Annotated in this window: 45 protein-coding genes and 1 riboswitch; of the genes, 25 read left to right on the top strand and 20 right to left on the bottom strand. The window is 73.2% G+C overall.

Annotated features, from left to right (window positions below):
- Positions 1 to 208: 208 nt before the first annotated feature.
- Complete coding sequence (locus N865_RS15010; RefSeq protein WP_034807567.1) at positions 209 to 946, top strand: response regulator transcription factor; 738 nt, start codon at positions 209 to 211, stop codon at positions 944 to 946.
- Entirely contained in the window at positions 924 to 2588 is a 1665-nt protein-coding gene (locus N865_RS15005) for a sensor histidine kinase (protein WP_084328270.1), read from the top strand. Before N865_RS15010 ends, N865_RS15005 begins: the two co-directional genes overlap by 23 nt.
- A gap of 15 nt (positions 2589 to 2603) precedes the next feature.
- Here the strand turns inward: N865_RS15005 and N865_RS15000 are convergent, their stop codons facing one another.
- Both N865_RS15000 and N865_RS14995 read right to left on the bottom strand, forming a co-directional pair.
- Positions 2604 to 3116 carry a DinB family protein gene (locus N865_RS15000; protein ID WP_084328269.1) on the bottom strand — a complete coding sequence of 171 codons (513 nt, stop codon included), beginning with the start codon at positions 3114 to 3116 and terminating at the stop codon, positions 2604 to 2606.
- Between the two features lie 52 nt (positions 3117 to 3168).
- Entirely contained in the window at positions 3169 to 3579 is a 411-nt protein-coding gene (locus tag N865_RS14995; RefSeq protein ID WP_051510656.1) for a VOC family protein, read from the bottom strand.
- 223 nt (positions 3580 to 3802) lie between these two features.
- Between N865_RS14995 and N865_RS14990 the strand changes: the two genes are divergently transcribed.
- Positions 3803 to 5866 carry an ArnT family glycosyltransferase gene (locus N865_RS14990; RefSeq protein WP_034807564.1) on the top strand — a complete coding sequence of 688 codons (2064 nt, stop codon included), beginning with the start codon at positions 3803 to 3805 and terminating at the stop codon, positions 5864 to 5866.
- Positions 5863 to 6294: a GtrA family protein gene (locus tag N865_RS14985; RefSeq protein ID WP_034807561.1), complete on the top strand. Its 432-nt coding sequence runs from the start codon at positions 5863 to 5865 to the stop codon at positions 6292 to 6294. The genes N865_RS14990 and N865_RS14985 overlap by 4 nt, the downstream gene beginning before the upstream one ends.
- Before the next feature lie 60 nt (positions 6295 to 6354).
- On the opposite strand, the gene N865_RS14980 is transcribed toward N865_RS14985, so the two are convergent.
- A complete protein-coding gene (locus N865_RS14980; protein ID WP_245603783.1) occupies positions 6355 to 7563 on the bottom strand; it encodes an MBL fold metallo-hydrolase in 1209 nt (402 codons plus the stop codon).
- Positions 7563 to 8879 carry an MBL fold metallo-hydrolase gene (locus tag N865_RS14975; protein WP_034807604.1) on the bottom strand — a complete coding sequence of 439 codons (1317 nt, stop codon included), beginning with the start codon at positions 8877 to 8879 and terminating at the stop codon, positions 7563 to 7565. The genes N865_RS14980 and N865_RS14975 overlap by 1 nt, the downstream gene beginning before the upstream one ends.
- A gap of 198 nt (positions 8880 to 9077) precedes the next feature.
- On the opposite strand from N865_RS14975, the gene N865_RS14970 reads away from it, so the two are divergent.
- From N865_RS14970 to N865_RS14950, 5 genes are all read left to right on the top strand, one after another.
- Positions 9078 to 9629: a toxin-antitoxin system HicB family antitoxin gene (locus N865_RS14970; protein WP_034807602.1), complete on the top strand. Its 552-nt coding sequence runs from the start codon at positions 9078 to 9080 to the stop codon at positions 9627 to 9629.
- Positions 9626 to 10537, top strand: a complete 912-nt coding sequence (locus N865_RS14965; protein WP_034807559.1) for a DUF4097 family beta strand repeat-containing protein — start codon at positions 9626 to 9628, stop codon at positions 10535 to 10537. The genes N865_RS14970 and N865_RS14965 overlap by 4 nt, the downstream gene beginning before the upstream one ends.
- The gene (locus N865_RS14960; protein WP_034807557.1) at positions 10534 to 10782 is read left to right on the top strand and encodes a hypothetical protein; all 249 of its coding nucleotides are present in this window, start codon (positions 10534 to 10536) and stop codon (positions 10780 to 10782) included. Before N865_RS14965 ends, N865_RS14960 begins: the two co-directional genes overlap by 4 nt.
- A gap of 26 nt (positions 10783 to 10808) precedes the next feature.
- On the top strand, positions 10809 to 11471 hold the full coding sequence (locus tag N865_RS14955; RefSeq protein WP_034807555.1) for an FMN-binding negative transcriptional regulator: 663 nt from the start codon (positions 10809 to 10811) through the stop codon (positions 11469 to 11471).
- 95 nt (positions 11472 to 11566) lie between these two features.
- Positions 11567 to 11851: a hypothetical protein gene (locus N865_RS14950; RefSeq protein ID WP_034807554.1), complete on the top strand. Its 285-nt coding sequence runs from the start codon at positions 11567 to 11569 to the stop codon at positions 11849 to 11851.
- A 58-nt stretch (positions 11852 to 11909) separates the two neighbouring features.
- Here the strand turns inward: N865_RS14950 and N865_RS14945 are convergent, their stop codons facing one another.
- Positions 11910 to 13562, bottom strand: a complete 1653-nt coding sequence (locus tag N865_RS14945) for an NAD(P)/FAD-dependent oxidoreductase (protein ID WP_051510661.1) — start codon at positions 13560 to 13562, stop codon at positions 11910 to 11912.
- A gap of 59 nt (positions 13563 to 13621) precedes the next feature.
- Here N865_RS14945 and N865_RS14940 point away from each other — a divergent pair, with 59 nt between their 5' ends.
- Complete coding sequence (locus N865_RS14940) at positions 13622 to 14209, top strand: DNA-3-methyladenine glycosylase I (RefSeq protein ID WP_034807552.1); 588 nt, start codon at positions 13622 to 13624, stop codon at positions 14207 to 14209.
- Positions 14210 to 14220: 11 nt separating this feature from the next.
- On the opposite strand, the gene N865_RS14935 is transcribed toward N865_RS14940, so the two are convergent.
- Positions 14221 to 14661 (bottom strand): MOSC domain-containing protein, encoded by a 441-nt coding sequence (locus N865_RS14935; protein ID WP_034807549.1) that lies wholly within the window; start codon positions 14659 to 14661, stop codon positions 14221 to 14223.
- 25 nt (positions 14662 to 14686) lie between these two features.
- Positions 14687 to 15763 (bottom strand): SGNH/GDSL hydrolase family protein, encoded by a 1077-nt coding sequence (locus N865_RS14930; RefSeq protein ID WP_245603782.1) that lies wholly within the window; start codon positions 15761 to 15763, stop codon positions 14687 to 14689.
- Between the two features lie 209 nt (positions 15764 to 15972).
- Between N865_RS14930 and N865_RS14925 the strand changes: the two genes are divergently transcribed.
- From N865_RS14925 to N865_RS14915, 3 genes are read left to right on the top strand one after another with little or no spacing between them, the layout of a single operon-like run.
- Positions 15973 to 16584, top strand: a complete 612-nt coding sequence (locus N865_RS14925; RefSeq protein ID WP_084328267.1) for a PH domain-containing protein — start codon at positions 15973 to 15975, stop codon at positions 16582 to 16584.
- Between the two features lie 59 nt (positions 16585 to 16643).
- A complete protein-coding gene (locus N865_RS14920; protein WP_034807547.1) occupies positions 16644 to 16946 on the top strand; it encodes a DUF6204 family protein in 303 nt (100 codons plus the stop codon).
- Between the two features lie 41 nt (positions 16947 to 16987).
- A complete protein-coding gene (locus tag N865_RS14915; RefSeq protein WP_034807545.1) occupies positions 16988 to 18745 on the top strand; it encodes an AMP-binding protein in 1758 nt (585 codons plus the stop codon).
- Between the two features lie 3 nt (positions 18746 to 18748).
- Here N865_RS14915 and N865_RS14910 read toward each other — a convergent pair whose 3' ends face one another.
- Positions 18749 to 20389 (bottom strand): metallophosphoesterase family protein, encoded by a 1641-nt coding sequence (locus tag N865_RS14910; protein ID WP_034807543.1) that lies wholly within the window; start codon positions 20387 to 20389, stop codon positions 18749 to 18751.
- A gap of 216 nt (positions 20390 to 20605) precedes the next feature.
- Here N865_RS14910 and N865_RS14900 point away from each other — a divergent pair, with 216 nt between their 5' ends.
- Positions 20606 to 20803: a hypothetical protein gene (locus N865_RS14900; protein WP_034807534.1), complete on the top strand. Its 198-nt coding sequence runs from the start codon at positions 20606 to 20608 to the stop codon at positions 20801 to 20803.
- A gap of 16 nt (positions 20804 to 20819) precedes the next feature.
- Positions 20820 to 21503, top strand: a complete 684-nt coding sequence (locus N865_RS14895; RefSeq protein ID WP_034807594.1) for a histidine phosphatase family protein — start codon at positions 20820 to 20822, stop codon at positions 21501 to 21503.
- Positions 21504 to 21589: 86 nt separating this feature from the next.
- Here N865_RS14895 and N865_RS14890 read toward each other — a convergent pair whose 3' ends face one another.
- From N865_RS14890 to N865_RS14860, 7 genes are all read right to left on the bottom strand, one after another.
- Positions 21590 to 22219 carry a proteasome activator gene (locus N865_RS14890; RefSeq protein WP_034807591.1) on the bottom strand — a complete coding sequence of 210 codons (630 nt, stop codon included), beginning with the start codon at positions 22217 to 22219 and terminating at the stop codon, positions 21590 to 21592.
- A 104-nt stretch (positions 22220 to 22323) separates the two neighbouring features.
- Complete coding sequence (locus tag N865_RS14885; protein WP_157557716.1) at positions 22324 to 25200, bottom strand: FtsX-like permease family protein; 2877 nt, start codon at positions 25198 to 25200, stop codon at positions 22324 to 22326.
- 1 nt (position 25201) lies between these two features.
- Positions 25202 to 25933, bottom strand: coding sequence for an ABC transporter ATP-binding protein (locus N865_RS14880; RefSeq protein WP_034807529.1), 732 nt, complete (start codon positions 25931 to 25933; stop codon positions 25202 to 25204).
- Positions 25930 to 26553 (bottom strand): PadR family transcriptional regulator, encoded by a 624-nt coding sequence (locus tag N865_RS14875; protein ID WP_034807527.1) that lies wholly within the window; start codon positions 26551 to 26553, stop codon positions 25930 to 25932. Before N865_RS14875 ends, N865_RS14880 begins: the two co-directional genes overlap by 4 nt.
- A gap of 175 nt (positions 26554 to 26728) precedes the next feature.
- A complete protein-coding gene (locus N865_RS14870) occupies positions 26729 to 27340 on the bottom strand; it encodes a hypothetical protein (RefSeq protein ID WP_034807526.1) in 612 nt (203 codons plus the stop codon).
- 218 nt (positions 27341 to 27558) lie between these two features.
- Positions 27559 to 28536: an NAD(P)H-quinone oxidoreductase gene (locus N865_RS14865; protein WP_034807524.1), complete on the bottom strand. Its 978-nt coding sequence runs from the start codon at positions 28534 to 28536 to the stop codon at positions 27559 to 27561.
- A gap of 103 nt (positions 28537 to 28639) precedes the next feature.
- The gene (locus N865_RS14860; protein ID WP_034807522.1) at positions 28640 to 29401 is read right to left on the bottom strand and encodes an IclR family transcriptional regulator; all 762 of its coding nucleotides are present in this window, start codon (positions 29399 to 29401) and stop codon (positions 28640 to 28642) included.
- 160 nt (positions 29402 to 29561) lie between these two features.
- Here N865_RS14860 and hutH point away from each other — a divergent pair, with 160 nt between their 5' ends.
- The gene (gene hutH / locus N865_RS14855) at positions 29562 to 31106 is read left to right on the top strand and encodes a histidine ammonia-lyase (RefSeq protein ID WP_034807520.1); all 1545 of its coding nucleotides are present in this window, start codon (positions 29562 to 29564) and stop codon (positions 31104 to 31106) included.
- A 170-nt stretch (positions 31107 to 31276) separates the two neighbouring features.
- Positions 31277 to 32932: a urocanate hydratase gene (gene hutU / locus N865_RS14850; protein ID WP_034807519.1), complete on the top strand. Its 1656-nt coding sequence runs from the start codon at positions 31277 to 31279 to the stop codon at positions 32930 to 32932.
- 78 nt (positions 32933 to 33010) lie between these two features.
- Here the strand turns inward: hutU and N865_RS14845 are convergent, their stop codons facing one another.
- Complete coding sequence (locus N865_RS14845; RefSeq protein WP_084328266.1) at positions 33011 to 33574, bottom strand: aminoacyl-tRNA deacylase; 564 nt, start codon at positions 33572 to 33574, stop codon at positions 33011 to 33013.
- 55 nt (positions 33575 to 33629) lie between these two features.
- Between N865_RS14845 and N865_RS14840 the strand changes: the two genes are divergently transcribed.
- From N865_RS14840 to hutI, 3 genes are read left to right on the top strand one after another with little or no spacing between them, the layout of a single operon-like run.
- Positions 33630 to 34862: an allantoate amidohydrolase gene (locus tag N865_RS14840; RefSeq protein ID WP_034807586.1), complete on the top strand. Its 1233-nt coding sequence runs from the start codon at positions 33630 to 33632 to the stop codon at positions 34860 to 34862.
- On the top strand, positions 34859 to 36193 hold the full coding sequence (locus N865_RS14835; protein WP_034807518.1) for a formimidoylglutamate deiminase: 1335 nt from the start codon (positions 34859 to 34861) through the stop codon (positions 36191 to 36193). The genes N865_RS14840 and N865_RS14835 overlap by 4 nt, the downstream gene beginning before the upstream one ends.
- Positions 36190 to 37440: an imidazolonepropionase gene (hutI, locus tag N865_RS14830; RefSeq protein ID WP_051510650.1), complete on the top strand. Its 1251-nt coding sequence runs from the start codon at positions 36190 to 36192 to the stop codon at positions 37438 to 37440. The genes N865_RS14835 and hutI overlap by 4 nt, the downstream gene beginning before the upstream one ends.
- 84 nt (positions 37441 to 37524) lie before the next feature.
- Here hutI and N865_RS23845 read toward each other — a convergent pair whose 3' ends face one another.
- Positions 37525 to 38091 (bottom strand): dsRBD fold-containing protein, encoded by a 567-nt coding sequence (locus N865_RS23845; RefSeq protein ID WP_034807516.1) that lies wholly within the window; start codon positions 38089 to 38091, stop codon positions 37525 to 37527.
- Between the two features lie 206 nt (positions 38092 to 38297).
- Between N865_RS23845 and N865_RS14820 the strand changes: the two genes are divergently transcribed.
- The gene (locus N865_RS14820; protein ID WP_051510647.1) at positions 38298 to 40067 is read left to right on the top strand and encodes a GAF domain-containing sensor histidine kinase; all 1770 of its coding nucleotides are present in this window, start codon (positions 38298 to 38300) and stop codon (positions 40065 to 40067) included.
- The gene (locus tag N865_RS14815) at positions 40064 to 40735 is read left to right on the top strand and encodes a response regulator (protein ID WP_051510644.1); all 672 of its coding nucleotides are present in this window, start codon (positions 40064 to 40066) and stop codon (positions 40733 to 40735) included. Before N865_RS14820 ends, N865_RS14815 begins: the two co-directional genes overlap by 4 nt.
- A gap of 72 nt (positions 40736 to 40807) precedes the next feature.
- Here N865_RS14815 and N865_RS14810 read toward each other — a convergent pair whose 3' ends face one another.
- Positions 40808 to 42202: an MBL fold metallo-hydrolase RNA specificity domain-containing protein gene (locus N865_RS14810; RefSeq protein WP_051510643.1), complete on the bottom strand. Its 1395-nt coding sequence runs from the start codon at positions 42200 to 42202 to the stop codon at positions 40808 to 40810.
- Positions 42203 to 42281: 79 nt separating this feature from the next.
- Complete coding sequence (gene ppdK, locus N865_RS14805; protein ID WP_281173503.1) at positions 42282 to 45110, bottom strand: pyruvate, phosphate dikinase; 2829 nt, start codon at positions 45108 to 45110, stop codon at positions 42282 to 42284.
- A 183-nt stretch (positions 45111 to 45293) separates the two neighbouring features.
- On the opposite strand from ppdK, the gene N865_RS14800 reads away from it, so the two are divergent.
- A complete protein-coding gene (locus tag N865_RS14800; RefSeq protein ID WP_051510640.1) occupies positions 45294 to 47963 on the top strand; it encodes a cation-translocating P-type ATPase in 2670 nt (889 codons plus the stop codon).
- Here the strand turns inward: N865_RS14800 and N865_RS14795 are convergent.
- A complete protein-coding gene (locus N865_RS14795) occupies positions 47953 to 48315 on the bottom strand; it encodes a DUF4235 domain-containing protein (RefSeq protein ID WP_245603781.1) in 363 nt (120 codons plus the stop codon). The two genes, N865_RS14800 and N865_RS14795, sit on opposite strands and share 11 nt — an antisense overlap.
- Positions 48316 to 48415: 100 nt before the next feature.
- Positions 48416 to 48523, top strand: a riboswitch (TPP riboswitch).
- Between the two features lie 82 nt (positions 48524 to 48605).
- Here N865_RS14795 and N865_RS14790 point away from each other — a divergent pair.
- Positions 48606 to 49280, top strand: coding sequence for an ECF transporter S component (locus N865_RS14790; RefSeq protein ID WP_084328263.1), 675 nt, complete (start codon positions 48606 to 48608; stop codon positions 49278 to 49280).
- Positions 49273 to 50490 (top strand): ATP-binding cassette domain-containing protein (locus N865_RS14785; protein WP_245603780.1); only part of this gene is annotated, 1218 nt, incomplete at its 3' end. The genes N865_RS14790 and N865_RS14785, both read left to right, overlap by 8 nt.

Genomic DNA, 50490 nt, shown 5'->3' with positions numbered 1-50490 from the left:
CGGGCCGCCCGGGCCGGCCGGGCCGCCCGGGCCGGCCGGGGGCTCGGTGGGGTGCGCGGGGTCGTTCGTCATGGGATCACGCTCGGTCCGGCGCCTGTGGAAGGGCTGTGGGCGACGTATCGAGCGGCTACGACTGGCTCAGAACTCGCACAGAAATCACACAGGAAGGTGCTGGCGCTCGCACAGTCCCCACAGGTTCACTGGATGCATGAACAACCAGAGCACCTCCGCCGCCCCTCGACTCCAACGCCTCGACGGTTCACCCGTCCGCGTGCTCGTCGTCGACGACGAGGCCAACCTCACCGAGCTGCTGGGCATGGCCCTGCGCTACGAGGGCTGGGAGGTCCGCGCGGCCGGGACCGGCATGGAGGCGGTCCGCGCTGCGCGCGAGTTCGACCCCGATGCCGTCGTGCTCGACATGATGCTGCCCGACTTCGACGGGATGGAGGTGCTGCGTCGCATGCGCGCCGACAACCCCAACGTCCCCGTCCTCTTCCTCACCGCGAAGGACGCCGTCGAGGACCGCGTCTCCGGGCTCACCGCCGGTGGCGACGACTACGTGACCAAGCCGTTCTCCCTCGAGGAGGTCGTCGCCCGGGTGCGCGCCCTCATGCGCCGCACGACCGTCGCCGTCAACGCCTCCGACTCGGTGCTCGTCGTCGGCGACCTGACCCTCGACGAGGACAGCCACGAGGTCATGCGCGGAGGCGAGGAGATCCACCTGACCGCCACCGAGTTCGAGCTGCTGCGCTACCTCATGCGCAACCCACGGCGGGTCCTGTCCAAGGCCCAGATCCTCGACCGCGTCTGGAACTACGACTTCGGCGGCCAGGCCAACGTCGTCGAGCTCTACATCTCCTACCTGCGCAAGAAGATCGACGCGGGTCGCGACCCGATGATCCACACGATGCGAGGGGCCGGGTATGTCCTCAAGCCGGCCGTCTGAGGCAGGCCTGGCGCCCGACACCCCCGCAGCCTCGAACCCCGGCGCCGCCGGCCCCACGCGTGGATCCGCCCCGACGGGTGCGGCCGCGCCCGCAGGTGCGGCCGCGCCGCCGGGTGCCGCCGGGACCACGGGCCCTGCCCGTCTGGGCCTGCGCGAGCGGATCCGGCCGTGGTCGGCCTGGACGCTCCGGGCCAAGCTCGTCGCGTCGATGCTCGCTCTCTTCACGGTGATCAGCATCGCGACCGGCGCCTTCACGGTCGTCGCCCTCCAGCGCCAGCTGACCGGACAGGTCGACGAGCAGCTGCGGACGTCCATGGTCCGCCTCGTGGCCGACCCCAGGCCCCCGGACCTGACCGGCGATGACGGCGACGGCAACCGCCAGCGAGGCCCCGGCACCGAGGGTCTCACCGCCTTCCTCCCCTCTGCCGCCGACGTGACGGCCGGGGGGTTCGCGAGCGACCGCTACGGCGAGACCAGCTCGCTCACGACGACGCAGCTGCAGCGGCTCTCGAGTGCAGGCCTCGGTCCCGCGCCGCGCAACGTCGACCTCGGCGCGCAGCAGGGCCACTACCGCGTCATCGCCCAGCGGGTGAACCGGATCAGTGCGGACCCGACGGGCCGCGGCACCCTCGTCACTCCCGGCACGCTCGTCGTCGGCCTGCCCATCGGGCCGCTCGAGCGCACGGTCCAGCAGATGGTCGTCATCGCCGTCATGACGGTGGGCGCGGGGCTCGTCCTCGTCGCCGTCGGCGGCACGTGGCTCGTGCGCCGCAACCTCGAGCCGCTCCGTCGGGTCGCCGCGACCGCCACGCGGGTCTCCAAGCTGCCGCTCGACACGGGCAAGGTCGCGCTCACCGAGCGGGTCGATCCCGCCGACACCGACACGCGCACGGAGGTCGGCCAGGTCGGCGCGGCGTTCAACGACATGCTCGTCCACGTCGACGAGGCCCTCAACGCGCGCCACACGAGCGAGCAACGGGTGCGGCAGTTCGTCGCCGACGCCTCGCACGAGCTGCGGACGCCGCTCGCCTCGATCAAGGGGTATGCCGAGCTGTCGCGGCGCGAGCCCGCGGAGGTTCCCGAGACGGTGACGCACGCGATGGGCCGCATCGAGTCCGAGGCCAACCGCATGTCCTCGCTCGTCGAGGACCTGCTCCTCCTGGCCCGGCTCGACGCCGGACGTCCCCTCCAGGAGGCGCCTGTCGACATGTCGATGCTCGTCATCAACGCGGTCAGCGATGCCCACGCGGCCTCGCCCGGCCACCGTTGGGACCTCGACCTGCCGCCCGAGCCCGTCGAGGTCAAGGGCGATCCGGCGCGGCTGCACCAGGTCGTCGTGAACCTCCTCGCCAACGCCCGGACCCACACCCCCGACGGCACCCGCGTCACGACGTCCGTGCGCCCCGAGGGCGACTGGGTGCGCGTCGCGGTCCACGACAACGGCCCCGGCGTGCCGGAGCCGCTGCAGGCCAACGTCTTCGAGCGGTTCGCCCGGGGTGACGACGCTCGGAACCGCTCCGGTGGCAGCACCGGGCTGGGCCTGTCGATCGTCGCGGCCGTCACGAAGGCCCACGGTGGCCGAGTCGAGCTGCAGAGCGCGCCCGGCGACACGACCTTCTCGCTCCTGCTGCCCGCGGCCTGACCGGCGCGGGCGGGCTCAGCCCTGGACCATCCACTGCCTGCCGTCGATGAGCTCGCGTGTCGCGTCGAGGTGGCCGGCATGACAGGCCGTCTCGGTGATGACGTGGAGGATCACGTCTCGCAGGTCGTCGAGCCGCCACTCGCCGAAGAAGTCCGGCCACCAGGCCGGCTCGGCGTCGAGCGGCGTCCGCGCGAGGACCGCGTCGGCGAGTGCGACCTGCTCGGCATACCGCGCCACGACCGCCGAGGCCGGCACGTCGTCGGCGACGGTCCAGGAGCTCACGCCCGCGGCCGCGGCGACCTCGTCGATGACCTCCTGCTCCCCGGCGATGACGCCGCGGAACCAGAACTTCTCGACGTCGAGCGTGAGGTGCTGGACCAGCCCGGCGCACGACCAGCCCGACGGCAGCACCGGGCGGCGCATCTGCTCGTCGTCGAGCCCCTCCACGATGCCCAGCACGTGTCGGCGCTGGCCCCCGAGATGCGCCAGGAGCGCCGCGTGCTCGGCGCCCAGTGTCACCTGCGTCATGTCATCCTCCTCGTTCGTCGGGGCCGCCCCTGGGCGCGCCCACAGGTCTCGGTCAGTGCGCGATCTCCCAGATGTGACCGGCCGGGTCGCGGAAGCTCGCTGTGCGGATGCCCCACGGCCGGTCCATCGGCCCATTGAGCAGGACGATCCCGCGCTCGGCCAGCTGGGCGCACACCGCGTCGACGTCGTCGACCCCGACGGTGTAGACGGCGCGCGCTCCCGCGTCAGGTGCGCCGACCTGCGCGGGCTCGACGAGCTCGGGCGCCGAGGTGGCCCGGAGCAGGTTGACCAGCGTCGGGCCGAAGCCGAAGACCGCCGAGTTGTCGTCCTCGAAGACGGACTTCGCCTGGAAGACGTCCACGTAGAACTGCTTGGTCGTCTCCAGGTCCTCGGTGAAGAGGGTCATCGCGGCAATCCCACGCGCCCACGACCCAGTTGCCTCGGTCGATCCCGTCTCTGTCATGTGTGCTCCTCCTTGGTCGCGGAGCCCCGCGGACCCCTGTGTGGACAACGTACACATCGCCGCCGACAACGAACGGTCTGCGACCCGACGAACCACGCAGGAGGCGTATGCCGCTGAGCCCGCTGAGCGGCATACGCCTCGCCGCGCCGGGTCTGGAACCACTCATCACGGCGCCAAAGTCGGTCCACAGAAAGGGCACAGCGGGCGTCACGAGGGTTTGGACATGGACACGATGACCCTTCCCTCGACCGGTTCCGGCGACGCCGGGGCCGCGGCGCCGCCCGCGGGGCCGAACAACCCGACGTCCCCCTCGGCACCTGCGCGCATCGGCGGCGCGGGTCGGCTGCGCCGGCTGTGGCGCGGCCACGAGTCCGACCCGGCGTGGGCTCGCCCGGCGCTCCTCGGCCTCCTCCTCGCGACGCTCGTGCTCTACACGTGGAACCTCACGGCGAGCGGCTGGGCCAACTCGTTCTACTCGGCGGCGGTCCAGGCCGGGAGCGAGAGCTGGAAGGCGTTCTTCTTCGGCAGCAGCGACGCCGCCAACTCGATCACCGTCGACAAACCGCCCGCGTCGCTGTGGGTCATGGCGCTCTCGGTCCGGGTCCTCGGCCTCAGCTCGTTCGCGATCCTCCTCCCGCAGGCCCTCATGGGTGTCGCCACGGTCGGGGTCGTCTACGCGACGGTGCGCCGGCACTTCGGTGCCGCAGGGGCGCTCATCGCGGGTGCGGTCGTCGCGCTGACGCCGGTCGCGGCGCTGATGTTCACCTTCAACAACCCGGACGCCCTGCTGACGCTCCTCATGGCGCTCGGCGCGTGGGCGACGATGAAGGCCATCGAGTCGGCCTCCCCGAAGTGGATGATCATCGTCGGCGTCTTCATCGGGCTCGGCTTCCTCACCAAGACGCTCCAGGTCCTCCTCGTCGTGCCCTTCTTCGGGCTGGCCTACCTCATCGCCGCCCCGACGAGCCTGCGCAGGCGCATCGTCCACTCGCTCCTCGCCGTCGGCGCCATGGTCCTGTCGGCCGGCTGGTGGGTCGCCATCGTCGAGCTCATCCCGGCGTCGGCGCGCCCCTACATCGGCGGGAGCCAGACCAACTCCTTCCTCGAGCTGACCTTCGGCTACAACGGACTCGGCCGGCTCAACGGCAACGAGACCGGGTCGGTTGGGGGTGGCGGCGGGGCGGCCGGCCCGAGCTGGGGTGCGACCGGCCTGCTCCGGATGTTCTCCTCGAGCGTCGGCGACCAGATCTCGTGGCTCATCCCGAGCGCCCTCATCCTGCTCGCGGCCGGTCTCTGGCTCCGCGGGCGGCGCCCCCGGACCGACCTGCGCCGCGCCGCCTACCTCGTCTGGGGCGGCTGGCTCATCGTGACCATGCTCGTCTTCTCGCTCATGGCCGGGATCTTCCACGAGTACTACACCGTCGCCCTCGCCCCCGCCATCGGCGCCCTCGTCGGCATGGGTGCGGTCGAGGCGTGGGAGAAGCGTTCCTCGATGCTCGGGTCGGTGGCGCTTGCCGCCGCGACGGCCGCGGCCGCCGTCTGGGGCTTCGTGCTGCTGTCGCAGACGACCGCCTACGGCGACTGGCTCCGCGTCGGCGTCCTCGCCCTCGGCCTCGCTGCGGCGGTGCTCATCCTCGTCACGACGTGGCTGCACGGCCGGGCCGTCCCGTTCGTCGTCGCGGGCGCTCTCGTCGCCGCGCTCGCCGGCCCAGCGGCATACACGATCTCGACGACCGCCCAGGGCCACACCGGCTCGATCGTGACCGCCGGACCCGCCGGCGGCCGCAGCGGCTTCCCCGGAGGCGGCGGTGGCTTCCCCGGTGGCTTCCCCGGCGGCCGCGGTGGCTTCCCCGGCGGAACCACAGGGCCGGGCACCACGGGAGCCCCTGCCGGCGGCGGGATGGGTGGCCTGCTCGATGCCTCCACGCCGGGCACCGAGGTCGTCGCCGCGCTCTCGGAGAACGCGTCCAGCTACACCTGGGTCGCTGCGGCCGTCGGCTCCCAGACCGCGGCCGGCCTCCAGCTCGGCAGCCAGCTCCCCGTCATGGCGATCGGTGGGTTCAACGGGTCCGACCCGAGCCCGACGCTCGAGCAGTTCCAGCAGTACGTCGAGAACGGCCAGATCCACTACTTCGTGGCGAGCGGCCGCGGCGGCTTCGGCGGGATGGGCGGCCAGAACGGCGGCAGCAGCGCGTCCTCGGAGATCACGACGTGGGTCGAGGACACCTTCACCCCCGTCACGATCGACGGCTCGACGTTCTACGACCTGACCCAGCCGGTCCAGTGACCGCCACGTCCGCGACGGGGACGGTCCTGTCGCAGCAGGTCCTCCGCTTCGCGGCGATCGGCGCGGTCTCGACCGTCCTGCACCTCGGCCTCTTCGCGGTCCTGGTGCGGGGCGGGGTCGCGTCGCAGCTCGCCAACGGCATCGCCCTCGTCCTCGCGACGGTCGCCAACACGGCCGCCAACCGCGCGTGGACCTTCGGGGTCACCGGACGTGAGCGCATGGCGGTCCACCACGGCCAGGCGCTCATCATCTTCGGGATCACGTGGAGCGCGACGACGGCGGCGCTCGCCCTGCTCTCCGTGTGGTGGCCGGGGGCCGGGACGCTCGCCCAGACCGCGGTCGTCGCCGTCGCCAACGTCGTGTCGACCGCGGTCCGGTTCGTGGCCATGCGGCGTTGGATCTTCGCCGACCGGCCGCCGCTCCGCTGAGTGGCCGTGTGCCGTTCCGATCCCCTGATCGGCCGTATGCCGCCGGGCTCGGTGGGCAGGTCAGTCGCGGTCGTCGGGGGCGGCGCACCCCTCCCACCAGGGTGTCTGGTGCTCGGCCACGACGTCGTCGACCGCTCGGTCGGACAGGTCGATCCGGGCCCCGACCATCGGGCACACGAGCGACACCCCGCGCTCGGCGGCGTCGCGGCGGGCGCGCCGGATCGGCTCGGCCCACCAGTGCATGGCGAGGTTGAAGGTCGCCCAGTGGATGGGCAGCATCACCGACGAAGGGGCGCCGCCCAGGTCGAGGTGGGCGGTGATCGCCTGCTCGGGGTCGAGGTGGATGTCGGGCCAGTGGACGCTGTAGGCGCCGATCGGGATGAGCGTCAGGTCGAACGGCCCGAGGTCCGTGCCGATGTCGGCGTAGCGGTGCGTCGGTCCGGAGTCGCCGCCGAAGAAGATCGCGTGGGCGGGACCGCGGAGCGACCAGGCCGCCCAGAGCGTCTGGTTGCGGGCGAGGCCACGGCCCGAGAAGTGGCGCGCCTCGGAGCACGTGAGCGTGACACCGTCGATCTCTGTCTCCTCGCGCCAGTCGAGCGCCGTGATCCGCTCGGTCGGCACGCCCCACGACTCGAGGTGGAGGTCGACCCCGATCGGGACGACGTAGTGGGGCTGGTGGGTCCGCTCGAGCTCGACGATCGACGGCTCGTCGAGGTGGTCGTAGTGGTCGTGGCTGATGACGACGGCGTCGAGCGGCGGCAGGTCGGCGATCGAGCCCGGGGTCGGGTGCAGCCGGCGCGGCCCGACGAAGCTCGACGGCGAGACCCGGTCGCCGAAGACCGGGTCGAGCAGGAAGCGGCGGCCGTCGAGCTCGACGAGGCTCGTCGCGTGGCCGTACCAGGTCACGGCGAGCGCCGCGGCCTCGGCCGGCGGCTCGGCGCGCACGAGGGGAACGGTCCCGGCCGGACGACCCCGGCCGCGCTCGCGGATGGCGCTCATGAGCGGGCTGCCCGGACCTTCGGCCTCCGCGGCGACGATCCAGTGGGCGGGCTCGTGCGAGCGGAACTGGCCGTCGCGGTAGTTCGGCGAGGATGCGACGCGGGCCTGGATGCTGCGGGTCGAGGCCCCCATCCTGCGGTGGATCGGCACCCGAGGCACCTGCGCGACCGTCTCGGACGCCTTGGCCAGGGCGCCGGACAGGGCGCCGGACAGGGCTCCGGTCATGGAGGTGGTGATGCCGTCGGGGACTCGCGGGAAGAGTCGGGCCATCAGTCGTGGTCTCCTTCTGCCGCGCAGGCCTGCCACCACGGCTCCTGGTATCGGGCCGCGACCTCGTCGGCGGTCCCGGTCGTGAGGTCGACGCGCTCGCCGACGCGGGGACAGGCTACGGGCACCTCGGCCTCGGCCGCGGCCCGACGCACCCGGCGGATCGGCTCGGCCCACCAGTGCATCGAGAGGTTGAACGTGGCCCAGTGGACCGGGACGAGGAGCGACCTCCGGGCGGCGGTCTCGACGGTGCGCGTGGTCGTCGACCGTTCGCCCTCCTCGTAGGTCCCGCCCGGCGTGTCGACCCGCACGTCACCGTCGAGGACCTCGTCGGCGATCCCCGCGCGGTCGGCGACCCGTCCGAGGGCGTCGCTGCCGATCCGGTTGACGTCGCGGTGCGCGGCGACGGCCTGCTCGGGGTCCATGTGGATGTCGGGCCAGAACCGGTCGTAGGCGCCGATCGGCATGAGGGTCAGGTCGAAGGGGCCGAGGTCGGCGCCGATCGAGGCGAACCTCTTGGACGTGCCGGAGTCACCGGCGAAGTAGGCCGAGTGCACGGGCCCGTGCAGGGCCCAGCCGGCCCAGAGGGTCTGGCTGTCGACGATCCCGCGCCCCGAGTTGTGCCTGGCCTCGGTGCACGTGAGTCGTATGCCGCTCACCTCGGTCTCCTCGCGCCAGTCGAGGGCGGTGATCCGCTCGGCGGCGACGCCCCAGGCGATGAGGTGGAAGTCGACGCCGAGGGGCACGACGTAGCGGGGCCGGTGGGTGTGCTCGAGCATGACGATCGACGGCTCGTCGAGGTGGTCGTAGTGGTCGTGGGAGATGAGGACCGCGTCGATCGTCGGGATGTCCTCGATCTCGCCGGGCGTCGGGTGCATCCGTCGCGGCCCGGACCGCAGCGAGGGTGACACCCGCTCGCCGAAGACCGGGTCGATGAGGAAGCGGGCCCCGTCGAGCTCGACGACGGTGGTCGCGTGGCCGTACCACGTGACGGCGAGGTCACCGGGCTCCTTCGGTGGCTCGGCCCGGACGATGGGGATCTCCCCGACGGGACGCCCCCGGCCGTGGACGCGGATCGCGGCGAGGAGAGCGCTCGTCTGCGCCTTGAAGCGCGGTCGCAGCGACGGCTCCGCGGACTGGAAGCGGCCGTGGTTGAAGTTCGGGGAGTCCTTGACGTGGGGGACGATCGAGGAGGGCGAGGCGCCCATCCGGTGCGCCACCTTGAGGAAGTCGCGGGCTCGGGCCTTGGTGGAGACGACACCGATCGCCGTCGAGAGCGCCCGGACGGCGGGTCGGTCGGACGTCGCGAGGCTGCGCATCGGCACGCCCTTTCGGGAAGCGGGGGAGCGCCGTGGCCGGCGCAGGACGTTCGCAGGTCCATTCTGCGTCCGTCGTACCCGATCGGCGACCGCGCCGACGTGCGACACCCCGCTCAGCGGCATACGACGTCACCTGTGACGTCAGATGATGTCGCAAGGGTGTTGACGTGACACCACGATGGTGTCACCATGGTGCACATGGACATCACCGAGTACGTCGAAGCACTTCGCAGGGACCTCGCCCAGGCGGCCCGGGCCATGGGCCCCGACGCCGAGCAGGCCGCCGAGCGGCTGGGCTTCGCGATCGACTCCTCCGCGCGGCTCGCGCTGATGGAGGCGCTCTCGCAGGCCGCCGCCGAGATCACCAACGAGCTCGACGGCGCGTACGTCGAGGTCCGCCTCCAGGGCCGCGAGCCCGTCTTCGTCGTCGTCGGTGCGGGCCCCTCGGCCGCGGCGGACGACACCACCCGCATCCCCGCCGAGGGGGACACCGCGGCGATGCCGCTCGAGGACGAGGGCGAGGAGACGGCACGCATCACGCTGCGGATCCCCGAGGCCCTCAAGGGCCGCGCCGAGGAGCTCGCCGCCAAACGCGGCCAGTCGCTCAACACGTGGCTCGTCGGCGCGGTCCGCCTCGCGACGAGCCAGGGGGCCGGCACCCCCTTCGGGGCGCAGTTCGGCGCCCCGATGGGACCGGGCGCCCCCGGGCGCAGCCGCTCCAGGAAGCGCGTCCAGGGCTGGGTCAAATGAGCAGCCCCGACCCGACCACCGACCACAACACCATCGACCGCAAGGGGAAGACGATGCAGCACCACTTCGAGACGACCGGCCCGATCACGCTCAAGGTCGAGATCCCAGCCGGCGACGTCACGCTCCGGGCCACCGAGGCCCTCACGACCAGTGTCCGGCTCGTCCCCCGCGGCCGCGGCGGCGCCGACCTCGCCGAGCGCTTCACCGTCGAGGCGCACGGCAACGAGGTCGTCGTCATCGCACCGAAGCGCGAGGGGTTCCTCGGCTTCGGCAGCAAGGGATCGGTCGACGTCGAGATCGACCTGCCCGTCGGCAGTGCGGTCGACGCCCGGACGGGCTCCGGCCACGTCAGGGCCACCGGGCTGCTCGACGACGTCCGGGCGAGCACCGGGTCGGGCAAGCTGTCCTTCCACGAGCTCGGTGACGCCGAGCTCAGGTCCGGCTCGGGTGACGTCACCGTCCGGGCGGTTCGTGGCGGGCTCAGCGCCAAGACCGGTTCGGGAGACCTCGTCTTCGGCAGCCTGGGCGGTCGCTCCGACCTCGTCTCGGGCAGCGGTGACATCGAGATCCGCCGGGCCGAGGCGCCCGTCAAGGCCAAGACCGGCTCTGGCGACGTCCGGATCGAGGCCTCCGCCGCCGACATCGAGGTCATGACCGGCAGCGGGGACGTCCGCCTCGCGGGGGTCCACGGCGGTGAGGTGCGGGCTCGCACCGGCACGGGCGACGTGACGATCGGGGTCGCCGCCGGGGTCGCCGCCTACCTCGACCTCGACTCGGTCGCCGGTGACGTCGACGTCGACCTCGAGGAGACGTCCGGGCCCGGCGACGCCGAGGCCACGACGAGCCTCTTCGTCCACGCCGGCATCGGTGACATCCACGTCAAGCGGGCGGAGGTGAGCCTCGCATGAGCACCGCCGTCCACGGCTCAGGGCTCCGCGAGGCGCGACCGGCGCTGACGCCCCAGGAGGCCATCGCCCGCGACGTCATCCTCGAGCGGACCGCCACCCGCCACCACGCCCCCCGCCGCGTTCACCGTCACGTTCACGCGGCTCTCGTCCTGCGGCGTCTCGCGGAGCGGCTCGACCCGGGCCCGTCCGAGCGCCTGGCCCCGCCGCCCAGGTTCATCGCAGCAAGTCCGCCCGGGCGGAGCTGATCGGCTCGAGCGCGTAGGTTCGAGCCATGTACGTCCCCGCCTTCAACGCCATGCCGCAGAGCGAGGTGGACTCGTTCCTCGCCGCCCAGGCGGCGGCGCAGCTGATCACGGTGGGGCCAGACGGTCGTCCCGACGCGACCCTCGTGCCCATCGTCACCACCCGCCGGTCCGACCCCGACGCACCAGGGGACGGGCCGGCGGGTCTGCGCGTCCTCGCCCACCTCGCCCGCCAGAACGACCACTGGCAGCGCATCACCGACGGCGCACCCGTCCTGCTCGTCGTCGCCGGGCCCGACGCCTACATCTCCCCGGGGTGGTACGCGACGAAGCGCGAGCACGGTCGGGTCGTGCCGACCTGGAACTACACCGCGGTCCACCTGAGCGGCACGGTCACGGTCCACGACGATCCCGACTGGGTCCTCGACGTCGTCACCCGCCTCACCCACCGGCACGAGGCGCACCGGGCCGCGCCGTGGGCCGTGACCGACGCGCCGGCGAAGTACATCCGTGGCCGGCTCCGCGCCATCGTCGGCATCGAGGTCCTCGTCGACACGGTGGAGGGCAAGGCCAAGCTAGGCCAGAACCGCTCCGACGCGGACCGGGAGGGCGCGGTCGAGGGCCTGCTCGCCGAGCCGGGCGATGACGCGCATGCCGTCGGGCTCGCCATGCGCGACCACCGCCGGGGCTGAGGGGCCGACAGAACGTCGGCGACCCATCGGCGACCCATCGACGGCCCACCGGAGCGGCACAGAGGAGCCACAGGGCGCGGTTCGAGGCTCGAGACATGGACACGACACCGAACCCCACCACCCCCAGAACGACCACCGTCCCGTCGGCCCTCCGTCGCGGCGTCCGTGCCGCGGGCGCCGTGGTCGCGGTCGCCTTCGTCGGGGTCGCCGGCGTCGGGGCGGGCCAGGCGCGCGCGGCCGGGATCGAGAACGGCCTCGCCTACTCGGCCGGCTCGGGCGAACCGGCCGGGGTCTCCTCGACGGACCCGACGAACCTCCCCGCCGCGTCGACGCTCGCGGTCCGCTACGTCTCGCGCGACGGGCGGCTCACCGAGCTCTGACGAGCACGTATGCCGCTGGGTGCCGTGGCGCTCGCCGCCGACGCGAGCGTCGGGACCCTCACGTGCCGGGGTCGAGCCAGGTGTGCACGAGCGGCACGACCGAGGCGCCCTCGCCGCTCGCCGCCGCGACCCGCTTCATCGACCCGGCGCGGACGTCGCCGACGGCGAAGACCCCCGGGAGGGTCGTCGCCAGGCTCGCGGGCGGTAGCTCCTCGGTCCAGCGCTCGGACGGCACGTCTCGCCCCGTGAGCACGAAACCGCGCCTGTCGCGTGCCACCGCATCGGGCAGCCACTCGCAGTGCGGCTCGGCGCCGAGGAGGAGGAAGAGCCCCGATACCTCGCGGCGTGTCTCGGTGCCGGAACGGGTGTCGCGCACGGTGACCCACTCGAGGCGTCCCTCGCCGCCGCCGTCGACGACCTCGGAGCATGCCTGGACGGTGATGCGCGGGTTGTAGGCGATCTCGCCGATGAGGTACTGCGACATCGTCGCCTCGAGCCCGTTGCGCCGCACGAGGATGGTCACCGAGCGCGCGAACCGCGAGAGGTGGATCGCGGCCTGACCCGCGGAGTTGCCGCCGCCGACGACGATGACGTCGGCGCCCTCCATCTCGCGGGCGGCCGTCATCGCGCTGCCGTAGAAGACGCCGAGGCCGACGAGGTCCTCGATGCCCGGGACCCGCAGCTTGCGGTAGGTGACTCCGGTCGCGATGACGACGGCCCGGGCGCGGACGTCGCCGCCGTCGGTGCGCAGCAGGTGCGGCTCGCCCGGGGCGCCGGGCTCCAGCTCGGTCACCGACCACCCGGTGAAGAAGCGCGTCCCGAACCGGATCGCCTGGTTGCGCGCCCGCTGGGCGAGGCGCATGCCAGAGATCCCGCGGGGGAAGCCGAGGTAGTTGCGGATCATCGACGACGTCCCGGCCTGGCCGCCGACCGCCTCGGCCTCGAGGACGACGGTCGAGAGGCCCTCGGAGGAGGCGTAGACCGCGGCGGCGAGGCCCGCCGGCCCGGCGCCGACGATGGCGACGTCGTTGACCGTCGACTCGTCGATCTCGCTCGGCGGGCCGTAGACGCGGATCGCCACCTCCCGGACGGAGCGCGGCGAGAAGGCGACGCCGTCGAGCGACTGGACGACGGGGTAGACGGGGTCGCCGTCGAGCGAGGCGAGGACGAGCCGGCCCTCCTCGCTGTCCGGGGAGTAGGTCCGGTTGGGCAGGCCCATCCGGTCGAGGAAGTCGCGGATCGCGAGGGTCAGCGCGTCGGGGCCGGGGGAGACGATCCGCGCGCTGTCGACCTCCGGCGCGGCGACCGTCGAGCCCCAGTCGGAGAGGAGCTCGCAGACCGCGGTGTGGAACTCCTCGTCGCGCACGCCGCGCGGCATGAGCAGGTAGGCGTCGTACTTCCCCTTGGCGAGTCCAGCCCGCAGGGCGGGCGCGTCGGCGAGGAAGCGCGACCAGTGGGCTGCGACGAGGCGCCGCGCGGTGGGGACGACGGCCCGGAGCCGGCCGAAGGCCTCGAGGACGTGGGCGTCGGGCAGCTGCGACTCGGCGACGAACATCGCCACCTGGCCACCGTCGTCGACGATGCGCTGCGCGAGGGCCTCGGCCTCGGCCGTCGTCGCGGTCGCGTGGACGTCATAGTCGCGCAGGTAGCGGCCGAACTCGTCGACGAGCTCGGCGGCGTGGTCGGGCGACACGAGGATCAGCGCTGGCATCACCCGACCGATCGTAGGTGGCGCCGAGGGTGTCGGCACGTGCCTCTATCGTCGCTCCCATGACGGTCGTTGGATCCGACGGACTCGCCCGCCCCGGCTGGGCGGCGGTCGACCCGCTCCTCATGGCCTACTACGACACCGAGTGGGGCATGCCGGTCCGCGACGAGCAGGGGCTCTACGAGCGGATCTGCCTGGAGGGCTTCCAGGCGGGCCTGTCCTGGGCGACGATCCTGCGCAAGCGCCCGGCGTTCCGTGCCGCGTTCGCTGACTTCGACCCGGACATCGTGGCGGGCTTCGGTGACGACGACGTCGAGCGGCTCATGCTCGACCCGGGGATCGTGCGCAACCGGATGAAGATCCGCGCGACGATCGCCAACGCGCGGGCGACGGTCGCGCTGCGCGAGGAGGGCGGCCTCGTCGACTTCGTCTGGGGCTTCCAGCCGGCCGAGACCCCGCGCCCCGGCGACCACTCCGAGGTGCCGACGGTGTCCGACGAGTCCAAGGCCCTGTCGAAGGCCTTGCGCAAGAAGGGTTTCGCCTTCGTCGGACCGACGACGATGTACGCCCTCATGGAGGCCGTCGGGATCATCGACACCCATCTGGTGACGAGCCACCGCCGGGGCAGCTCGGGCGTCTGGCCGGCCTGAGCCGCCCTGCGCTACGGCCCCCGGACGTCGACCTCGTCGCCGACCGAGATCGTGCCCGAGGTGAGCAGGCGAAGGACGGTCCCGGCCCGGTCGTGCAGAGCTCGGGCCGCGCCCTCGCCGAGCTCGTCGTCGAGCAGCCGGCACGGGGCGGCGACCCGGACGACCTCGAGCTCGACGTCGCCGATCGTGACCCTCGAGCCCGGCCGCGTCGGGACCGGCCCTCCGGAGACGGTGATGTTGCGCCGGGTGAGGCCGGGCTCGACCGGCCGCCCGAGGTCGGCGGCCGCGGCCTCGAGCGCCTCGATCGACTGGAGCGTCACGTGGCGGTGCGCGCTTCCGTGGTAGCGGTCGCCGACGAGACCGACCCCGGCTTCGGCCTCGACGCGCGGCACCGATCGCGTCGGCAGCCGCCTACCGGGTGCGATGTGGATCGACACGACGGTCGGCTTCATCGGGGCGCCCTCGACGGGCTCCGGCTCACCGCTGGCTCGCCGCCCACGCGGCCGCCTGCCGGGCCGCGACGATGCGGTCGACGGCGTCGATGCTCGCCCGGCTCGACAGGTCGACACCGGCAGCCCTGGCCGCCGCCCTCATCTGCGGGGACGTGAGGTCGGGGGCGACGAAGGTCTCGGGGGTGATCGTCCGGTCGGCAGCGGCATACCTCTGGGCGTCCCTCGCGAGGCTGGGAGCGAGGCTCTCGGCGCGGGCCGTCGCCGCAGCCGGGCTGAGGGCGGTCGTCAGGCCGAAGGCTGGCTTCGTCACGGGGACGTAGCCGCTCGCCTGCCCCGTCCTGTTGGGGTGGTAGCTCTCCATGACGGGGTTGGACAGGCCGTTGATCCACTCGACGTCGTCGCACACGGCGTGCCCGATGAACCGCGACGTGGGGTTGGCGAACGTGAAGCCGGCGTTCGCGGCCGCGGTCTGGGTCTTCGAGTTGAGCAGGTCGGCGGTGGCGTTGAGCCGAGACTCCTCGGTCGGGGAGAACCACGTGAGGAGGTTGCAGTCCTCGCCGTTGAAGATGCGCGGGTAGCCGACGACGATGACCTTCGCAGCGGAGGCCCGGCTCCTGATGGCGCTGTAGAGCGTCGCGAGGCGCCCGGGCAGCGTGGTGGTGATGAAGCTCTGAGCCTTGTCGATCGCGCCGTAGCAGTCGCTCGCCCAGCTGGGCTGGGCGCACGTCGTCAGGACGTTGGCGAACCCGGCGTCGTTGCCGCCGACCGAGATCGTCACGTATGCCGTCGAGCTCGTGAGCGCGGACAGCTGGGTGTTCGTCACGTCGGCGACCGTCGCACCCGAGCAGGCGCGGAACGTGAGGGAGAGCCCGAGGGCCGACGCGTCGAGGACCGGGTAGGCGTAGACCGAGCGGTAACACGTCGTGCCGTCGCTGATGTAGGTCCGGGTGCCCACGCCGGAGGAGTAGGAGTCGCCGAGGGCGACGTAGCCCGTGCCGGCGGCCTGCGCGGGGGACCCGAGGGCGAGGGCGGCGGCGAGGGCCGTCAGGACAGCGCCCAGGGCGGCGACGAGACGGCGGGGGATCGCTGGCGTGTTCTTCACGGCGCACTCCTTCGTGGGTGAAGCGGGGCGGACGGCACTGCGACACACCTCCCATACCGGACAGTAGGGGCGATCGACCTCGTCCGTCCCGGAAACGGCTCGTTCGTGCGGCGCGGATGCTGCGACGCGCCCCGGCGGACGCCTAGGCTGGGCGCTCACGGGCCGGGGCGTCCCCGGCGTTTGTCGCGTCGTGGCTGCAGGAGGACATCGTGGCGTTCCCGGAGAACGTGCTGGCCCGGGGTGAGCAGGTCGAGCGGAGCATCCACCCGCACTGGCTGACCGTCCTCGTCCCCGGCTTCGTCGGCCTCCTGCTCCTCGCGGGCGGGATCGCCGTCGCGGCGGTGACCCCCGACGACACGACCGGCAACCGGATCCAGTGGGTCGTCGTCGGGCTGCTCGTCCTCATCGCGATCCCCTTCGTGCTCGTCCCGTTCCTGCGCTGGCGCACGACCCACTACGTCATCACCTCGCACCGGGTCATGGTCCGCAAGGGGATCCTCACCAAGGTCGGCAAGGACATCACCCTGTCCAAGATCACCGACGTCTCCTTCGAGCAGAGCCTGCTCGACCGGATCATCAACGCCGGCTCGCTCCGCATCGAGTCGGCCGGCGACAGCCCCGACGAGACCCTCGACAACATCCCCAACAGCAACGACGTCCAGCAGCTCATCAACCGGCTCATCGACGAGGACGACACGCGGCGACGGCAGGTGGCGAACGGCCGCGCGGCGGCCGGTCGGCCGGGTTACGTCGTGCGCGAGGCTCGGCCCGCGCCGGACGAGTCCGAAGAGCTGGACGGGGTGGACCCGGGGGACGACTGAGGCCGGGCCCGCGGTAAACCCGGTGCGGCGCCTCCCGGGGCGCGGCTACCGTCGAGGGCATGTTCCGTGTGGCCATCCGCGGCAGGTTCAAGGGCCTGACCGACTTCCAGCGCGCCGAGCTCCTCGCCGACACCGACATCGCGTCGATCGGGTTCACCGAGACCGGCACGTTCACCTGCGACCGCAGCGCGTCGTCGTTCGGCTTCCGGGTCCAGGTCGACGCCGAGGACGGCGACGGTGAGGAGGAGGCCACCCTGCGGGCCCTCGACGCGCTCGACGCGCACGGCTACCCCTACGAGATCCTCCGCGTCAGCGTGACCGACCTCCGGACCGTCAAGGTCCGGCCCGGCTTGTACCGCTGACTCCCAGCCACGACCTGAGGCGCTGTGGCAGGGTCGGGGGCATGACCTCGACGACGAGCGTGACCGATGCCTACCGCGCCGCCCGAGACCAGCTGCTCGACCTGCGGGGCGAGCACGCGAGGGCGGTCTCCGAGTTCCGGTTCCCCGACCTGGGTGACCGGTTCAACTGGGCCATCGACTGGTTCGACGCGATCGCCCGGGGCAACGACCGGGTCGCCCTGACGATCGTCCAGGAGGACGAGTCGGCCGCCTCGGTCACCTTCGACGAGATGGCCCGCCGGTCCGACCAGGTCGCCGCCTGGCTCGCCGGTCGCGGGGTCGGTCGCGGCGACGCCGTCATCCTCATGCTCGGCAACCAGGTCGAGCTCTGGGAGACGATGCTCGGGGTCATGAAGCTCGGCGCCGTCATCATGCCGACGACGACCGCCGTCGGGCCCGGCGACCTCGTCGACCGGATGGAGCGCGGCGGCGCCCGGGCTGTGGTCACCAACGCGGTCGAGACCCACAAGTTCGACGACGTCCCGGGCGACTACGTGCGCATCGCCGTCCCGCCGGCGACGCCCGGGGGCACGGAGGTGCCGGTCGGCTGGGAGGACTACTCAGCGGCATACGACGTGGTCGCCGGGCCCGCCGAGCACCCGGGGACGGGGCCCGACGACCGGCTGCTGCTCTACTTCACGTCGGGCACCACGTCGAAGCCCAAGCTCGTCGAGCACACCCAACGCTCCTACCCGGTCGGTCACCTCTCGACGATGTACTGGCTTGGTCTGTGTCCGGGCGACGTCCACCTCAACATCTCGAGCCCGGGCTGGGCCAAGCACGCGTGGTCGTGCTTCTTCGCGCCCTGGATCGCCGAGGCGACGATCTTCGTCTACAACTACACGCGCTTCGACCCGGCCGCCCTGCTCCGCGTCCTGCGCACTCACGAGGTGACGTCGCTCTGCGCGCCCCCGACCGTGTGGCGGATGCTCATCAACGCCGACCTGTCCGGCGGCCCGGGCGCCCTGCGTGAGGTCATCGGCGCCGGCGAGCCGCTCAACCCCGAGGTCATCGCCCGGGTCGAGCAGGCCTGGGGGCTCACCCTGCGCGACGGCTACGGCCAGACCGAGATGACCGCCGCCGTCGGCAACACGCCCGGTTCGCCGGTCAAGCCGGGCTCGATGGGGCGTCCGCTGCCCGGCTGCCCCGTCGTCCTCGTCGACCCGCTGACCAACGAGCCCGTCACCGAGCCCGGGCCCGACGGCGTGCGCGAAGGCGAGATCTGCCTCGACCTGGCGGCCGCGCCGGTGCCCCTCATGACCGGCTACCAGGGCGACCCGCAGCGCAACGCCGACGCGATGTCCGGCGGTTTCTACCACACGGGCGACGTCGCCTCGATGGACGCAGACGGGTACATCACGTACGTCGGGCGGACCGACGACGTCTTCAAGGCGAGTGACTACAAGATCAGCCCGTTCGAGCTCGAGTCCGTCCTCATCGAGCACCCGGCCGTCGCCGAGGCGGCCGTCGTGCCCTCGCCCGACCCGGTCCGTCTCGCGGTGCCCAAGGCCTACATCGCCCTCGCTCCCGGCCACGAGCCCGGCGAGGACGTCGCCCGGTCGATCCTCGCCCACGCCCGGGCCCGGCTCGCCGCGTGGCAGCGGGTCCGGCGCATCGAGTTCTACGAGCTGCCCAAGACGATCTCGGGCAAGATCCGCCGGGTCGAGCTGCGCGGCCGTGAGACCGAGCTCGAGGCCACCCACGCCGCCCAGCCGGCCCTCGAGTGGCGCGACGACCAGTTCCCCGAGCTGCGGGGTTGAGCGTCAGGGCGTCGTCGAGCCGGTCGTCGGGGTCGCCGCTGCCGGGTTCGGGATCGTCCGGATGGACGTGTCCTCGAGCCGGCTGCACGTGCGCTTGTCCTTCGCCCCCTGCTGGGCCCCGGGCTGCTGCGCGGCGGGGGGTGTCGTCGCGGCCTCGGGGTCGATCGTCGTGCCGTTGATGACCTGGACGCTGTCGTAGGCCGGCCGCCCCTCGAGGAGGTTGCGGTAGCTGTAGCGGGTCAGCTGGGTCAGGGTGCAGGCGGAGCCGAACGTGACCACGTCGAAGGCGTACGGCTGGCCGGTCAGCTCGGCGTCGGGCCCCTCCGCGTAGTGCGCCACGACGCCGCCGCCGGTGAAGGTCCCGACCTGGATCCGGTGGCCGTCGAGCAAGGCCGTGTGGATGTGCCCGTTGACGAGGATGCGGCCCCGGTCCACGGCCTTCGCGGCATACGGCTCGTGCGTGACGACGAGGTCGCTCTCCGGCTGGTCGGCCATCGCCGTGTTGTACGCGTCGACAGCAGGCGCCTCCTTGGCCGTGGGGTCCGTGTTGTCGTCGCCGAAGTAGCGCGGGTCGTTGAACCCCGTCAGGCGCAGCCCGTGGAAGGACAGCTCGCGCAGGGCGCCGTCGGGCTGCTGGAGCAGGACGACGTTGGGGATGCGTGCCAGCCGGGCGATGAGCGACTGGTCGGTCGGCGAGGACCGGTCGTGGTTGCCGCTGACGAAGATGTACGGGACCCCGAGCGAGGCGATCCCCCGGAGCATCCCGGCGGCCTCCGCCTCCTGGACCCGGCCGAAGTTGACGAGGTCGCCCGCGTCGATGACGGCGTCGACCTGCTCCTGGGCGATGATCGTGCGCATCAGGGCGTACGAGTTGGCCCCGTGGATGTCGGACACGAGCAGGAACCGCGCGGCGACCGGCTGGTTGAGCTCGGCCGGGACGAACTTCTCCTGCAGCGCCTGCGACACGGCGAGAAGGTTGCGCAGGTAGGGCGTCGCCTCCGTGGCGCGGGCCTCGACGCCGGAGAGGAGGCCCGCGTTGCGCTGGACCGTGCCGAGGACGCCCGTCGTGCTGTACGACGCGAACCGGCTCGGCTGGTACGTCAGGGCCGTGCTCACCCCGGTGCCGATACACGTCACGACAAGGGCGCTCGCGACGAGGACGAGGTGGGGCAGCTCGGGGCGTCGCCTCCGGGCATAGTGGACCGCCAGGGAGAGGCCCGCCGCGACGACGAGCGCGCCGAGCGCGAAGCGCCACCCCACCCCGATCGCCGCGGACCGGATCGCGTCGGACAGCTCCGCGTCGGAGGGCTGCAGGGCCCGGACCGACACGTTCGGCCCGGTGAAGAGGCTCGTGATCTCCTCACGGACCGACACCGCGACGTCGAGGCCGGGAGCGACGACGGGCGAGGTGAACGACAGGTCGACGTCTCCCATGATGGTCGGCGCATGGAGGACCGGCGTGTGCCGCGGCAGGGGGTCGAGCCGGAGGACGGCCTGGTAGTGCGACGTCTCGGTGACCGTCGGAGCGAGGTTGGTCGCGGCGACGCCACCGAGGTAGCACGCGACGACGACCGCCAGCCAGCGGCCGAGCAGGGCCGCTCGGCGCCGGAGGACGGGATGGGGCCCGCGCAGGGTCAGTCGCATCACGATCAGACTAGGTGGCCCGCGGGCGGCGTCGGCACGCGACCCGGTCCGGAACGCGCCCGGCCCAGTCCGTGTCCCGGACACCGGACATGCCCTTGCCGTTCACCTTCGAGTGGTCCCATCGGGTCGACCGAGCTCTCGACGGAGCTCGGACCCAGCTCTCGACCGACGTCTCGGACCCGAGCCCGACGAGCACCAGACCGACGGAGGTGGCGCATGCGGCCCGCGCTGCGATGGACGATCGTCGCTGCCCTGACCCTCGCGCTCGTCGTCCTCGTGGCCTGGGGCGAGTCGCTCCTCGGGGCGGACTCGGGCGCCGTCGTCATGGTCCTCACCTTCGCCGCGGGGTTCGCGTGGCTGTGGTTCGTCGTCGCGCCGTGGGCCGCCAGGGGCCGAGCCAAGCGGGGCCCGTGAACCCTACGCTGGCGTGGTGAGCCTCGAGTACCGGCCCCGGCGGATCATCCTCGTGCGTCACGGCGAGTCGGAAGGCAACGTCGACGACACCGTCTACGAGCGGATCCCGGACCACCGGGTGGGCCTCACGCCCCGCGGGTACGAGCAGGCCCGCCGGACCGGGGAGGCCCTCCGCGGCATCCTCGCGGGCGAGTCGGTCGACGTCTACGCCTCGCCCTACCTGCGGGCACGGGAGACCCTCGAGGCGCTCGCCCTGCCCGTCGCCCCCGGCGACGTCCGCGTCGAGCCGCGCCTGCGCGAGCAGGACTGGGCCAACTTCCAGGACCCGGCCGACATCGCCGAGCAGCGGGCCGCGCGCGACCGCTACGGCCACTTCTTCTACCGGTTCAAGGACGGTGAGTCCGGGTCCGACGTCTACGACCGGGTCTCGACGTTCCTCGAGTCGATGTTCCGCAACTTCGACTCGCCCGCGGCCCCGCGCAACGTCGTCATCGTCACGCACGGCCTGACCATGCGCCTCTTCTGCATGCGGTGGTTCCACTGGAGCGTCGAGTACTTCGAGTCGCTCGACAACCCCGACAACGCCGAGCCTGTCGTCCTGCTCCGCCAGCCCGACCATCGTTATCGGCTCGAGCGGCCGTTCACCCAGTGGAACCCCGACGTCGTCCCGTCGGAACGGGAACGCTCGAGCTGGCTCTGAGCCCCACCCCGCTCCCGGGTCGATGTATCTCCGCGCCTCAGGGCACGCGGTGATACATCGACCCGGAGGGTGGTGCGGCGGGGTGGTCAGAGGTACTGGCCGGTCGGCCCGGGACGCTCGCCACCGTCGAGCTCGGTCGGGTTGCCGTAGCTCGTGCCGGGCGCCGGAAGTGCGCGCATCTGCTGGAGCTGCTGCTGGGCGGCCATCTGCTGGGCGACGAGGGCCGTCTGGATGCCGTGGAAGAGGCCCTCGAGCCAGCCGACGAGCTGGGCCTGGGCGATCCGCAGCTCGGGGTCGCTCGGCGACTCGTCGCTGAAGGGCAGGGTGATCCGGTCGAGCTCCTCGACGAGCTCGGGTGCGAGACCGGCCTTGAGCTCCTCGATGGAGCGGTGGTGGATGTCGGCGAGCCGCCGGCGGCCGGCCTCGTCGAGCGGCGCGTTGCGGACCTCGTCGAGCAGCTGCTTGATCATCGACCCGATCCGCATGACCTTGGCCGGCTCCTCGACGAGGTCGGCGGGGTTGGTCCGCTCGTGCTCGTGCTGGTGTTCGTGCCCGGCCGGCTGCCCCTCGGTGCGCCCTGCAGGGGCGTCCTGGTCGGACGCGCCTCCGACCCCCATGCCGTCAGGGGTGACGATGACGACCCGGCTCTCGTCGCGCTCGGCCCGTGCGGCCGGAGCGTCGGAGGTGCGGTCGGGGCGGTCGGTCGCGTCGCTCATGCGGTCCATCCTGCCCCACCATCCTCCGAAGGGAGGGCGGACCCGATCCCCAGGGTCCAACGGCTGGCCCTGAGCCCGAGCGCCCCTGCGGCGGGACCGGTGGATCACGTTGCCCGGCGCACGACGACCGGGGCGCGACGGATCGAGACCCAGGCGAGTGCCCCTGCGACGACCGGCACGACGAGGACGGGGAGCACGATCTGCAGCCACGGCACCGGGATCGTCGCGGGCAGGCTCCGCGTGCCGTCGTCGGCGAACGTCGTCAGCACGACCCGCGCCACGCCGAGCCCCGGCGCGAGCCCGACGAGCACGCCGAGCACCGCTCCCAGCAGGCCGAGGTAGAGGGCCTGGGACCCGGCCAGCGCCCGTCGGGTGCGGCGGGTCGCGCCGACTGCTGCGAGTGTTCTGAGCAGGGGGGCGTTCTCCGCCTGGCTGAGGGCGGTCGCGATGAGCGTCGCGACGAGGATGACGAGGCCGATCACGCCGAAGAGGACGAGGAGGGCGAGGCCGTCGTCGCGCTGGTAACCGCGCTCGACGACGAAGGTTGCCTCGCCCTGGCGCGCACGGACGGCGTCGTTGACGCGGGCCTCGAGATCCGGGCTGATGCCGCCGTCAGCCCGCGCGAGGAGAACCGTCGGCGACACGGGCAGGCCGAGTCGCCGGGCTGTGTCGGTCGTGACGAGGGCCGCCGGTCCACCGGAGTACGACACGACGAGACGGGTCCACTGCTCCTTCGACAGGTGGACGACGGGCAGGCGCACGGTCTCGATGTCACGGGCCCGTGGCGGCAGCCAGGCACCCGAGTCGTCGACGGCGAGGCGCCAGCGCGCGAAGGTGGCGACGCCGCCCGACTCGTCGAGCGAAAGGGGCCGGACGGCGTCGACGTCGCGGACCGGGTGCCCATCGGGGGACGGCAGGGGCAGGCCGGCGACCTCGGTCGGGTCGACGACCGCCACGGCGCCGCTCGCGAGGGCCCCCTGCTGAGCCGGCGTGAGGTCGGCGTATGCCGTGAGGTCCCCGAGGTCGGCGCCCTGCAGGCTCGAGCCGGGGACGTCACGGCCGAACGACGCGACGGTGGCGCACGCGCTGCTCGGGCTCTGGGGGACGTTGCCCCCGACGAGCTGCGGGGCGATCTGCGCGGCGCTGCAGCCCGGGCGCTGAGCCGCGAGCACGAGTCGCCCCTTCTCGGTGCTGTAGTCCACGAGGTCGTCCAGGACGAGGGGGTGCAGGTTCGGAGCGCCCGCCCGGACCGTCTCGGCCAGGTCGCCGAGCCGTTGGGCTGGCGCCTGCACGAGGGCCTCTCCCTGTCGGACCAGGTCGACGTGGTCGCGGGCCGCGCGGGTCGTTTCGGCCTCGAGCGCGATGCAGACGACGACGAGGACCGAGGCGCCGGCCATGATCGCGGCGACCGTCGGCGTCGCCCGGCCTCGCTGCCGCCCTGCCTCACGAGCCGCTATTCGAAGCGGCAGGGGCAGGCGGTGGGCCGACCGTGCGACGAGGGCGAGGGCGAGCGGGACGAGGAGGAGGGCACCGATGACGACGGCCACCGAGCCGCCCACGAAGCTCGCGATGGCCGAGTGCGGCTCGCCGAAGGACGCCCACGTCACGAGGGCGGCTCCCGCGACGACGAGCACCGCCCCGGCGACCGGGACCCGGCGCCGCAGACGGGGGGAGACGCTCTGCCCGCGCAGCACCGAGACGACGTCGAGCCGGCCGAGACCGCGGGTCGGGATGACGGCTGCGACGACCGAGCTGAGCACGGCCGTCGCTGCCACGAGGGCGACCGCCGCCCAGGGCACCTGGGTCGGGCCGAAGAGAAGGTCCGGCCTGACGTGACGCGTGACGAGGACGGCCGCCAGCCCACTAGCGACGCCGAGACCCGCGCCGACGAGTGCGGACAGTACGCCGAGGACGAGGGCCTGGCCGAGGACGGTGCGTCGCAGCTGCCGGGTCGTCGCCCCGTTGGACGCCGCGAGCGCGAGGGTGTGGCGCTGACGGGCGGCGCTGACCGCGAAGGCAGGACCGGCGAGGAGCGTCGTGAGGAGGACGAGCCCCAGGGACGACAGACTCACGACCAGGACCGTGGTGCTGCCGCCCACTGCGTGGTCCGCGTGCCGGGTCACCGTCTCCGGGTGCTCGGCGACGTAGCGGCTGAAGACGCCGATGCCGTAGGTGTTGAGGCGCTCGACGTCGCTCCACGTGATCGGTTCGGCACGCTGGACGAGCCACTGGCGCGCGGCGTAGTCCGAGGTCACCGGCGTCGTGACGAGGTCGGCGGGTTGGAGGTAGGCGGCGCCCTGGGACTCGAAGCCGAGGCCTACTCCGACGATGGTGACGGCCCGCTCAGGCTGCTCGCCGTTCGAACCGAGGGCGCGCAGGCCGAGGGTGCCGGCGCTCGGCAGCCCGTGCTCGATGCCCTGCGGCGTGACGAGGGCTTCGCCCGGACCGCTCGGCCAGCGTCCGGACTGCAGGGTGACCCGAGGCGCCAGGACGGAGGGGTCGGCGAGGTCGGCCCCGACGACGAGCCCCGACAGGAAGTGCTCGCCCGAGCGGATGGTCGCCGGCACGGAGGAGATCTCGGTCAGCCGGGCCCCCAGCAGCTCGGCGAGGGCGTGCAGCTCGCTCCCAGGGGTGAGGCCAGGGACCGGACGGGCCGGAGGCGGGGTGCCGTCGCCCGGCCAGCCCTGCTGGCTCATCGGGTCGATGAGCTGCCGTTGCTGGACGGGCTGGGGCTCGAGGACGAACCCCTGGCTCTGCCCGAGCTGGAGGGGCAGGCGCTCCGAGTCGTCGAGGTCGTCGGTGAACCACAGCGTCGTCGCCGCGGTGAGGAGCAGGACGGGCAGCCCGACCATGACCACGATGAGCAGGCTCCGGCCGCGATGACGGCGGACGTCGCGGCGGGCCATCCGGAGAGACACGCGCCAGCCGGCGCGCCACTGCTCGAGACGGGAGCCGGGCTCCCGCGAAGGTGTCGTCTCCATGTCAGGGAGCCTGCACCAGAAGGGAGTCGGCGTTGTCGGGTGCGCCCGTCTCGTCGACGATGACCCCGTCCCGGAGGAAGACGACACGGTCCGCCCAGGCCGCGTGCCGGGCCTCGTGTGTGACGAGCAGACCGGCGGCGCCCGCGTCGCACCGCTGGCGCAGCAGCTTGAGCACCCCTTCGCCGGTGTGCGAGTCGAGGGCGCCGGTCGGCTCGTCGGCGAGGACGAGCGAGCGCTCACCGACGAGGGCCCGGGCGATGGCGACGCGTTGCTGCTGGCCACCCGACATCTGGTCGGGGTAGCGGTCGGCGAGCTCGCGCAGGCGAAGCCGGTCGAGGGCGTCGAGGGCCTGTGACCGGGCCCGCCGCACGGTCCATCCGTCGAGCTCGAGGGGGAGCCCGATGTTCTCGGCCGCGGTGAGGCTCGGGATGAGGTTGAGGTCCTGGAACACGAAGCCGATCGACCGGCGGCGCAGGGCGGCCAGCCCCTTCGGGTCGAGCGAGGCGACGTCGACCCCCTCGACGGCGACCCGGCCGCTCGTGGCGCGGTCGAGGCCCCCGGCGAGGTTGAGCAGGCTCGACTTGCCCGAGCCGGACGGACCCATGACGGCGACGAGCTCGCCGCGGGCGACCGTGAGCGAGGCGTGGCTCAGCGCCACGACTTCGGTCTCGCCGGAGCCGTGAACCCGTGAGACGTCGTCGAGGACCAGAACGGGTGCGGAGGTGGCGGTCATGCCCGGGCCCCCTTGGGGGTGCTCCTCGCCTCGGAGTCGGCCGTCTCGGCGTCGGTGCCCTCGCGGGGGGTCGCGGACCGGCGGAGGGAGCTGAGCGGCATACGACTCAGGGTGGACTCGACGTGGTCGAGCCAGCGGACCTCGGCCTCGGCGGCGAAGAGGAGGTTCTCGAGGATGAGCAGCCAGGCGAGGTCGTGGGCGTCGGGCTCGTCGCCGGCGCGGCTCTTGAGCCGGGTCAGGTCGCGCAGGTGCCGGAGGGTCGCGGTCCGCTGCGTCTGGACGACGCGCTGGACGTCGACCCCCGGCGAGGTGACGGCAAGCGCGAGCTTGATGACGAGCTCGTCGCGCGGGGTCGCGTCGCGGTCGACGGGGGTGAGCCACCACGACGCGATCGCGTCGCGGCCGGCCGGGGTGAGCCGGTAGGCGATCCGGCCCTCGTCGTCGGCGCCGCCGACGGGCTCGACGAGCCCGTCGCGCTCGAGCCGGGCGATGGTCGTGTAGACCTGCCCGACGTTGAGCGGCCACGTTCCTCCGGTGCGTGCCTCGAACTCGCTGCGCAGGCGGGCGCCGTACATCGGCTCCTCCGCCAGCAGAGCGAGCAGGCCCTGTTTCACGGACATCCGATCCCCCTGGATACTCGGTATTCCTGCTGTCAGGAACAGGTATACCCGGTATGCCGGCCGGCCGGCAAGAGGTCAGCGCCCTGGCGCGCGCTGCCGGCCTTGGTCCGGACGCGACGTGGCGCGTCGACCACGGGTCGACGCGCCACGGTCCTGTCCGTCAGCGCCGGGCGCTTCAGCGCATGCCGGCCGTGGCGAACCACGGGTGGTGGAGGTCGTGGTAGCTCACGTCCTCCATCATCATGGTCATCTCGTCCATCTGGCCGCGCATCTCCTCAGGCACCTCCTGCTGCTCGCGCTCGCGGGCCTCGGCCTCGGTGCGGAAGGCGACGGTCTGGGTGAAGAACCCGTTCTCGTCGATGGCGACCGTGCCGCCGATGATGTCCGGCCGCGCCTTGTGCAGCATGTCCATGGGCTGGCTCATGAAGTCGTGGAACTTCGCCGGGTCACGCAGCCGGCCCTGGATGACCTGGACGAACTGGGCGTCGTCGGAGCCGCCCTCGAACATGAGGGTGACGTCGTCGCAGTCGTGGAAGGTCACCTCGCCGTCGAAGCACTGCTCCGTGTCGGCCCACCACCGTCCCTGCTCGGGACGCTGCGAGTTGCGCTCGGCCGACTCGTGCGAGTCGAAGCGGACGACGCCGATGAACTCGTTGTCGTCGGTCAGTCCGTACGTCCCGCCGAGGAACCCCTCAGCCCCGGGCTCGAGCTGCTCCCGCCACATGTCCATCTGGCTGTGGAGCCGATCCGCGTCGTTGCACCTGCCCTGGATGACCTGGATGAACACCTCTCAACCTCCGCCCATCTCCGGGGGCCGCTTCCCAGCGAAGTGGTCCATCTCGCGACGGTACGCCGGTCGCGGGTCGCCGTCACCGGGCGAGTCGGACACGCGCCTTTCCTCCCTCCCTGACCTCCGGCAGGACGTATGCCGCTCAGCGGGTTTCGCTCCATCGCTCGGACCGCGGCGACCACGGGTCGGACCGCGCGGCGACACGGCGGCGCCGGTCAGGTCGTCAGGAGGATCTTGCCGATGTGGGTGGACGCCTCCATCTCGCGGTGCGCCGCGCTGGCCTCGGCGAGCGGGTAGAGCGAGTGGATCACCGGCCGAACGTCGCCTGACTCGATGAGCGGCCAGACGTGCTCGCGGACCGCAGCGACGATCGCCGCCTTCTCGGTGGCCGGCCGAGCGCGCAGGGAGGTCGCGATGACGGCGGCCCGCTTCGCGAGGAGCGTGCCGAGGTCGAGCTCGGCGCGGCGCCCGCCCATGAGGCCGATCGTGACGAGCCGTCCGGCCGTCGCGAGGGCGTCGACGTTGCGGGCGAGGTACGTGGCGCCCATGTTGTCGAGGATGACGTCGGCGCCGTGCCCGTTGGACTGGGCCCGGACCTGCTCGACGAAGTCCTCCTCGGTGTAGTTGACGAGGATCTCGGCGCCGAGCTCGCGGCAGACGTCGAGCTTGGCCTGGCTGCCGGCGGTGACCGCGACGTGCGCGCCGACGGCCTTGCCGAGCTGGATCGCCATCGTGCCGATGCCCGAGCTGCCGCCGTGGACGAGGAGGTACTGGCCGGGCTGGATGTTGGCGGTCATGAAGACGTTGGACCAGACCGTGCACGCGACCTCCGGCAGGCCGGCCGCGTCCTCGAGCGAGACGCCCCACGGGATCGGCAGCAGCTGGGTCGCCGGGGCGACGGCCTGCTCTGCGTAGCCGCCTCCGTCGAGCAGGGCGCACACCTCGTCGCCGACCTTCCAGCCGTCGACGCCGTCGCCGAGGGCGGCGATCCGGCCGCTCACCTCGAGGCCCGGCAGCTCGCTCGCGCCGGTTGGCGGCGGGTAGAAGCCCATGCGCTGCATGAGGTCGGCGCGGTTGACGCCGGCGGCGACGACGTCGATGAGGACCTGGCCCGGCCCAGCCACCGGGGCGGGGACGTCGGCGAGGACGAGGGCGTCGGCATCGCCGGGCTCCGGGATCGTGATGGCGCGCATGGCTCCCACCCTAGGCGGGCGCCGGGCCCACCCCCGATTCGATGTATCACCGCGGCCCAGGGCGCGCGGCAATACATCGAATCGGGAGGTGGTGGGGGCCGGGTCAGCGGGTCGGGCTCAGGCGGCGGGCGATGTCGGCGGCCGTCGCCCGGGTCCGCTCGACGAGCTCGGCGACGTGCTCGGGTGACGCGTCCTCGGAGCGTAACGTCACGGCGATCGCGGCGAGGGGGCGCCCGGCCCGGTCGGAGACCGGCACGGCGATCGAGGAGAGCTCGGGGGTGATCGTGCCGTCCTCGCGGGCGTGCCCGTCGGCCCGGGTCCGGGCGAGGATGCTGCGCAGCTCGGCGAGCGACCTGGGCCCCGTGCCGTGGCGCTGCACGAACGCGGAGCGGTCGGGGTAGAGCGCGCGCACCTGGGTCGCGGGCAGGGCCGAGAGCATGGCCACCCCGCTCGCCGTCAGGTGCGCCGGGAGGCGGACGCCGACATCGGTGACGAGAGTCGGCTGGCCGGCCGCCCGCTCCTCGAGGAGGTAGATGACGTCGCGGCCGTCGAGCGTCGCGAAGTGCGCGTTGCGCCCGCACTGGTCGACGAGCCGGCGCATCGGGGCCCGCGCGATCCGGGCGAGCGGCGCCTGCCGCTGGTAGGCCGACCCGAGCTCGTAGGCCGCGGACCCGAGGCCGAAACGCCGCTCCTCGACGTAGTGGGTCACGTAACCGCGGCCGTGGAGGACCTTGAGCAGGTGGTAGACCGACGAGCGCGGCAGGCCGAGGTCACGCGCGATGGACGCCGCCGGAACGGGTTCGGCGCGCCGGGACAGGTGCTCGAGCACGTCGAGGGCGTGGGCGGCAGCCGGCGCGTTCGACATGGTCCTGTCCTTCCGGCGGCGTCCGGTGGGACGCCTTCGTCTGTCTCGATGGTAGGGGTGCGGAGCGCGTGCCGACAGGCCCGCTCGAATGTCTCGCATCTGAGACGTTACTCCTCTCCACGGGGTTCGCGCAGGGGGTCGGAGGGCTTTCCATTGAGTCATGACCCGATCCACCGTCACCGTCGGCCGCGGCCCCCTCTCCATCGAGGACGTCGTCGCCGTCGCCCGCCACGACGCACCCGTCGTCCTGTCCGCCGACGCCGAGGCCGAGATCGCCCGCAGTCGCAAGGTCGTCGAGGACCTCGCCGACGACACGGTCCCGCACTACGGCGTCTCCACCGGGTTCGGTGCCCTCGCGACGCGCCACATCCCGACCGACCTGCGCGCCCAGCTCCAGCGCTCGCTCGTGCGCTCCCACGCCGCGGGCAGCGGCCCCGAGGTGGAGCGCGAGGTCGTCCGGGCCCTCATGCTCCTGCGCCTCTCGACCCTCGCGACCGGCCGCACCGGCGTGCGCCTCGAGACGGCCCGGGCGTATGCCGCCGTGCTGAGTGCCGGGATCACCCCGGTCGTGCACGAGTACGGCTCGCTCGGCTGCTCCGGCGACCTCGCCCCGCTCTCGCACTGCGCTCTCGCGGTCATGGGCGAGGGGCCGGTCCGCCTCGCCGACGGCACCCTCACCGACGCGGCGACAGCCCTGCGCGACAACGGGATCGAGCCGGTCGCCCTGCGCGAGAAGGAGGGCCTCGCCCTCATCAACGGCACGGACGGCATGCTCGGCATGCTCGCCCTCGCCATCACCGACCTGCGCGCCCTGCTCAAGGTCGCCGACGTCACCGCGGCGATGAGCGTCGAGGGCCTGCTCGGCTCCGACAGTGTGTTCGCGCCCGACCTGCACGCGCTGCGCCCCCAGCCCGGCCAGGCCGCCTCGGCCGCCAACATCACGGCCGTCATGGCCGGCTCGCCGATCCGGGCCTCGCACCTGACCGACGACTGCACCCGGGTCCAGGACGCCTACTCGCTCCGGTGCGCCCCGCAGGTCGCCGGCGGTGCCCGCGACACAGTCGACCACGCCGCGCGCGTCGCCGGCTGGGAGCTCGCGTCCGCCGTAGACAACCCGGTCGTCACGCCCGACGGTCGGGTCGAGTCCAACGGCAACTTCCACGGTGCTCCGGTCGCCTACGTCCTCGACTTCCTCGCGATCGTCGCCGCCGACGTCGCCTCGATGGCCGAGCGCCGGACCGACCGGTTCCTCGACACGGCCCGCAACCACGGCCTGCCCGCGTTCCTCGCCGACGACCCCGGTGTCGACAGCGGCCACATGATCGCCCAGTACACCCAGGCCGCGATCGTCTCCGAGATGAAGCGCCTCGCCGTCCCGGCCAGCGTCGACTCGATCCCGAGCTCGGCGATGCAGGAGGACCACGTCTCGATGGGCTGGTCCGGGGCGCGCAAGCTCCGCCGGTCCGTCGACGGCCTCACCCGCGTCCTCGCCATCGAGCTGCTGACGGCGGCCCGCGGCATCGAGCTGCGGGCCCCGCTCGAGCCGGCACCGGCGACGGCCGCGGTCATCGCCGCCCTGCGCGAGACCGTGCCCGGCGCCGGGACCGACCGGTTCCTCGCCCCCGAGATCGAGCACGCCGTCGAGCTGGTCCGGTCCGGCCGGGCGCTCGCGGCAGCCGAATCCGTCACCGGCCCCCTCAACTGATCAACCCCCAACCCACCCACCACCACCCCGATTCGATGTATCAGCGCGGGCCAGGGCGCGCGGCAATACATCGAACCGGGGGTGGAGGGGGAGGGCGGGAGGAGCGGGGCGAGGTGGCACGAGAAGCCCGCCCAGCGGCATACGAACTCAATCGCTCGAAGGAGAGTGACATGGAAGGTGCACGTCCCGTCCGCGCCCCGCGCGGCACCCAGCTCACCGCACAGTCCTGGGCCACCGAGGCCCCGCTGCGCATGCTCATGAACAACCTCGACCCCGAGAACGCCGAGCGACCCGACGACCTCGTCGTCTACGGCGGCACCGGGCGGGCGGCCCGCGACTGGAAGTCGTTCGACGCGATGGTCCGCACCCTGACGACGCTCAAGCAGGACGAGACGATGCTCGTGCAGAGCGGCCGCCCCGTGGGCGTCTTCCAGACGCACGAGTGGGCCCCCCGCGTCCTCATCGCCAACTCCAACCTCGTCGGCGACTGGGCGACGTGGCCGGAGTTCCGCCGCCTCGAGCACCTCGGCCTGACGATGTACGGCCAGATGACGGCCGGCTCGTGGATCTACATCGGCACCCAGGGCATCGTCCAGGGCACCTACGAGACGTTCGCCGCCGTCGCCGAGAAGCGTTTCAACGGCACGCTGGCCGGGACGCTCACCCTGACGGGCGGCTGCGGCGGCATGGGCGGCGCCCAGCCGCTCGCCGTGACGATGAACGACGGTGCCTGCCTCATCGTCGACGTCGACCCGGCCCGCCTCCATCGCCGCGTCGAGCACCGCTACCTCGACGAGGTCGCCGACAACCTCGACGACGCCATCGACAAGGCCGTCCGGGCCAAGGAGGAGCGCCGCGGCTGGTCCGTCGGCGTCGTCGGCAACGCCGCCGAGGTCTTCCCCGAGCTGCTCCGCCGCGGGGTCCCGATCGACATCGTCACCGACCAGACCTCGGCCCACGACCCGCTGTCCTACCTTCCGATCGGCGTAGCGCTCGAGGACTGGCACGAGCTGGCCGAGAAGAAGCCCGAGGAGTTCACCGACCGGGCCCGCGAGTCGATGGCCCGGCACGTCCAGGCCATGGTCGAGTTCCAGGACGGCGGCGCCGAGGTCTTCGACTACGGCAACTCGATCCGCGACGAGGCCCGTCTCGGTGGCTACGAGCGGGCGTTCGAGTTCCCCGGGTTCGTGCCGGCCTACATCCGTCCGCTCTTCTGCGAGGGGAAGGGCCCGTTCCGCTGGGCCGCGCTCTCGGGCGACCCGAAGGACATCGCCGCGACCGACCGGGCCGTGCTCGACCTCTTCCCCGACAACGACCGCCTCCACAAGTGGATCCGTGGCGCCCAGGACCGGATCGCCTTCCAGGGCCTTCCCGCCCGCATCTGCTGGCTCGGCTACGGCGAGCGCGACAAGGCCGGCCTGAAGTTCAACGACATGGTCGCCTCGGGGGAGATCTCCGCGCCGATCGTCATCGGCCGCGACCACCTCGACTCGGGCTCCGTGGCCTCGCCGTACCGCGAGACCGAGGCCATGGCCGACGGCTCCGACGCGATCGCCGACTGGCCGCTGCTCAACGCTCTTGTCAACACCGCCTCCGGCGCGTCGTGGGTGTCGATCCACCACGGCGGCGGCGTCGGCATCGGCCGCAGCCTCCACGCCGGGCAGGTCTCGCTCGCCGACGGCACGCCCCTCGCGGCCCAGAAGCTCGCCCGCGTGCTCACGAACGACCCGGGCATGGGTGTCATCCGGCACGTCGACGCCGGCTACGACATCGCCGACCGGGTCGCGCACGAGCGGGGCGTCCGGATCCCGATGCAGGAGTCCTGAGCCCGTATGCCGTCCCGCCGGTTCGATGTGTTCCGCGGTCACCGGCGACCGCGGAACACATCGAACCGGCGGGTGCGGTCAGGGGGCCGGGCGGGTCTCCTCGTCGGAGATGTCGGCCACGGTCGCGTCGAAGAGGCGGATGACGTCGTCACCGGCCACCGTCAGGCCGACGCCGTGCGCGCCGCCGCCGATCGAGATGCGGCGTCCGACGAGATGGCTGTCGGCGATGACGGGCAGGGCGGTGCGCGAGCCGAACGGGGTGATCGTGCCTCGTTCGTACCCGGTCACGGCCAGGGCCGCCTCGGCGTCGGGCATCGAGATCCGGTTGGTCCCGAGCAGGGCGCGCACCTTGGCCCACGAGAAGGTCCGGTCGCCGGGGACGAGCACGAACACGTGGTCGTCCTCGGTGCGGCGCACGACGAGGGTCTTGATGAGGTCGCGCGGCTCGATGCCGCGGATCGCTGCGGCCTCGGCGAGGCTCCCGACCCGGCCGTGCCGGGTCACGGTGTGCTCGATGCCGGCGGCCCGGACGGCCTCGATCGCGGGGGTCGTCGGCTCGTCACGGGCCTCGTGGGCCGGCTCGGCGGCGTCCTCGGCGGCACCCTCGGCAAACCGTTCGGGGTCGTTGCGCTTGTCGGTCATGCAAGCAGCCTAGTTTTGGAGAGTGGTGACGTCAGTGGGACGCAGCTTCGACCGGATGTGGTCGGACCTCGAGCCGATCGGGCGGTCCGGGCAGACGGGCGGTTACCGGCGTCACGCGTGGACCCGCACCGACCACGACCTGCGTGAGTGGTTCGTCGGCGAGTGCGCGGCACGTGACCTCGAGGTGGTCGAGGACCGGGCCGGCAACCAGTGGGCCTGGTGGGGCGACCCCGACACGACGCCCGGTGTGGTCATCGGCTCGCACCTCGACTCGGTGCCCGACGGCGGCGCCTTCGACGGCCCGCTCGGCGTCGTCAGCGCCCTCGCGACGGTCGACGCGCTCCGAGCCGCGGGCGTCACGCCGCACGTGCCCCTCGGCGTCGTGAACTTCGTCGACGAGGAGGGCGCCCGGTTCGGCGTCGCCTGTGCCGGCTCGAGGATCATCACCGGCGTGCTCACGGCCGACCGGGCCCGCTCGCTCACCGACGCCGACGGCGTGTCGATGGCGCAGGCGTGGCGCTCCGCCGGCCGCGACCCGGCGACGATGGGCCCCGACCCCGAGACGCTCTCCCGCGTCGGCTGCTTCGTCGAGCTCCACGTGGAGCAGGGCAAGGCGCTCGCGCTCGCCCCCGACGGCTCCGACGACCTCACCGACCCGGCCCGGGCCGTCGCGATCGGCACCGACATCTGGCCGCACGGCCGCTGGCGCATCGACATCCCCGGTGAGGCCAACCACGCCGGCACGACCCGTCTCGAGGACCGCCACGACGCCATGCTCGGGCTCGCGTCTGTCGTCCAGTCGGCGAGGTCGTATGCCGCCGGGCTCGGTTGCGTCGCCACCGTGGGCAAGGTGCTCGTCGAGCCGGGCGGCGTCAACGCCATCCCGAGCCACGTGACCGCCTGGCTCGATGCCCGTGGCGCCGACGAGGACGCCGTCCGCGCCACGGTGGCAGGCGTCAGCGCCGACGCGGCCGCGCTCGGTGCGGGCACGACGGAGGAGTCGTGGACCCCGACGACACGGTTCGACCCGTCGCTCGTGAGCCGGCTGAGCGGCATACTGCCGGGGGCCCCGCTCCTCGGGACGGGCGCCGGGCACGATGCCGGGATCCTCGCCACGCACGGGGTCCCGTCCGCCATGCTCTTCGTGCGCAACCCGACCGGCGTGTCCCACTCGCCGGCCGAGTCGGCCCGCGCGGAGGACTGCCACGCGGGCGTCGACGCCCTGACCGCTGTCGTCACCGAGCTGTGCAACGGAAGGACCACGACCCCGATGAGTGATGGACGATGACCGCGTACTGGTGTGAGAGTGCCTGGCTGACCGGCGGCTTCGCCCGCCGCGTGCGGCTCGTCACGTCCGAGGGGCTGCTCAAGGAGGTCCTCGTCGGGGCCGACCCCGAGCCGGAGGACGTGCGCCTCGCCGGCGTCACGCTTCCCGGCATGGCCAACGCCCACAGCCACGCGTTCCATCGCGCACTGCGCGGACGCGTCAACGGCGGGGGCGGCAACTTCTGGAGCTGGCGCGAGCAGATGTATGCCGTCGCCGCCGAGCTCAACCCCGACACGTACTTCGCGCTGGCGCGGGCCGTCTTCTCCGAGATGGTCCTCGCCGGGATCACGGTCGTCGGGGAGTTCCACTACGTCCACCACCGTCCGGGCGGCAAGCGGTTCGGCGACCCCAACGCGATGGGTCTCGCCCTGCGGCACGCCGCGGACGAGGCCGGCATCCGGCTCACCCTCCTCGACACGTGCTACCTCGAGGGCGGGCTCAACGGCGGCGGCCACATCGAGCTCCACCCCGGCCAGCTCCGCTTCAGCGACGGCAGCGTCGACGCCTGGGCCGAGCGGATGGCGGCCCGTCCCCACGAGACCGACCGGGTGCGCCTCGGCGCAGCGATCCACTCGGTGCGGGCCGTCCGGCGCGAGGACGTGCCCAAGGTCGTCCTCGCCGCCGGCGACATGCCGCTCCACGTCCACCTCTCCGAGCAGCACGGCGAGAACCTCGCCTGCCAGATGTACTACGGGTGCACGCCGACCGAGCTGCTCGACGAGGCGGGTGCCCTGGGCGCCAACCTGACGAGCGTCCACGCGACCCACCTGACCGACCGCGACATCGAGCTGCTCGGCGGCACCGGCACCGGCGCCTGCTTCTGCCCGACGACCGAGCGCGACCTCGCCGACGGCATCGGTCCGGCGCGGGCCCTGCACGACGCCGGCTCACCTCTGTCGATCGGCTCCGACCAGCACGTCGTCATCGACCCCTTCGAGGAGCTGCGCGGCGTCGAGATGCACGAGCGGCTCATCACCAACGAGCGCGACCGCTTCAGCGCCCACGACCTGCTCCTCACAGCCTCCTTCAACGGCTACCGGGCCCTCGGCTGGTCCGACGGCGGCCACCTGTCGAAGGGCGCCCTCGCCGACTTCGTCACGATCCGCACCGACACGGTCAACACGGCCGGCTCGGCGCCCGACCAGATCATCTACTCGTGCGTTGCCTCGGACGTCTCCCACGTCGTCGTCGGCGGACAGCTCGTCGTGACCGACGGCCACCACCGGATCGGTGACGTCGGCCGTCTCCTCGCCAGCTCGATCGAGCGCGTCCTGCCCATGGCGACGTCATGACCTCACCGACCGCGACGCCGGGACGTAGCCGGAGGCGTCATGACGGGAGCCTCCTGATCACCGGCATCAGCGAGCTGACGACCAACGACCCGGTCCGCTCCCACGCCCACCGCGAGGCGGGCGACCGCCTCCTCGGGATCGTCCGAGACGCAGCGGTCGTCGTGACCGACGGGACGATCGAGTGGGTCGGCGCGGCGGCCGAGGCCCCGGACGCCGACCGGGTCCTCGACCTGGGCGGCCGTGCCGTCATCCCCGGCTTCGTCGACTCCCACACGCACCTCGTCTTCGCCGGGGACCGGTCGGCCGAGTTCGCCGCCCGGATGACCGGGACGCCCTACGACGGTGGCGGCATCGCGGTCTCCGTCGCGGCCACCCGCGCGGCGAGCGACGACGAGCTGCGCGCCCTCGTCGCCGGACGGATCGCGGAGATGCGCGCCCTGGGGACGACGACCGTCGAGATCAAGACCGGGTACGGCCTGACCGTCGAGGACGAGCTCCGGGCCCTGCGCATCGCCCGGGAGTTCACGCCCCACACGACCTTCCTCGGCGCCCACGTCGTGCCGCCGGAGTATGCCGCCGACCGCGCGGGCTACGTCGACCTCGTCACCGGCCCGATGCTCGACGCGGTCGTGGCGGGCGGCGGAGCCGACCTCGCGGCCTACCTCGACGTCTTCTGCGAGCCGCACTCCGGCCACGCGTTCGATGGCGACGAGGCGCGGGCCATCCTCGAGGCCGGACGCCGCGCGGGCCTGCAGCTGCGGGTCCACGGCAACCAGCTGGGCCCGGGCCCCGGGGTGCGCCTGGCCTGCGAGCTCGGTGCCGCGAGCGTCGACCACTGCACCTTCCTGCTCGATGCCGACGTCGAGGCGCTCGCCGCGGCGCGCGGGACGACGGTCGCGACCCTCCTGCCCGGCGTCGAGTTCTCGACGCGGTCGCCCTACCCGCACGCACGACAGCTCATCGACGCGGGCGTCGACGTGGCGCTCGCCTCCGACTGCAACCCGGGCACGTGCTACTCGTCGTCGATGCCCTTCGTCATCGCGCTCGCGGTCGGCGAGATGCACCTGACCCCGGCCGAGGCGCTCCACGCGGCCACGGCCGTCGCGGCGCGCTCGCTCGGGCTCGACCGCCGCGTCGCGCCCGGCCGGCCGGCCGAGCTCGCCGTCATCGACGGCCCGAGCCACCTGCACCTGTCCTACCGTGCCGGCATGCCGATCGTGCGAGCGCTCGACCTCGGCGCGCCCTGACCGGATGCAGGACGACCGGGCCGGGTGGCCGTATGCCGCCCGGCCCGGTCGCCTCGCCCGGTGTGGTCGCGTGCCCTGCCCGTCTCAGACGGGCCGGACGTGGGCGTCCTCTCCGGTGAGGTCCTCGATGTCCTGCTCGGCCACGTGGAGGAGCTGGTCCGCGAGGTGGCGCAGGGCCCGAGCGACGGCGACCTCGTCGCCGATCTCCGGCACGGCGTTGTCCTCGGCCGACCGGTGGCTCGTGCCCCGTGCGCTCAGGTGCTCCGGCGCGTCGGCGAGCAGGACGACGGTCGCACTCGTGTCGTCGCCCGACTCGAAGATCGTGACGCGGATGTTCCACTCCCGGGTGTGTCCGGGTGCCGTCGCGTGGGTCGTGGCCGGCGGCGGCGTGGCCGGTGTGCCTGCCGTGACCGGGACGCCGGTCGGCACCGGTGCGGCCGCGGGCGGTGCTGGTGCCTCGTGCTCGGCCGTCCCGATCTTGAGGATCGCGCCCGGACCCGGGTAGATGAGGCCGGTGTGGCCGTCAGACCACCGGACGAAGAACGGGGGTCCTCCGTCGGCTCCTCGGACCTCGAGAACCTCGCCGTCCCTCGTCGGCTGGTCGATGTGTTCCGCCGCCAGGATGATGCGGTCTCCGACTTGCGCTCGCATGGTGCGCCTCCATGATGTGTGGTGCGGTGTCCCGGCCGGTTGGCCACCGGGCGTGTGCGGCGATCCCGCGACCCCTTCAGGACACCACCGGCCCCCGTCGCGCGGGAGGGTCCAAGGTCCCGGTGGAGGGCGGGCCGCCGACGTGTGTCTCATCCCGATTCGGTGGAAAGCCCCGATCGGCGGCCATCCCTGCCTACATTGGGGGTATGGAGCCCGGCTCGAGCTCGATCTCACCCGCGGGTTCCGCGGCATGGGTCGACGCGGGCGCGCTCGAGCCGCCGATCGACTTCTCCGCCCTCGACCGCGAAGTGCTCGACCCGACGCGCGCCGACGTCCGGGCCCTCTTCGAGGCGGTCGTGCCGTTCAGCGCCGACCTCGACGTCTCGGAGGTCCTCATCCGGATCGTCCGGGCCGCCTGCGGGCTCGTCGGAGCCCGCTACGGCGCGCTCGGGGTGCTCGGGCCCGACGGACAGCTGTCGGCCTTCTACACCCACGGCGTCCCCAAGGAGGTGCGCGAGCGCATCGGGCCGCTGCCGAGCGGGCAGGGGATCCTCGGCCTGCTCATCCGCGACCCGAAGCCCAGCCGCCTGCACGACCTCACCGCGCACCCCGAGTCGCGGGGATTCCCGCCGAACCACCCGGTCATGCGGACCTTCCTCGGGACGCCGGTCCTGATCCGCAACAAGGTCTTCGGCAACCTCTACCTCACCGAGAAGCTCGACGGCAACGACTTCACCGAGGAGGACGAGGCGCTCGTCGTGGCTCTGTCGGCCGCAGCCGGCGTCGCCATCGACAATGCCCGCCTCTACGACCGGAGCCGGGCCCGGCAGCGCTGGTCCGAGGCGACGAGCCGGCTCGTGCAGTCGCTCCTCGAGTCCGAGGGGTGGGACTCCTCCCTCGACCTCATGGCCCTGCGCGTCCGGGAGAGCAGCGGTGCGCGGGTCGTCGGCGTGGCCCTGCTCGACGCGGCGAACCGGCTCGAGGTCCGCACGGTGAGCCGCGCGGGCGAACGGGGGCAGCCGCACGACCCGGTCGGGGCCCTGCTCGAAGGCAGCCGGTGGCGTGACATCCTCACGTCTGCCCAGCCGGTGCTCCACGTGCCCGGCGGGAGGACCGACCCGCGGGCACTGCCCGCCGTGGAGGCCCGGGTGCTGCTCGGCCTCGATGAGCACTCTCCCGTCGCCATCGTGCCGCTCGGCGTGGGATCCCACGCCGTCGGGCTGCTGATCTGCGGGTGGCAGCCGGGTGAGGGCCTGACTGCACAGGACGCCCTGCCGGCACAGGCCTCGTTCGCGCTCCAGGCAGGGGTCGCCCTGACCGCCGCGCGCGCTCACGAGGACCGTGCGCGCGTCGCCCTCCTCGAGGAGCGCGACCGGATCGCGCGCGACATGCACGACAACGTCGTCCAGCGGCTCTTCGCGACCGGGCTCTCGCTCCAGTCTGCGGCGCCTCTCGCCCAGCACCCGGTGGTCCGCAGCCGCCTCAACCAGGCCGTGACCGACCTCGACAGCGCGATCCGGGAGATCCGCCACGCGATCTTCGAGCTGCACGACGTCGACCCCGGTCCGGGCCTGCTCGCGACGCTCGACACCGTGGCGCGGTCCTACGCCCCGAGCCTCGGCTTCACGCCCGAGGTCGTCGTGGAGGGCACGCTCAAACCGGCGTCGGGCCCGGCGGCCGATGCCCTCCGGGCCGACGCGGTCGCGGTCGTGCGTGAGGCCTTCGCCAACGTCGCCCGACATGCCAGGGCCTCGCGAGCGAGCGCGATCGTCTCGCTCGGCACCGGGGTCGACATCGTCGTCACCGATGACGGCATCGGAATGCCGCCCGACGCGGCCCGGAGCGGACTGCTCAACCTGAGGACGCGCGCGCGCGACCGCGGCGGGACGCTCGAGCTCTCCCGCGCCGAGGGGGGCGGGACGGTGCTGCACTGGCACGTGCCCCGCATCGAGGCCCCAGGGCCGGACCCTCGATGACCATCAGGGTGTTCCTGCTCGACGACCACGAGATCGTCCGGCGCGGGCTGCGCGAGCTCATCGAGACGACCGACGACATGGTCGTCGTCGGCGAGTCCGGCTCCGCGCTCGAGGCGACGCGCCGCATCCCGGCCCTTCGACCCGACGTCGCCGTCCTCGACGCCCGGCTCCCCGACGGCTCCGGGATCGACGTGTGCCGTGACGTCCGCTCGGTCGACCCCTCGATCCGCGGGCTCATCCTCACCTCCTACGACGACGAGCGCGCGCTCGTCGCGTCCGTCCTCGCAGGAGCCTCGGGCTACCTGCTCAAGGACCTGACCGGCGAGGGGATCGTCGCGGCCGTGCGCCGGGTCGCGGCCGGCGACGACCTCAGCGACCACCCGCACGCACGCGCCCTCCGAGCCCAGTGGTCCTCGCCGGACGACGCCGACCCGCGCCTGCGCTCCCTCTCGCCGACCGAGCGGCGCATCCTCGACCTCGTGGCGGACGGCATGACCAACCGGGCCATCGGCGAGCAGCTCGGCCTGGCCGAGAAGACGGTGAAGAACTACGTCTCGTCCGTCCTCGCCAAGATGGGGATGGAGCGGCGCACCCAGGCCGCCGTGTATGCCGCGACCCACCGCCCGGACCCGCCACCGGCGTGGCCCGAGGCCTCGCCCGAGCCCTGAAACGGCCCTCACCCAACGCACGCGGGCCGGCCCGCCCGAGCCGGCCCGGCGGCATACGACGTCGACGCGCTGTCAGTCGAGCAGGACCCGCTCGCCCAGGCGGGGGACGACGACGGGGTAGTCGGCCTCGGCCCGCAGCCGGGCCGCGAGCGCCTCGGCCGCGTCGGGCTCCCCGTGGACGACGTAGACGCTCTCCGGGGGTTCGGGGAGCTCGTCCAGCCAGGCGACGAGCTCGTCGGCGTCGGCATGGACGGAGAACGAGTCGTCGCTGACGATCTCCGCCCGGACGCGGACGTAGCGACCCGAGATCTTGATCTCGCGCTCGCCGTCCTGCAGCGCCCGCCCGCGCGTCCCCGCTGCCTGGTAGCCGGTGAGGACGACGGTGTTGCGGGCCTGGGGGAGGAGGTGCTTGAGGTGGTGCACGACGCGGCCGCCCGTCGCCATCCCCGAGGCCGACACGATGATCGAGGGACGCCCGGGGTTGTTGAGCCGCATCGACTCCTCCGCCGTGTGCGCCGTGCGCAGGTCGCCGATCCGGGTGATCCGCTCGATGGCCCCGACCTGGATCTCCTGCTCGTGGACGGGGTCGCGGTAGACGTCGAGGGTCGCGAGGGCCATCGGGCTGTCGACGTACACGGGCACGTCGGGGATCTCGCCCCGCTCCTGCAGGTCGGCGAGGGCGAGCAGGACGATCTCCGTCCGGTCCACGGCGAACGCCGGGATGACGACGGACCCGCCCCGCTTGATCGTCCGGCGGATCGCGTCGGCCATGAGGGAGTGGTCGCCCGGCTCGTCGGGGTGCTGGCGGTCACCGTAGGTCGACTCGATGACGACCGTCCGGGCGGCGGGCGGCCGGTCCCGGCTGAGCAGGAGCGGGTGGCGCGAGCGGCCGAGGTCGCCGGAGATGAGGGCGCTCGCCTCGCCGATGCGCACGAGCGTGCTCGCCGAGCCGAGGATGTGGCCCGCGCGGGCGAAGCGCACCGACGCCTCCCCGACGGCGATCTCCTCGCCGTAGGCGCAGGCCCTGAACAGGGCGATGGCGCGCTCGGCGTCCTCAGCCGTGTAGAGCGGCAGCGGCGGGTCGTGGCGCGACCACCCGCCGCTCCGGGCGCTGACCGCCTCCTCCTCCTGGAGGTGGGCGCTGTCGCGCAGGACGATGGCGGCGAGCTGGGCGGTGCCCGAGGTGGCGAAGACCGGTCCGGTGAAGCCCCCGCGGACGAGCGCGGGCAGATAGCCGCAGTGGTCGAGGTGGGCGTGGGAGAGCGCGACCGCGTCGATCGTGCCTGGCTCGAGGGGCGGCGGCTCCCAGTTGAGCCGCCGCCACCGTCGCTCGCCCTGGTAGAGGCCCGCGTCGACGAGGAGCCGGGCCCCACCGCCGTCCACGAGGAACTTGCTGCCCGTCACCGTTCCCGTGCCGCCGAGGAAGGTGAGGACGGGCGCCCGTCCCGAGGTCGTCAGCTGCGCCATGACTGCCTCCTCTGGTTCGTCCGCGTTGGAGGGCTCGGGACCGCTCCTGTCGCTGCGCTCCGGCCGTATGCCGCTGGGCTCAGCGGGTGTCCGAGGTCGCCCCCGTGCCGGCGAGGAGGACGGCCTGGCGCCCGGCCTCGAGCCGGACGACCGGGACCCGTGGCGGCGAGCACGACAGGTAGTCGACGCCGACGCGGGCGAAGAACTCGACGGAGTCGGGGTCGCCGGCGTGCTCGCCGCAGACCCCGATCCCGAGACCCGGCCTGGCCGCGCGGCCGGCCTCGGTCGCCATCCGGACGAGCGCCCCGACCCCGGTCTCGTCGATCGTCTCGAAGGGGTTGGTCTTGAGGATGCCCGCCTCGCGGTAGGGCGCGAGGAAGTTGGCCTCGGCGTCGTCGCGCGAGATGCCCCAGGTCGTCTGGGTGAGGTCGTTCGTGCCGAAGGAGAAGAAGTCGGCGTGGGCGGCCAGGTCGGCGGCGGTGAGCGCGGCACGAGGAAGCTCGATCATGACGCCGACCGGTATCGCGAGGGCGATGCCCTGCTCCTCCGCGACCTCATCGACGATCCGTTCGATGCGCGCGCGGGCGGCGACGAGCTCGGCGACGTCGGCGACGAGCGGCACCATCAGCTCGGGCAGGACGGACTTGCCGCGGGCGCGCAGGCGCGCCGTGGCGAGCGCGAGGGCACGGACCTGGGTGTCGACGATCTGCGGCAGCACCGTGAGGAGACGGACGCCCCGCAGGCCGAGCATCGGGTTCGTCTCGTGCCACCGCTGGACGGCGGCCAGCCGGCGCTGCGTCTCGGGATCGGGCTCTCCCCGCTCGACCTCGAGGGCGGCGCGGACCGACACATCGACGAGGTCGGGGAGGAACTCGTGCAGGGGCGGGTCGAGCAGGCGCACGACGACGGGCAGGCCGTCCATGACCTCGAGCAGCTCGCTCAGCTCACGCAGGGCGAGGGCCTCGATCTCCGCGAGGGCGCCGGCCCGGTCGTCGTCGAGGACGAGCCTCTCGACGAGCTCGCGGCGCGGGCCGAGGAGCATGTGCTCGGTCCGGCAGAGGCCGATGCCCTGGGCGCCGTACCTTCGTGCCGTGCGGGCCTCCTCGGGGATCTCGGCGTTGGCATGGACCTCGATCGTGCGGCGGGTGTCGGCGTGGGCGAGCAGGCGCAGGACGGCGCTGACCGCCGGGTCGGTGCTCCACGTGGAGCCGTCGAGGATCGCCGTGGCGACCGCGCTCGGCTCGATCTCGCGCCGGCCCTCGAAGATCTCGCCGGAGCTCCCGTCGACCGAGATCACGGTGCCCTCGGGCAGGGTGATGTCCGGCCCGAAGGAGGCGGTGCGCGCGACGGGGTCGACGAAGAGACCCTCGACGCCGGTGACGCAGGTGCGGCCCAGGCCGCGGGCCACGACCGCGGCGTGCGAGGTCAGTCCGCCCCGGGAGGTGATGACGGCGTTGGCGGCGACCATCCCGCCGAAGTCGTCGGGGCTCGTCTCCGGCCGGGCGAGGACGACGGTGCGCCCCATCGCGGCCCACTCCATCGCCGTGGCCGCGTCGAAGACGAGCTGGCCCACGGCCGCGCCGGGGCTCGCACCGAGACCGTGGGCGAGCCGTGGCACGCTCTCGTCGACGGTGAACGTCGGGTGGAGCAGGGTCTGCAGCTGCGCGCCGTGCACCCGGGTCAGGGCCTCGTCGAGGTCGATGACACCCTCGTCGACGAGGGCCGCCGCGATCCGGAAGGCTGCCTCGGGGCTGCGCTTGCCGAGCCGGGTCTGGAGGATCCAGAGCCGCCCCCGCTCGACGGTGAACTCCACGTCGCAGAGGTCGCGGTAGTGCGTCTCCAGGGTGCGCAGGTGGCCGCGCAGCTCCTCGAGCAGCGCTGGCTCGCGCCGCCCGAGCTCGGCGAGGTCCATCGGGCTGCGGACCCCGCTCACGACGTCCTCGCCCTGAGCGACGGGAAGGTAGTCGCCGAAGGCGCCGGTCGCCCCGGTCACCGGGTCCCGCGTGAAGCAGACCCCGCTGCCCGAGCGGTCGTCACGGTTGCCGAAGACCATCTGGACGATGTTGACGGCGGTCCCGAGGTCGTCGGCGATGCCCTCGTGCCGGCGGTAGAGGCGGGCCCGCTCGCCGTTCCACGAGGCGAAGACGGCCCGGACGGCCTCGCGGAGCTGGACCCGGGGATCCTGCGGGACGTCGGTGTCGGTGTGCTCCCGGATCGTCTGCCGGAAGGAGGACGTGAGGCGCTTGAGGGCGTAGGCGTCGAGCTCGGCATCGGTCGCGACCCCGAGCGAGGCCCGCATCGCCGTGAGCTGCTCGTCGAAGAGGGAGCCGTCGATGCCGAGGACCGTGCGCCCGTACATCTGGGCGAGCCGGCGGTAGCTGTCCCACGCGAAGTGCGCCTCGCCGTGGACCGTGAGCGCGCTCGCGACCTCGTCGGTCATCCCGACGTTGAGGACGGTCTCCATCATCCCGGGCATGGAGAAGCGGGCGCCGGACCGCACCGACACGAGGAGGGGCCGGGCGGGGTCCCCGAACCGCAGCCCCGACCGCTCCTCGAGAGCGGACAGGGCCCGGTCCACCTGGTCCCAGAGGCCGACGGGGTCCCCGCCCTCGGTGAGGAAGGCACGGCACGCCTCGGTCGTGATGATGAATCCGGCCGGCACCGGAAGCCCGAGCCTGGTCATCTCGGCGAGCCCCGCGCCCTTCCCGCCGAGCAGGTCGGCCATGGACCGGTCGCCCTCGTGCAGCTCGAGGACGAGTGGCGCGGCCCCCGAGCCGTCGCCGCTCGCCGTACCGGGCGTAGCGCCGGTCCCGGGCATCGTGCCGGGCATCGTCCCGGGCATCGGCCCGGTCGCAGTCCCCGACGGAGTGCTCGGCGTGGTCGGCGTGGTGGTCGGGGTGCTGGTCATGACTCCTCCGGTTGTTCTGGCGCGCCGCCGGCACGGCTGTGCCGACGTGGCTCGCCTGTCTGAATGGTCGGGTGCGGGCGGCCCGGTCGCGTAGGGCCGAAGGTCCCGCCCCCGGCCGCGGCGCCGCGCGTAGCGTGGCCAGAGGGGAGGCCCGCCCGACCCCACCGGCCGAGGAGGTGACCGATGGAGCCCGACGCACCCGTGAACCGCCCGGAGGAACGCGTCGTCGGGCTGACGGATGCGCAGGTGAGCGACCGGCTGGCCCGCGACGGCCCCAACGTCCTGCCCGCATCCCGGCCACCGTCGCCGCTCGTCCAGCTCCTCCGCCAGATGGTCCACTTCTTCGCGGTGATCCTGTGGATCGCGGCGGGCCTGGCCTACGTCGCGGGGATGCCGCAGCTCGCGGTGGCGATCGCCGTCGTCGTCGTGCTCAACGGGGTCTTCGCGTTCGCGCAGGAGTACCGCGCCGAGCGCGCCGGGGCCCGGCTCGCGGACCTCCTGCCACCCCGGGCCCGGGTCGTGCGCGACGGCCAGGTGCACGAGGTGGGTGGGGACGAGCTCGTCGTCGACGACACGGTCCTGCTCGAGGCCGGCGACCGGGTGAGCGCGGACCTCCGGCTGGACCGCGCGGTCGCCGTCGCGGTCGACGAGTCGATGCTGACGGGCGAGAGCGTCACGACCCGGCCCGAGAGCGGTGGGGTCATCCGGGCCGGGACGTTCGTCGTCGAGGGCGTCGGCAGGGGGACCGTCATCGCCACCGGGGGCCGCACGCGGCTCGCCGAGATCGCCGCGCTCACCCGGGCCGCCCGCAGGCCGCCGAGCCCGCTCTCGCGGCAGCTCCATCACATCGTCACCGTCGTCGCGGTGCTGGCCGTGGGTACGGGCGTGGTCGCGTTCGGGGTCTCGCTCCTGCTCGGGGTCTCGCCCGCGTTCGGGTTCCTCTTCGCCGTGGGGGTGACCGTCGCGCTCGTCCCGGAGGGGCTGCTGCCGACCGTGACGCTGTCGCTGGCGCGGTCGGCCCAGCGGATGGCCTCGCGCCACGCGCTCGTGCGCCGGCTCGAGTCGGTCGAGACGCTCGGCTCGACGACGTTCATCTGCACGGACAAGACCGGGACGCTGACGCGCAACGAGATGAACGTCGTCGAGGTCTGGACACCGGTCGGCACGGCCCGGATCACCGGCGAGGGCTACGCGCCGGCCGCCGAGTGCGCCGGCGACCGCGAGACGATCGAGGCCGTGCGCCTCGCCGCCGCCTCGGCCGTCGAGTGCGTCCACGGACGCGCGGTCGAGCGCGACGGGGGCTGGCGGGCGCGCGGAGACCCGATGGAGGCGGCGATCCACGTCCTCGCGGTCCGCGTCGGCGCGGGTTCGTCGGCGGACGTGCGGATCGACCGCGCCTACCCCTTCGACCCGGCGCTCCGACGATCGGCGGCCTCGGCCGGCGGCTGGCTCCACGTGCTCGGGGCGCCGGACTCGGTCCTCCGCGCCTGCGACGGCACCGGCGAGGCCGAGGCGCAGCTGGAGCGGCTCAGCGCGACGGGCCTGCGGGTCCTCGCCGTCGCCCGGCGCCGCCTCCTCGCCAGCGAGCAGGCCGAGGCCCTCGGCTCCGACGACAGGGCGACCCGCCAGGACCTCCTCGAGCACGGCCTCGAGCTACTGGGCCTCGTCGCGCTCGAGGACCCGCCGCGGGCCGGTGTCGCCGACTCCGTGGCGACCTGCCGGCGCGCGGGGATCAGCGTCATGATGATCACCGGCGACCACCCGGGCACGGCGGCCGCCATCGCCCGTGAGGTCGGGCTGCTCACACCCGGCGCGGTCGTGGTGACCGGCGCCGACCTTCCGCCCGACGAGGACGCCCTCGGTGAGCTCGTCGACGTCGACGGGACCGTCGTCGCGCGGGCCACCCCCGAGGACAAGCTGCGGATCGCAGGCGCCCTCCAGGCTCGCGGCCACGTCGTCGCGATGACCGGGGACGGGGTCAACGACGGTCCGGCGCTGCGCAAGGCCGACATCGGTGTCGCGATGGGGGCCTCCGGGACGGACGTCGCCCGCGAGGCGGCCGACGTGGTCCTCCTCGACGACCGGTTCGAGACGATCGTCGCCGCGATCGAGCTGGGCCGGGCCACCTGGTCCAACGTGCGCCGCTTCCTCACCTACCACCTGACGGACAACGTCGCCGAGCTCACGCCCTTCCTCGCCTGGTCCCTCTCCGCGGGCAAGATCCCGCTCGCCCTCTCGGTGCTCCAGATCCTCGCCCTCGACATCGGCACCGACCTGCTGCCGGCCCTCGCCCTCGGCGCCGAGCCGGCCAGCCCGCGGGTCATGTCCGAGCCCCTTCGCACCGGGCCACTGCTCGACGGCCGGGTCGTGCGCCGCGCCTTCCTCGTGCTCGGCCCCGCCGAGTCGGTCATCGAGATGGCGGCCTTCCTCGGGGTCCTCGTCCACGGCGGCTGGGCCTTCGGTCAGGTCCCGGGCGCGCCGCTCCTTGCTCTCGCCTCGGGCGCCGCCTTCAGCGCGGTCGTCCTGGGACAGCTCGCGAATGCGTTCGCCTGCCGCAGCGCGTCCCGCCCGGTGGGCGCCTGGTCCCTCCGGGGCAACCGCCTGCTCCTCGGCGCCGTGGCGACCGAGGTCGCCTTCCTCCTCGTCATCCTCGTCTGGCCGGCCCTCGCCGACCTCCTCGGGGGCTCGATGCCCTCACCGCTCGGCTGGGCCCTCGCCCTCGGTGCCATCCCGGCCGTCCTTGCCGTCGACGCTCTGCACAAGGCCGTCCGGGCGCGCACGAGCGGGCGCGCACGTGGGCCAGCGACGCCGGCCGAGCGGCATACGGACGTGCCGACGGCACTCAGGAGCTGAGGTGCTTCACGGCTCGCGAGGCCTTGGCCCGGGCGCGCCTCAGCTTGCGGTAGGAGTGCACGTCGGTGAGCGTGATGTCGCCCCGTGCGATCCCTCGCGGCAGGTGGCCCGTCGACTGGCGGTAGTACTCCGCGGCCTTGCGCTCGGCCGCGACGCGGGCGCCGACGACGAGCATCGACGAGAGCGCGGCATAGGCGACGACGTCGCGGGTCCGCTCACGCTCGAAGTCGCCCTTGACGGGGACGGGTCGGCCCGTCATGACCTTCCAGCCCTTCGACGCGGCCATCGTGGCGAGCTTGGTCGCGGCCAGGGTCGAACCGATGCTCAACAGCCTCCAGGTCGCGTTTCCCACGTGTCCTCCGCCCTTCCGTCCAGCGATCGGCCGACCCCCTGACTCTGTCACGCCCGACGGGGTAAAGTCACCACGTCACAACTGAACACGCCTTACCCAATCATCACGACAGGGGAGCGCCCTAGCGCTGAGAGTGTGGCCCGCGAGGCCGCAGACCCTCGAACCTGCTCCGGTTAGCACCGGCGAAGGAAGTCGGTAATTCTCAGGTCACCCATCGGCACGCGTCATCGCGTCTGCCGCCGGGTGACCTCCCCGAGGTATCCACCCATCGGAGACCCGGGAGTCACACCATGTCCAACACCACGTCACACGGCACGTCCAGCGACCTGTCCGCGCGCACCCGCGCGCCGAGGCGCACCATCACCGCGACCCCGCCGCTCCTGCGCTGGCGGACGATCGACCTGCTCACCTGCGCCTTCCTCGGCGTCGCCTTCGGCGTCGCGTACTGGGCCTGGGGCCTGGTCTATGCGGCGCCCTCGAACGCCGTCTCGGCAGTGTTCCCGCCGCTCGGGGCCCTGCTCAACTGGCCCTGGCTCGTCGCCGGCATCGTCGGCATGCTCATCATCCGGCGGCCCGGGGCGGCCGTCTTCACCGAGGTCCTCGCCGCGGTCGTCTCGGCCCTCATCGGCACCCAGTGGGGCTGGACGACGCTCGTCTCGGGCCTGGTGCAGGGCCTCGGCGTCGAGCTCGGCTTCGCCCTCTTCGGGTATGCCGTGTACCGCTGGGCGCCGCTGCTCATCGGCGGCTTCCTCGGCGGGGCGTTCGAGGCGGTCTACGAGTGGTACTCGTACTGGACCGACTGGGGCTGGGGCTACAAGATCGCCTACCTCTTCCTCCTCGGCGGCTCGGTGGCGGTCTTCGGCTCGCTCCTCGCCCTCGGACTGACGTCGGCGCTCGCCCAGGCCGGGGCCCTCGGGGCCTTCCCCCCGGGCCAGGAGGCCCGCGAGCGGCAGGCCGTTGCCTGACCGGCCCCGGGTCGAGGTGGTTCCCCAGGCGGGTTCGCCTGGGGGGCACCTCCCCCCGCGCCCGGCCCGAGGGGCCCGGATCGAGGTCGAGGGCCTCACGTGGCGCCCCTACGGCAGGGTCCGGCCCGTCCTCGACGGTCTCGACCTGACCATCGGCCCGGGCGAGCGCGTCCTCCTCGCCGGGCCGAGCGGGTCCGGCAAGTCGACCCTGCTCCGCGCCCTCGCCGGGCTGCTCCTCACCGCCGACTCGGGCGAGCTCTCCGGCTCGGTCCGGGTCGACGGTGCGGACCCCCAGCACTCGCCGGGCTCGGTCGGCCTCGTCCTGCAGGACCCGGGAGCGGGAGTCGTCGCCTCGACGGTCGGCCGGGACGTCGCGTTCGGCCTCGAGAACGTCGCCGTCCCGCGCTCGCAGATGCCCGAGCGGGTCGTCGCGGCCCTCGACGAGGTCGGCCTCGCGATCCCGCCCACCAGTGCACCCTCGACCCTGAGCGGCGGCGAGTCGCAGCGGCTCGCCCTCGCCGGCGCCCTCGTCATGGAGCCCGGCGTGCTGCTCCTCGACGAGCCGACCGCGATGCTCGACGCCGACACCGCGGCCACCGTGCGGGGCGTGGTCGACGCGGTGGCTCGCCGTCGCGACCTCACCCTCGTCGTCGTCGAGCACCGGCTCGACGGGTGGCTCGACCTCGTCGACCGGCTCGTCGTCCTCGACGCGGCCGGGGGTGTCGTCGCAGACGGTGCGCCCGCCGAGATCCTCGCGACGCACGGGGAATCCCTTGCCGCCCAAGGCATCTGGGTGCCCGGCGCCCCGGACCCGACCCCGCTGGACCTCGACCTGCCGCCCGCCCCCGGCGGCACCGCGTCCCTCGTGCCCGTGGGGGTCAGGGCGGTCTCGGCGCGCGGCGTCAGCGTCCGGCACCGCAGCCGTCGGCTCGGGAGCGAGTCCCGGACGACGACCGCCGTGACCGGAGCCGACCTCGACCTCTGCGCAGGCGAGACGGTCGCCCTCGTCGGTCCGAGCGGCGCGGGCAAGTCGTCGCTCATGACCGCGGTCGGCGGGCTCGTCGCGCCGGCTGAGGGATCCGTCGAGCTGGCCCCCGCCCTCACGCCCACGGACGCCGGCGCACCCGCCGCGTGGCCCTCCCGCGACCTCGCCCGGGCCGTCGCCTGGGTGCCGCAGCGAGCCGCGACGACGATCGCCGGGCGCACCGTG

The sequence above is a fragment of the Intrasporangium oryzae NRRL B-24470 genome, from assembly GCF_000576595.1.
GTDB classification, from domain to species: Bacteria; Actinomycetota; Actinomycetes; order Actinomycetales; family Dermatophilaceae; genus Intrasporangium_C; species Intrasporangium_C oryzae.
Note: the sequence above shows the minus strand (reverse complement) of the source record. Positions and strands in the feature narration are given on the sequence as shown.

Coding starts and splice junctions, on each gene's coding strand:
- N865_RS15010 (WP_034807567.1), top strand. CDS start 209: ATGAACAACCAGAGCACCTCCGCCGCCCCTCGACTCCAACGCCTCGAC.
- N865_RS15005 (WP_084328270.1), top strand. CDS start 924: ATGTCCTCAAGCCGGCCGTCTGAGGCAGGCCTGGCGCCCGACACCCCC.
- N865_RS15000 (WP_084328269.1), bottom strand. CDS start 3,116: ATGACGCAGGTGACACTGGGCGCCGAGCACGCGGCGCTCCTGGCGCAT.
- N865_RS14995 (WP_051510656.1), bottom strand. CDS start 3,579: ATGACAGAGACGGGATCGACCGAGGCAACTGGGTCGTGGGCGCGTGGG.
- N865_RS14990 (WP_034807564.1), top strand. CDS start 3,803: ATGGACACGATGACCCTTCCCTCGACCGGTTCCGGCGACGCCGGGGCC.
- N865_RS14980 (WP_245603783.1), bottom strand. CDS start 7,563: ATGGCCCGACTCTTCCCGCGAGTCCCCGACGGCATCACCACCTCCATG.
- N865_RS14975 (WP_034807604.1), bottom strand. CDS start 8,879: ATGCGCAGCCTCGCGACGTCCGACCGACCCGCCGTCCGGGCGCTCTCG.
- N865_RS14970 (WP_034807602.1), top strand. CDS start 9,078: ATGGACATCACCGAGTACGTCGAAGCACTTCGCAGGGACCTCGCCCAG.
- N865_RS14965 (WP_034807559.1), top strand. CDS start 9,626: ATGAGCAGCCCCGACCCGACCACCGACCACAACACCATCGACCGCAAG.
- N865_RS14960 (WP_034807557.1), top strand. CDS start 10,534: ATGAGCACCGCCGTCCACGGCTCAGGGCTCCGCGAGGCGCGACCGGCG.
- N865_RS14955 (WP_034807555.1), top strand. CDS start 10,809: ATGTACGTCCCCGCCTTCAACGCCATGCCGCAGAGCGAGGTGGACTCG.
- N865_RS14950 (WP_034807554.1), top strand. CDS start 11,567: ATGGACACGACACCGAACCCCACCACCCCCAGAACGACCACCGTCCCG.
- N865_RS14945 (WP_051510661.1), bottom strand. CDS start 13,562: ATGCCAGCGCTGATCCTCGTGTCGCCCGACCACGCCGCCGAGCTCGTC.
- N865_RS14940 (WP_034807552.1), top strand. CDS start 13,622: ATGACGGTCGTTGGATCCGACGGACTCGCCCGCCCCGGCTGGGCGGCG.
- N865_RS14935 (WP_034807549.1), bottom strand. CDS start 14,661: ATGAAGCCGACCGTCGTGTCGATCCACATCGCACCCGGTAGGCGGCTG.
- N865_RS14920 (WP_034807547.1), top strand. CDS start 16,644: ATGTTCCGTGTGGCCATCCGCGGCAGGTTCAAGGGCCTGACCGACTTC.
- N865_RS14915 (WP_034807545.1), top strand. CDS start 16,988: ATGACCTCGACGACGAGCGTGACCGATGCCTACCGCGCCGCCCGAGAC.
- N865_RS14910 (WP_034807543.1), bottom strand. CDS start 20,389: ATGCGACTGACCCTGCGCGGGCCCCATCCCGTCCTCCGGCGCCGAGCG.
- N865_RS14900 (WP_034807534.1), top strand. CDS start 20,606: ATGCGGCCCGCGCTGCGATGGACGATCGTCGCTGCCCTGACCCTCGCG.
- N865_RS14890 (WP_034807591.1), bottom strand. CDS start 22,219: ATGAGCGACGCGACCGACCGCCCCGACCGCACCTCCGACGCTCCGGCC.
- N865_RS14885 (WP_157557716.1), bottom strand. CDS start 25,200: ATGGAGACGACACCTTCGCGGGAGCCCGGCTCCCGTCTCGAGCAGTGG.
- N865_RS14880 (WP_034807529.1), bottom strand. CDS start 25,933: ATGACCGCCACCTCCGCACCCGTTCTGGTCCTCGACGACGTCTCACGG.
- N865_RS14875 (WP_034807527.1), bottom strand. CDS start 26,553: ATGTCCGTGAAACAGGGCCTGCTCGCTCTGCTGGCGGAGGAGCCGATG.
- N865_RS14865 (WP_034807524.1), bottom strand. CDS start 28,536: ATGCGCGCCATCACGATCCCGGAGCCCGGCGATGCCGACGCCCTCGTC.
- N865_RS14860 (WP_034807522.1), bottom strand. CDS start 29,401: ATGTCGAACGCGCCGGCTGCCGCCCACGCCCTCGACGTGCTCGAGCAC.
- hutH (WP_034807520.1), top strand. CDS start 29,562: ATGACCCGATCCACCGTCACCGTCGGCCGCGGCCCCCTCTCCATCGAG.
- hutU (WP_034807519.1), top strand. CDS start 31,277: ATGGAAGGTGCACGTCCCGTCCGCGCCCCGCGCGGCACCCAGCTCACC.
- N865_RS14845 (WP_084328266.1), bottom strand. CDS start 33,574: ATGACCGACAAGCGCAACGACCCCGAACGGTTTGCCGAGGGTGCCGCC.
- N865_RS14840 (WP_034807586.1), top strand. CDS start 33,630: ATGTGGTCGGACCTCGAGCCGATCGGGCGGTCCGGGCAGACGGGCGGT.
- N865_RS14835 (WP_034807518.1), top strand. CDS start 34,859: ATGACCGCGTACTGGTGTGAGAGTGCCTGGCTGACCGGCGGCTTCGCC.
- hutI (WP_051510650.1), top strand. CDS start 36,190: ATGACCTCACCGACCGCGACGCCGGGACGTAGCCGGAGGCGTCATGAC.
- N865_RS23845 (WP_034807516.1), bottom strand. CDS start 38,091: ATGCGAGCGCAAGTCGGAGACCGCATCATCCTGGCGGCGGAACACATC.
- N865_RS14820 (WP_051510647.1), top strand. CDS start 38,298: ATGGAGCCCGGCTCGAGCTCGATCTCACCCGCGGGTTCCGCGGCATGG.
- N865_RS14815 (WP_051510644.1), top strand. CDS start 40,064: ATGACCATCAGGGTGTTCCTGCTCGACGACCACGAGATCGTCCGGCGC.
- N865_RS14810 (WP_051510643.1), bottom strand. CDS start 42,202: ATGGCGCAGCTGACGACCTCGGGACGGGCGCCCGTCCTCACCTTCCTC.
- ppdK (WP_281173503.1), bottom strand. CDS start 45,110: ATGACCAGCACCCCGACCACCACGCCGACCACGCCGAGCACTCCGTCG.
- N865_RS14800 (WP_051510640.1), top strand. CDS start 45,294: ATGGAGCCCGACGCACCCGTGAACCGCCCGGAGGAACGCGTCGTCGGG.
- N865_RS14790 (WP_084328263.1), top strand. CDS start 48,606: ATGTCCAACACCACGTCACACGGCACGTCCAGCGACCTGTCCGCGCGC.